At 60.8% G+C, this 56455-nt stretch carries 54 protein-coding genes and 1 pseudogene (1 of these 55 cut by a window edge); 26 read left to right on the top strand and 29 right to left on the bottom strand.

Annotation, left to right across the window (positions count from 1 at the left end; translation table 11 throughout):
- Positions 1–157: the 3' portion of an SDR family oxidoreductase gene (locus CAG02_RS20985; protein WP_085711713.1), read on the top strand. The gene continues 668 nt to the left of window position 1, outside the view; only the last 157 of its 825 coding nucleotides appear in the window; its start codon lies off the left edge, out of view; it ends in the stop codon at positions 155–157.
- A gap of 48 nt (positions 158–205) precedes the next feature.
- On the opposite strand, the gene CAG02_RS20980 is transcribed toward CAG02_RS20985, so the two are convergent.
- Genes CAG02_RS20980 through CAG02_RS20965 form a run of 4 tightly spaced genes read right to left on the bottom strand, consistent with a single transcriptional unit; the run spans position 206 to position 4987 of the window.
- Complete coding sequence (locus CAG02_RS20980; RefSeq protein WP_085611394.1) at positions 206–1072, bottom strand: HlyD family secretion protein; 867 nt, start codon at positions 1070–1072, stop codon at positions 206–208.
- Positions 1073–1082: 10 nt separating this feature from the next.
- Positions 1083–1283 carry a DUF1656 domain-containing protein gene (locus CAG02_RS20975; RefSeq protein WP_003221811.1) on the bottom strand — a complete coding sequence of 67 codons (201 nt, stop codon included), beginning with the start codon at positions 1281–1283 and terminating at the stop codon, positions 1083–1085.
- The gene (locus CAG02_RS20970; RefSeq protein ID WP_085711715.1) at positions 1273–3465 is read right to left on the bottom strand and encodes an FUSC family protein; all 2193 of its coding nucleotides are present in this window, start codon (positions 3463–3465) and stop codon (positions 1273–1275) included. Before CAG02_RS20970 ends, CAG02_RS20975 begins: the two co-directional genes overlap by 11 nt.
- Positions 3466–3475: 10 nt before the next feature.
- Positions 3476–4987: an efflux transporter outer membrane subunit gene (locus CAG02_RS20965; protein WP_085711716.1), complete on the bottom strand. Its 1512-nt coding sequence runs from the start codon at positions 4985–4987 to the stop codon at positions 3476–3478.
- A gap of 182 nt (positions 4988–5169) precedes the next feature.
- On the opposite strand from CAG02_RS20965, the gene CAG02_RS20960 reads away from it, so the two are divergent.
- From CAG02_RS20960 to CAG02_RS20950, 3 genes are all read left to right on the top strand, one after another.
- Positions 5170–6138 (top strand): LysR family transcriptional regulator, encoded by a 969-nt coding sequence (locus CAG02_RS20960; protein ID WP_085711718.1) that lies wholly within the window; start codon positions 5170–5172, stop codon positions 6136–6138.
- Positions 6139–6739: 601 nt separating this feature from the next.
- Complete coding sequence (locus tag CAG02_RS20955) at positions 6740–7714, top strand: D-glycerate dehydrogenase (protein WP_085711720.1); 975 nt, start codon at positions 6740–6742, stop codon at positions 7712–7714.
- 196 nt (positions 7715–7910) lie between these two features.
- A complete protein-coding gene (locus CAG02_RS20950; protein ID WP_085711721.1) occupies positions 7911–8414 on the top strand; it encodes a DUF2165 domain-containing protein in 504 nt (167 codons plus the stop codon).
- Positions 8415–8425: 11 nt separating this feature from the next.
- Here CAG02_RS20950 and CAG02_RS20945 read toward each other — a convergent pair whose 3' ends face one another.
- Positions 8426–9328, bottom strand: a complete 903-nt coding sequence (locus CAG02_RS20945; protein ID WP_085711723.1) for a DMT family transporter — start codon at positions 9326–9328, stop codon at positions 8426–8428.
- Between the two features lie 143 nt (positions 9329–9471).
- Here CAG02_RS20945 and CAG02_RS20940 point away from each other — a divergent pair, with 143 nt between their 5' ends.
- Complete coding sequence (locus CAG02_RS20940) at positions 9472–10347, top strand: AraC family transcriptional regulator (protein WP_085711874.1); 876 nt, start codon at positions 9472–9474, stop codon at positions 10345–10347.
- Here CAG02_RS20940 and CAG02_RS20935 read toward each other — a convergent pair whose 3' ends face one another.
- The 4 genes from CAG02_RS20935 to CAG02_RS20920 all read right to left on the bottom strand — a co-directional run bounded on the left by CAG02_RS20935 (position 10348) and on the right by CAG02_RS20920 (position 14806).
- Positions 10348–12777, bottom strand: a complete 2430-nt coding sequence (locus tag CAG02_RS20935) for a TonB-dependent receptor (RefSeq protein WP_085711724.1) — start codon at positions 12775–12777, stop codon at positions 10348–10350. It abuts the gene before it with no gap.
- Positions 12778–12881: 104 nt separating this feature from the next.
- Positions 12882–13871, bottom strand: a complete 990-nt coding sequence (locus CAG02_RS20930) for a FecR family protein (protein ID WP_085711725.1) — start codon at positions 13869–13871, stop codon at positions 12882–12884.
- Positions 13868–14434 (bottom strand): RNA polymerase sigma factor, encoded by a 567-nt coding sequence (locus CAG02_RS20925; RefSeq protein ID WP_085711726.1) that lies wholly within the window; start codon positions 14432–14434, stop codon positions 13868–13870. The genes CAG02_RS20930 and CAG02_RS20925 overlap by 4 nt, the downstream gene beginning before the upstream one ends.
- Before the next feature lie 66 nt (positions 14435–14500).
- The gene (locus CAG02_RS20920; RefSeq protein ID WP_085711727.1) at positions 14501–14806 is read right to left on the bottom strand and encodes a DUF3649 domain-containing protein; all 306 of its coding nucleotides are present in this window, start codon (positions 14804–14806) and stop codon (positions 14501–14503) included.
- Between the two features lie 176 nt (positions 14807–14982).
- Here CAG02_RS20920 and CAG02_RS20915 point away from each other — a divergent pair, with 176 nt between their 5' ends.
- From CAG02_RS20915 to fecA, 3 genes are all read left to right on the top strand, one after another.
- Positions 14983–15471 carry a sigma-70 family RNA polymerase sigma factor gene (locus CAG02_RS20915; protein WP_085711875.1) on the top strand — a complete coding sequence of 163 codons (489 nt, stop codon included), beginning with the start codon at positions 14983–14985 and terminating at the stop codon, positions 15469–15471.
- Positions 15468–16397, top strand: a complete 930-nt coding sequence (locus tag CAG02_RS20910) for a DUF4880 domain-containing protein (protein ID WP_085711728.1) — start codon at positions 15468–15470, stop codon at positions 16395–16397. The genes CAG02_RS20915 and CAG02_RS20910 overlap by 4 nt, the downstream gene beginning before the upstream one ends.
- A 92-nt stretch (positions 16398–16489) precedes the next feature.
- Positions 16490–18823: a TonB-dependent Fe(3+) dicitrate receptor FecA gene (gene fecA, locus CAG02_RS20905; RefSeq protein ID WP_085711729.1), complete on the top strand. Its 2334-nt coding sequence runs from the start codon at positions 16490–16492 to the stop codon at positions 18821–18823.
- 116 nt (positions 18824–18939) lie between these two features.
- On the opposite strand, the gene CAG02_RS20900 is transcribed toward fecA, so the two are convergent.
- Complete coding sequence (locus CAG02_RS20900) at positions 18940–19347, bottom strand: HPF/RaiA family ribosome-associated protein (RefSeq protein ID WP_085711730.1); 408 nt, start codon at positions 19345–19347, stop codon at positions 18940–18942.
- A gap of 200 nt (positions 19348–19547) precedes the next feature.
- The gene (locus CAG02_RS20895) at positions 19548–20495 is read right to left on the bottom strand and encodes a LysR substrate-binding domain-containing protein (protein WP_085711731.1); all 948 of its coding nucleotides are present in this window, start codon (positions 20493–20495) and stop codon (positions 19548–19550) included.
- Between the two features lie 135 nt (positions 20496–20630).
- Here CAG02_RS20895 and CAG02_RS20890 point away from each other — a divergent pair, with 135 nt between their 5' ends.
- The 3 genes from CAG02_RS20890 (at position 20631) to CAG02_RS20880 (ending at position 23889) form a co-directional block, all read left to right on the top strand.
- Positions 20631–22007 (top strand): L-serine ammonia-lyase, encoded by a 1377-nt coding sequence (locus CAG02_RS20890; protein ID WP_085711732.1) that lies wholly within the window; start codon positions 20631–20633, stop codon positions 22005–22007.
- 63 nt (positions 22008–22070) lie between these two features.
- Positions 22071–23372 carry an HAAAP family serine/threonine permease gene (locus CAG02_RS20885; protein WP_085711733.1) on the top strand — a complete coding sequence of 434 codons (1302 nt, stop codon included), beginning with the start codon at positions 22071–22073 and terminating at the stop codon, positions 23370–23372.
- A 199-nt stretch (positions 23373–23571) separates the two neighbouring features.
- Positions 23572–23889, top strand: coding sequence for a DUF3509 domain-containing protein (locus CAG02_RS20880; RefSeq protein ID WP_085711734.1), 318 nt, complete (start codon positions 23572–23574; stop codon positions 23887–23889).
- Here CAG02_RS20880 and CAG02_RS20875 read toward each other — a convergent pair.
- Positions 23886–24386, bottom strand: a complete 501-nt coding sequence (locus tag CAG02_RS20875) for a phosphate-starvation-inducible protein PsiE (protein WP_003221775.1) — start codon at positions 24384–24386, stop codon at positions 23886–23888. The genes CAG02_RS20880 and CAG02_RS20875 overlap by 4 nt on opposite strands.
- 293 nt (positions 24387–24679) lie before the next feature.
- Here CAG02_RS20875 and CAG02_RS20870 point away from each other — a divergent pair.
- Positions 24680–24937: pseudogene (locus CAG02_RS20870) on the top strand (YebG family protein); the annotation flags it as partial.
- A 167-nt stretch (positions 24938–25104) separates the two neighbouring features.
- On the opposite strand, the gene CAG02_RS20865 reads toward CAG02_RS20870, so the two are convergent.
- Positions 25105–26124 carry a Glu/Leu/Phe/Val dehydrogenase dimerization domain-containing protein gene (locus tag CAG02_RS20865; protein WP_085711736.1) on the bottom strand — a complete coding sequence of 340 codons (1020 nt, stop codon included), beginning with the start codon at positions 26122–26124 and terminating at the stop codon, positions 25105–25107.
- A gap of 184 nt (positions 26125–26308) precedes the next feature.
- On the opposite strand from CAG02_RS20865, the gene CAG02_RS20860 reads away from it, so the two are divergent.
- The gene (locus CAG02_RS20860) at positions 26309–27112 is read left to right on the top strand and encodes a SirB1 family protein (RefSeq protein ID WP_085711737.1); all 804 of its coding nucleotides are present in this window, start codon (positions 26309–26311) and stop codon (positions 27110–27112) included.
- A 50-nt stretch (positions 27113–27162) separates the two neighbouring features.
- On the opposite strand, the gene CAG02_RS20855 is transcribed toward CAG02_RS20860, so the two are convergent.
- The 4 genes from CAG02_RS20855 to hmgA all read right to left on the bottom strand — a co-directional run bounded on the left by CAG02_RS20855 (position 27163) and on the right by hmgA (position 31930).
- Positions 27163–28533: an aromatic acid/H+ symport family MFS transporter gene (locus CAG02_RS20855; protein WP_085711738.1), complete on the bottom strand. Its 1371-nt coding sequence runs from the start codon at positions 28531–28533 to the stop codon at positions 27163–27165.
- 145 nt (positions 28534–28678) lie between these two features.
- Positions 28679–29314 (bottom strand): maleylacetoacetate isomerase, encoded by a 636-nt coding sequence (maiA, locus tag CAG02_RS20850; RefSeq protein ID WP_085711739.1) that lies wholly within the window; start codon positions 29312–29314, stop codon positions 28679–28681.
- A gap of 12 nt (positions 29315–29326) precedes the next feature.
- Entirely contained in the window at positions 29327–30631 is a 1305-nt protein-coding gene (gene fahA / locus CAG02_RS20845; RefSeq protein ID WP_085711740.1) for a fumarylacetoacetase, read from the bottom strand.
- Between the two features lie 3 nt (positions 30632–30634).
- The gene (gene hmgA / locus CAG02_RS20840; protein WP_085711741.1) at positions 30635–31930 is read right to left on the bottom strand and encodes a homogentisate 1,2-dioxygenase; all 1296 of its coding nucleotides are present in this window, start codon (positions 31928–31930) and stop codon (positions 30635–30637) included.
- Between the two features lie 163 nt (positions 31931–32093).
- On the opposite strand from hmgA, the gene CAG02_RS20835 reads away from it, so the two are divergent.
- The gene (locus CAG02_RS20835; protein ID WP_085711742.1) at positions 32094–32888 is read left to right on the top strand and encodes an IclR family transcriptional regulator; all 795 of its coding nucleotides are present in this window, start codon (positions 32094–32096) and stop codon (positions 32886–32888) included.
- Between the two features lie 3 nt (positions 32889–32891).
- On the opposite strand, the gene CAG02_RS20830 is transcribed toward CAG02_RS20835, so the two are convergent.
- The 4 genes from CAG02_RS20830 to CAG02_RS20815 form a co-directional block, all read right to left on the bottom strand.
- Positions 32892–35294, bottom strand: a complete 2403-nt coding sequence (locus CAG02_RS20830; RefSeq protein WP_371857768.1) for a dermonecrotic toxin domain-containing protein — start codon at positions 35292–35294, stop codon at positions 32892–32894.
- A 141-nt stretch (positions 35295–35435) separates the two neighbouring features.
- A complete protein-coding gene (locus tag CAG02_RS20825) occupies positions 35436–37982 on the bottom strand; it encodes a LuxR C-terminal-related transcriptional regulator (RefSeq protein WP_085711743.1) in 2547 nt (848 codons plus the stop codon).
- 139 nt (positions 37983–38121) lie between these two features.
- Entirely contained in the window at positions 38122–39489 is a 1368-nt protein-coding gene (locus tag CAG02_RS20820; RefSeq protein ID WP_085711744.1) for a DUF1329 domain-containing protein, read from the bottom strand.
- A 23-nt stretch (positions 39490–39512) separates the two neighbouring features.
- Complete coding sequence (locus CAG02_RS20815) at positions 39513–41306, bottom strand: DUF1302 domain-containing protein (protein WP_085711745.1); 1794 nt, start codon at positions 41304–41306, stop codon at positions 39513–39515.
- 691 nt (positions 41307–41997) lie between these two features.
- Here CAG02_RS20815 and CAG02_RS30070 point away from each other — a divergent pair.
- From CAG02_RS30070 to CAG02_RS20805, 3 genes are read left to right on the top strand one after another with little or no spacing between them, the layout of a single operon-like run.
- Entirely contained in the window at positions 41998–43329 is a 1332-nt protein-coding gene (locus tag CAG02_RS30070) for a hypothetical protein (RefSeq protein ID WP_256576924.1), read from the top strand.
- Positions 43262–44104 carry an S-type pyocin domain-containing protein gene (locus CAG02_RS30065; protein ID WP_256576925.1) on the top strand — a complete coding sequence of 281 codons (843 nt, stop codon included), beginning with the start codon at positions 43262–43264 and terminating at the stop codon, positions 44102–44104. Before CAG02_RS30070 ends, CAG02_RS30065 begins: the two co-directional genes overlap by 68 nt.
- The gene (locus CAG02_RS20805) at positions 44101–44358 is read left to right on the top strand and encodes an immunity protein (protein ID WP_085711746.1); all 258 of its coding nucleotides are present in this window, start codon (positions 44101–44103) and stop codon (positions 44356–44358) included. The genes CAG02_RS30065 and CAG02_RS20805 overlap by 4 nt, the downstream gene beginning before the upstream one ends.
- A gap of 51 nt (positions 44359–44409) precedes the next feature.
- Here CAG02_RS20805 and CAG02_RS20800 read toward each other — a convergent pair whose 3' ends face one another.
- The 5 genes from CAG02_RS20800 to CAG02_RS20780 form a co-directional block, all read right to left on the bottom strand.
- Positions 44410–45321: an SDR family oxidoreductase gene (locus CAG02_RS20800; protein ID WP_085711747.1), complete on the bottom strand. Its 912-nt coding sequence runs from the start codon at positions 45319–45321 to the stop codon at positions 44410–44412.
- A 152-nt stretch (positions 45322–45473) separates the two neighbouring features.
- Positions 45474–46376: an alpha/beta fold hydrolase gene (locus CAG02_RS20795; RefSeq protein WP_085711748.1), complete on the bottom strand. Its 903-nt coding sequence runs from the start codon at positions 46374–46376 to the stop codon at positions 45474–45476.
- On the bottom strand, positions 46376–47158 hold the full coding sequence (locus CAG02_RS20790; RefSeq protein WP_085711749.1) for a class II aldolase/adducin family protein: 783 nt from the start codon (positions 47156–47158) through the stop codon (positions 46376–46378). The genes CAG02_RS20795 and CAG02_RS20790 overlap by 1 nt, the downstream gene beginning before the upstream one ends.
- Positions 47159–47289: 131 nt before the next feature.
- Positions 47290–47976, bottom strand: coding sequence for an LrgB family protein (locus CAG02_RS20785; RefSeq protein ID WP_085711750.1), 687 nt, complete (start codon positions 47974–47976; stop codon positions 47290–47292).
- Positions 47966–48352 carry a CidA/LrgA family protein gene (locus CAG02_RS20780; RefSeq protein ID WP_085711751.1) on the bottom strand — a complete coding sequence of 129 codons (387 nt, stop codon included), beginning with the start codon at positions 48350–48352 and terminating at the stop codon, positions 47966–47968. Before CAG02_RS20780 ends, CAG02_RS20785 begins: the two co-directional genes overlap by 11 nt.
- Positions 48353–48447: 95 nt before the next feature.
- Between CAG02_RS20780 and CAG02_RS20775 the strand changes: the two genes are divergently transcribed.
- Positions 48448–49335, top strand: a complete 888-nt coding sequence (locus tag CAG02_RS20775) for a LysR family transcriptional regulator (protein WP_085711752.1) — start codon at positions 48448–48450, stop codon at positions 49333–49335.
- Here CAG02_RS20775 and CAG02_RS20770 read toward each other — a convergent pair.
- Positions 49325–49780 (bottom strand): flavodoxin, encoded by a 456-nt coding sequence (locus tag CAG02_RS20770; RefSeq protein ID WP_085711753.1) that lies wholly within the window; start codon positions 49778–49780, stop codon positions 49325–49327. The two genes, CAG02_RS20775 and CAG02_RS20770, sit on opposite strands and share 11 nt — an antisense overlap.
- Positions 49781–49933: 153 nt before the next feature.
- On the opposite strand from CAG02_RS20770, the gene CAG02_RS20765 reads away from it, so the two are divergent.
- On the top strand, positions 49934–50410 hold the full coding sequence (locus CAG02_RS20765) for a PAS domain-containing protein (protein WP_085711754.1): 477 nt from the start codon (positions 49934–49936) through the stop codon (positions 50408–50410).
- 54 nt (positions 50411–50464) lie between these two features.
- Positions 50465–51070 carry a hypothetical protein gene (locus CAG02_RS20760; protein WP_085711755.1) on the top strand — a complete coding sequence of 202 codons (606 nt, stop codon included), beginning with the start codon at positions 50465–50467 and terminating at the stop codon, positions 51068–51070.
- A 3-nt stretch (positions 51071–51073) separates the two neighbouring features.
- Here CAG02_RS20760 and CAG02_RS20755 read toward each other — a convergent pair whose 3' ends face one another.
- On the bottom strand, positions 51074–52033 hold the full coding sequence (locus CAG02_RS20755; protein ID WP_085711756.1) for a MerR family transcriptional regulator: 960 nt from the start codon (positions 52031–52033) through the stop codon (positions 51074–51076).
- 222 nt (positions 52034–52255) lie between these two features.
- Between CAG02_RS20755 and CAG02_RS20750 the strand changes: the two genes are divergently transcribed.
- The 6 genes from CAG02_RS20750 (at position 52256) to CAG02_RS20725 (ending at position 55243) form a co-directional block, all read left to right on the top strand.
- Positions 52256–52825 (top strand): antibiotic biosynthesis monooxygenase, encoded by a 570-nt coding sequence (locus CAG02_RS20750; protein WP_085711757.1) that lies wholly within the window; start codon positions 52256–52258, stop codon positions 52823–52825.
- 56 nt (positions 52826–52881) lie between these two features.
- Positions 52882–53592, top strand: a complete 711-nt coding sequence (gene folM / locus CAG02_RS20745) for a dihydromonapterin reductase (RefSeq protein WP_085711758.1) — start codon at positions 52882–52884, stop codon at positions 53590–53592.
- A 22-nt stretch (positions 53593–53614) separates the two neighbouring features.
- Complete coding sequence (gene folE, locus CAG02_RS20740) at positions 53615–54175, top strand: GTP cyclohydrolase I FolE (protein ID WP_085711759.1); 561 nt, start codon at positions 53615–53617, stop codon at positions 54173–54175.
- Entirely contained in the window at positions 54176–54547 is a 372-nt protein-coding gene (folX, locus tag CAG02_RS20735; RefSeq protein WP_007957207.1) for a dihydroneopterin triphosphate 2'-epimerase, read from the top strand.
- Positions 54548–54615: 68 nt separating this feature from the next.
- Positions 54616–54912, top strand: a complete 297-nt coding sequence (locus tag CAG02_RS20730; RefSeq protein WP_085711760.1) for a DUF1244 domain-containing protein — start codon at positions 54616–54618, stop codon at positions 54910–54912.
- Positions 54905–55243, top strand: coding sequence for a HopJ type III effector protein (locus tag CAG02_RS20725; RefSeq protein WP_085711761.1), 339 nt, complete (start codon positions 54905–54907; stop codon positions 55241–55243). The genes CAG02_RS20730 and CAG02_RS20725 overlap by 8 nt, the downstream gene beginning before the upstream one ends.
- Before the next feature lie 185 nt (positions 55244–55428).
- Here the strand turns inward: CAG02_RS20725 and trxB are convergent, their stop codons facing one another.
- Positions 55429–56391, bottom strand: a complete 963-nt coding sequence (gene trxB, locus CAG02_RS20720; protein ID WP_085711762.1) for a thioredoxin-disulfide reductase — start codon at positions 56389–56391, stop codon at positions 55429–55431.
- Positions 56392–56455 lie beyond the last annotated feature (64 nt).

The following is a 56455-nucleotide window of genomic DNA, read 5'->3' as shown; positions in this document are numbered from 1 at the left end:
CGCCGAGCTGCTCAAGGCTGTGCAACAGAGCAAACCGCCACGGCTGATCCGCATCGGCAATGGCAGCCGGGCGTTGCCGTTGCTGGCGACGCTGTTGCCGAAAGGGTTGCTGGAGTCGACGTTGATGAAGCGGTTCGGGTTGCGCGGGCAACTCTGAGACCGAGCTCCCCATCGCAAGCGAGTTAGCGATGGGGAGCTCGGTCTGTCAGTTATCCACAGCGTCCTGCTTCACCACCACGGTGCAGGTAATCCCTGCCGCCAGCAGCACACCTTCCGGCACTTCATCGATATGAATCCGCACCGGCACCCGTTGTGCCAGGCGCACCCAGTTGAAGGTCGGGTTCACATCGGCGATCAATTCACGGCTTTCCGGGTTGTCGCGGTCGTAGATGCCGCGGGAAATACTTTCCACGTGGCCCTTGAGGACTTCGCCGCTCATCAGCTGCATGTCGGCTTTGTCGCCGACGCGCACGTGCGGCAGTTTGGTCTCTTCGAAGAAGCCGTAGACCCAGAACGAGTTCATGTCGACCACCGCCATTTTCGCTTCGCCGATGCGCGCGTAGTCGCCGCGATGGACGTTGAGGTTGGTCACGTAGCCGTCCACGGCCGCGCGCACTTCGGTGCGTTTGAGGTTGAGTTCGGCCGCTTCCAGTTGCGCCTGGGCCTGTTGGTAATCGGCCAGTGCCGAGTCGGCGATGTTGCTGGCGTCGTCGCGGTTTTCCTTGGAGATCACCAGGTTGTCCAGATCGGCGCGGCGGTGGGCGTTGACCTTGCGCATCTCCCACGTGGCCTTGCGCGAAGCCACCAGCGACTGCGCCTGCTTCACCGCGAGGCGGTAGTGCTCGGGGTCGATCTGCATCAGCAGATCACCCTTCTTCACCAACTGGTTATCCCGCACCGGCACGTCGACCACTTCACCGGTGACGTCGGCGGCGACGTTGATGATGTCGGCGCGTACCCGGCCGTCGCGGGTCCACGGAGTGTTCATGTAGTGCTCCCACAACGTGCGGCCGATCCACAGCGCCAGGGCCAGCACCAGCAGGGTCGCGAGCAGGCTGAAAAACTTTTTCATCAGAACGTTCTCAACGGTAGACAGTCAGCGCCATCGCGCCGAACAGACAGGTAAACAGACTCAGGCGCAGCAACGCCGGGTGCCAGAAGAAGCGGTACAGGTCGAACCCCGAGAGGAACCGGTCCAGCGCCCAGGCCAGTGCGGCAGCGACGAAAAACATCAGGGTCATGGTCGGCATGTACACGCCGTGGAAGGCGATTTCACGAGGCATGGGCAAGTCCTTCGGGCTTGGCGATGGCGTAGGCAGCAAGGGGCGATTGCGGGTCGAGCAACGAGGTGCGGATGAAGTGCAGGTAGCTTTTCACCCGCCGCAGTGCCGAGGTATCGAAATGCGGCGCAAACGGCTCGTCGGTGGCGGCGACACGGCTGATTGCGTGGTCCACCGCCACCAGTGCGCGCTCCAGATTGCTCGAATTCGGTTGCAGGAACAGTCGCACCAGCGAACGCCCCATGACCCGGATTGCCTGGCGCCATGGCTGGGAATCGGCATAGGCCGGATGCACCGGCAGGATCGCCTGTTCCTTGCGCAACTCGATGATCGCGTGGCCGACTTCCAGCACGACGAACATCCAGCGCAGCAGGTTTTTCTGCACCTGCGGCTGACCGGCCGCCAGACCGTAAGCCTGATGCATCAGGTCGCGGGTACGGCTTTCGAAACTCGATGCCAGCCCCTTGAGCTTGCCGCTGATCGCGTACACCACTTGGCCGCGCAGGTCCTGCTCCAGGCGCTGCCACAACCAGCGACTGTTCGGCGGCAGAATGATCGCCCCCGCCGCCGCGCAGACCAGCATGCCCATGACCATGGCGATGTAGTCGTTGATGAAGGTGTAGGGGTTGTAGATCGTCAGGTTGTCCGGCACCGAACCGGTGCTGAAAAAGATCAGCAGCCCCAGGCCGACACCGGCGTATTGCGGCCGCGAGGCGAGGAACGAACCGAGCACGATCACTGGCGCGAGCATCACGCACAGCAGCGGAAAACCATCGATCCACGGGAAGATGAAAAACATCTCGACGAAGCCGATCAACGCCCCGAGGAACGTACCGCAGGCCATCTGGAACGCCATGCGTTTCGGGTTCGGTGTGGCGGCCGACAGGCCCACGGTGGCGGCGGCGATCAGGGTCATGGTCGCGCCGCTCGGCCACGCCGTGGCGACCCAGTAACTGCCGAGCACGACCAGGATGAACGCGGCACGAATCCCCGATGCAGCCGCCGCCCACCAACTGGTCTGCGGGGTGAACGGCTCGTCCCAGCGCTCGCGTTCGTGGCTGTGATCGGCCAGCGACGCGTGGGTCTGTGCATATCCGTGCAGGTCATCGACGAAGCGATAGAGCAGTTCGTACGCGGTGTGGAAATCCAGCAGCTCGGCATCGCTCGGATCGCTTTCCTGGAAGGCCGCCCGCAGACTGCGCACCCGCGTCGGCAAACCTTCCTTGTAAGCTGCCAGCGCCGTCACCAGACGCGCCGCATCCGGGCTGGTCAGGGCGCGGCCGCTGAAGCCGTCGAGCACTTCGGCCAGATCCTGCAAGCCCGGCTTGATCGCCGCCACGACATGCTCTTCGTCATTGACGCGCAGGCGTTCAAGCAACTGGTGCAAGGCGTTGAAACGGGTGGTGATGCCCATGAACTCGCTGTTCAAACGACTGAGTCGACCGTTGCGCCGACGCATGTGCGGGTCTTCGAACACGGTCACGCTGCGCAGCCCTTCGAGCCCCACCGCTTCGGCGATGAAGCGCACGTTGCTGGCCTCGAACGACTCCGGTTTGCTGCGTCCGCGCAGGCCATCGGTGACGAACAACGCGAACACACCGAAGCGCTGATACAAGGCGTTGCGCATCGCGGCGCTGGCGGTTTGCGGCAGGATCGCGGCGCTGACCAGGGTCGAGCAGAGAATTCCCAGCGAAATCTCCAGCACCCGCCACACCGCCGCCATGAACGCGCCATCGGGATGGGCGAGCGCCGGCAGGCCGACCATTGCTGCCGTGTACCCGGCCAGCACAAAACCGTAAGCGCGGAAGTTGCGGCAACGGGCGGCGCCGGCCGAGCAGATACCGACCCAGATCGCCAGCGAACCGAGGAACAGTTCGGTGTTCTGGGCGAACAGGGAAATTAGCGTGACCATCATCGCCGACCCGGCCAGGGTGCCGAGGAAGCGATAGAAGCTCTTGGCGAACACCTGGCCGCTCTGCGGCTGCATGACGATGAACACGGTGATCATCGCCGTGCGCGGTTGCGGCAGTTCCAGGCGCATCGCCAGCCACAGGGTCAGAAATGCGGCAATCAACACCTTGAAGATGTAGACCCAGGTCACGCCGTCGCTGCGCGCCCAGTCGAAGAACCCCCGGCGCCATTCCAGGGAGTAGAGCCAGCGCAAAGGTGCGGGCAAGGGAGTCATTAAGGCTTGCTCAGTGGTCGAGGGCTTGAAGAAGGGCCGGGGTTTTCGGTGCGGCGGTCTGCTCGGTGGTCGGCACGTCTTTACCCGCGCCAAGACCACCACCCAATGCCGTCACCAGTTCCGCATGGGCGCTCAAACGCGCGGCCTGCACCTGCTGCTGAACCTGCTGCTGTTTGAACAGCAGGGTCTGGGCGTTGAGCACGTTGAGATAATCGGTGAGCCCGCGCTGGTAGGCGATCATCGCGATGTCGTAAGTTTTTTGCGCGGTGGCCACGGACTCGGCGGCGAACGTTTGCTGCTTGTCCATCGACTCGCGGCGGATCAACTGGTCGGAGATGTTCTTCAGCGCATTGACCAGGGTCTGGTTGTAATGCGCGACGGCGATGTCATAACCCGCCGAGGCTTCACCGAGTTCGGCGCGCAATCGCCCGCCGTCGAAGATCGGCAGGGAGATCGCCGGCCCGACGTTGTAGTTGAGCTTCTTGCCGGTCAAAAACTCCAGCGCCCCGCCGCCGGTGGCCATGTAGCCGAGGCTGCCGACCAGATCGACGTTGGGGTAGAACCCGGCATGCGCGACATCGATCCCGCGCGCCTGCGCCGCCACTTGCCAGCGACTGGCGACCACGTCCGGACGCTGGCCGAGCAGCTCGGCGGGCAGCGCCGAAGGCAGCTTCAGCGCCGCGCCGAGGGACAGGGTCGGACGCTGCAACTGCGCACCGGCGCCCGGCCCTTTGCCGGCCAGTGCGGCGATCTGGTTGCGGCTCAGGGCGATTTCCTCGTCCAGCGCATCCAGTTGCCGATGGGTTTCCGGCAACGGGGTTTCGGCCTGACTGACTTCGAAGTGCGTGCCGATCCCGCCGTTCAAGCGCTTCTGCGCCAGCTCGAGAATTTGCTGTTGCTGCTTGAGCGTCGCCGCGACGATGTCGCGCTGGGCGTAATGCAACGACAACTCGATGTAGGCACGCACGATGTTGTTCTGCAACTCGAGCTGCGCCTGCCGCGCCTCGGCAGCGCTCATGTGCGCGAGGTCCACCGCACGTTCGGTGCTGTTGCTTTCACGGCCCCAGAGGTCGAGGGCGTAACTGAAGCCCAGTGCGGCGTTGTTGTCCCAGGTCGTGGTATTGGCCAGCTCGCCGGGACCGTAGAACTGATCGGTCGGCCAGTTGTGGCGCTTGAGGGTCGACTCGCCATTGATCTGCAACGACTCGGCAGCTTCGGCGACACCGGCCATGGACCGGGCCTGACGCACTCGCGCGGCGGCCATGGCCAGGGTCGGGCTGCCCTGCACGGCAAGGTCGATCCAGTGATTGAGTTGCGGGTCGCCATAGGCTTGCCACCATTGGGCGGTGGGCCAGTTTGCGTCACGGGCGGCGTGGGCGATGGCCTCGTCGGTGGCCAGTTCATTGGCCTCCAGAGCCTTGCCCTGCGGGGCAATCCCTCCAGTTCCGATGCAGCCGCTGAGACCTAACGAAATAGCCAGAACACTGAGCGGCAAAAGCGCTCTGTTGATGCGACGCGGCACTGCTGCGAATTCCTGAGGTGGGGGATGTTTCGAGGTGGGCGCAATTCTAGGGGGCGCCCTGAACGGCGATAAGCTGGGTTTTCTGCGAATCTTTGTTACGGTTAACGAGATAATCCCTTGGTCGGGGGTCTCAGCCCCTGAAACTTCGTGTCACAATTTGCCATCTCCCTTGAGAGCACCCCATGGACACTTTGCAAAACATGCGCGCCTTCAGTTGTGTGGCCGAAGCCGGCAGCTTCACCGCCGCCGCCGTGCAACTCGACACCACCACTGCCAACGTCTCGCGCGCGGTCTCCAACCTGGAAGCCCACCTGCAAACCCGCCTGCTGAATCGCACGACCCGACGCATTGCGCTCACCGAGGCCGGCAAGCGCTACTTGCTGCGCTGCGAGCAGATCCTCGCCTACGTCGAAGAAGCCGAAGCCGAAGCCAGCGAAGCCCACGCGCGCCCGGCCGGACAGTTGAAAGTGCACACCATGACCGGCATCGGCCAGCACTTCGTGATCGACGCCATCGCCCGCTACCGCAAGACCCACCCGGACGTGACCTTCGACCTGACCATGGCCAACCGCGTGCCGGACCTGCTCGACGAAGGCTACGACGTGTCCATCGTCCTGGCCCGCGAACTGCCGGACTCCGGCTTCGTCTCGCAACGCCTGGGCATCACCTACAGCATCGTCTGCGCCTCCCCGGCCTACGTGAAAGCCAACGGCTGCGCACAGAAACCCAGCGACCTGCTGAACCACGCCTGCCTGCGCCTGGTAAGCCCGGTGATCCCCCTGGAAAAATGGGCCTTCGACGGACCGGAAGGCCAGGAAATGGTCACCATCAACAGCTCACCGTTCCTGGTGAACTCCGCCGACGCAATGAAAACCGCGATCACCAGCGGGATGGGTGTCGGTGTATTGCCGGTGTATGCCGCGATCGAAGGCTTGCGTAACGGCTCGCTGGTGCGGGTGATGCCGAACTACCGCTCACAGGAACTGAACCTGTATGCGATCTACCCGTCGCGGCAGTATCTGGATGCGAAGATCAAGACCTGGGTCGAGTATTTGCGTGGGTCGCTGCCGGAGATTCTGGCGGGGCATCAGGCGGAATTGGCGGCTTATGAGATGAGTGGGAGTCTGGCGGGGGTTCGGGTGGCTAATTGAGTTGGCTGTCCTGAAAAATGGGGTGATGCGAAGGGCGCCCCCTCACCCTAACCCTCTCCCGGAGGGAGAGGGGACTGACCGAGTTGTTTGGGAGAGGTACACCGACATGGCATACCGAGGTGAACTCAGGTCTTAAAAAGCACACATCCCGCACCTGCTTTGGCTTTGGCTTTGGCTTTCCACCACTCAACACAATGAGCGTTAGCTCGAGTATCGCTTTTGACGTGCCGGCCCCTTCGGCAGGCTGAGTGGAGGGATTCATCCGGGGGTGGGAGCGCAGCGACCGTGCGGCGCAGCCGCATGCATCGAGAGGAGGTGCAGCGAAGCAAACCGTAGGCGATGCCCCCGGATGAATCCCGGAACGAAGGAACACCGAGCCACAGCGAGGGGCCGAACGCAGGGGCCCAGACCTTTGCTTCCTTTGGGGCGTTTGCCAAAGGGAGTCGCTGTAAGAGCGAAACCGCCAGCGGCAGCACCCGAAGCAACGGATATTCACCCAAAACCCCAAGAACCTGATCGGCCCAGAGGCCGCCAAGGACAAGCCAAATCTGGCGAAGAATGTTAGCTTGCTTGGCAACCCAGAACAGCCGAGCCCAAGCCAATGAAAAAAACAGTCCTGGCCTTCAGCCGCATCACCCCCCCCATGATCGAACGCCTGCAACAGGACTTCGACGTCATCGTCCCCAACCCGAAAAACGGCGACATCAACGCCCAGTTCAACGAAGCCCTGCCCCACGCCCACGGCCTGATCGGCGTCGGTCGCAAACTCGGCAAGGCCCAACTGGAAAACGCCGCGAAACTCGAAGTGGTCTCCAGCGTCTCCGTCGGCTACGACAACTACGACCTCGCCTACTTCAATGAACGCGGGATCATGCTCACCAACACTCCGGACGTGCTGACCGAAAGCACCGCCGACCTGGCCTTCGCCCTGATCATGAGCAGCGCCCGCCGCGTCGCCGAACTGGACGCCTGGACCAAGGCCGGCCAGTGGCAAGCCAGCGTCGGCGCAACGCTGTTTGGCTGCGACGTGCACGGCAAGACCCTGGGCATCGTCGGCATGGGCAACATCGGCGCCGCCGTAGCCCGTCGCGGACGTTTCGGTTTCAACATGCCGATTATCTACAGCGGCAACAGCCGCAAGACCGAACTGGAGCAAGAACTCGGCGCACAATTTCGCAGCCTCGATCAGTTGCTGGCCGAAGCCGACTTCGTCTGTCTGGTGGTGCCGCTCAGCGACAAGACTCGTCATCTGATCAGCCATCGCGAACTGGCGCTGATGAAGCCAGACGCGATTCTGGTGAACATCTCCCGCGGCCCGGTAGTCGACGAACCGGCCTTGATCGAGGCGTTGCAGAACAACCGCATTCGCGGCGCCGGCCTCGACGTCTACGAGAAAGAACCGCTGGCAGAATCGCCGCTGTTCCAGCTGAAAAACGCTGTGACCCTGCCGCACATCGGCTCGGCCACACACGAAACCCGGGAAGCCATGGCCAACCGGGCGCTGGCCAATTTGCGCAGCGCCTTGCTCGGCGAGCGGCCTCGGGATCTGGTAAATCCGCAAGTGTGGAACGGCTGATTATTGATGGGACTGGCAAGCATTTTTCCAGTCCCTTTTCACCTCAAGCAATTTTTTTAAAACTGTCCAATATTGCTCGCAACAAATTAAAACTACACAACTTGAAAACGACTCCCCACCCCACTACAACACACTCTCTATAGAATCCCGTGAGCCATCTACCCATGGACAAACTGTACTCACGGAGAATCAACAAATGTTAAGCCTTACAACTTCCCAAATCATTAGAAGAAGCAAAGTTGCAATCGTTTTCATGGTAGGCGTTCTGGGCATGCTGATTATTTACAGCAATGCCAGTGATTATAATGCGAACTACACTTATATCGCCCATATCCTGAGCATGGACACGACAGGCAGTCACTTGATATATCGAGCAATCAAATCGGAAATGATGCACCACCGAGTCTACTGGATGATCATGACACTGGAGACCATTTTCACTTCCGCCTGTCTCTTGGGTGGTTATCAACTGGCAAAAAACCTCAACTCATCAGCAGAGCAATTTCACGAAGCAAAGAAATATGCCGTACTGGGTTTCCTGGTGGCGCTATTTATTTACTACTTCCTCCTGCAAGTCATTGGCAACGAGTGGTTCGACATGGATCAGTCAGAAGACTGGAACGCCATGGCCTGGGCGCAAAGTATTGTCGACTTTCTGGTGCCGGCACTTATATTCCTTGTCATGAAAGTCGACAGTTAGATATTCGGCATTCAATGTGCTGGATTGGCAGTCATTACTATTTTTGGTTTGGGTTTTCTAAACACCAGCACATTGCCCAGCATCACCAGTACCAACCCCGTCAGCGCCGGCGCCGTCCATTGATAACCTTCGGCAAACGCCGAAACGTTCAACGCCACCACCGGGAACAACACCGTGCAATAAGCTGCGCGCTCCGGCCCCATGCGACCGACCAGGGTCAGGTACGCGGTGAACCCGATCACCGAACCGGGGATGACCAGGTACAGCAGCGCGCCGATGTAGCGCGACGTCCATTCCATCTCGAACGGAATGCCTTTGACCAGGCACCACACCGACAGCATCGCCGCGCCGTAGGCCATGCCCCAGGCATTGGTGGTCAGCGGCTTGAGGCCGGCCTTCTGTTGCAGGCTCGACAACATGTTGCCCGCCGAGAAACACAGGGTGCCGCAGAGCGCCAGGCCAAGCCCGAGCAGGGTTTGCGGGCTGGCGTGATGCCCGGCCAGTTCCGGCCAGAACAACAGGCCCAGGCCGCCCAGCCCCAGCGCCCCACCCATCAACACATTGCGCGCGATGCGCTGGCCGAAGAACACCCGCGCATTCAGTGCGTTCCACAGGGTCGCGGTGGAAAACACCACCGCCACCAGACCGCTGGGGATCCATTGGCTGGCGGTCAGGAAACACATGAAGTTGACGCAGAACAGGCACAAACCCTGCGCCACACAAATCAGATGCCCGCGCCGGTTCATCGGTTGCAGACGGCGGCTGAGCAGCAACAGCGCGAACAGCACCAACGCGGCGAGGCCGAAGCGATAGACGATCGACACCGGAATCGCGACCACGCCCAGTTGCCACTTGAGGGCGATCCAGGTGGTGCCCCAGATCAGTACGGTCAACAAATACAACGACAGGTTCATGGCAGACACTCCTTGATTGGGTTTCAGTGTCCGCCCCCGCCCTAGAGATGCGCTTGCATAAACTTGCGCTTTTATCGGGCTGCAGGCTGGCAGCGGAAAATCTACGGAGTAGGATGCAAGGCGTTGAAGAGAACCGACCGACCATGGCCGCCATCGATACCCTGCAAGTCTTTCAAGCGTTGAACAGCTCGCCGAACGCACGTCTTGTGCACAGCGCCGAGTTGGGCGACGGCTTGTCTGCCGCTTTGTGGACCAACCACCACGATGCGCAGGATTATGACGCACCGAGCCATCACACCCTGTCCTGCTACATCGCCGGCGGCACCGGTACGTTCCGTCGCGATCAACCCGGGCAGAAAGGCGGGCCGGACAAGCTCTGTATCCTGCCGGCCGATCACGAGTCGGGCTGGGTGATCAACGGCGATATCCGCCTGGCCCACCTGTATTTCAGCGCCGAACAATTTGCCCTGGGTTGCGTCACGCTGCTGGATCGCGAGCCACGGGAAATGCAGTTGCGCGAACAGACCTTCCTCGAAGATCCGCAACAGGCCCAGCGGTTTCGCCAGTTGCTCACCCTCAATTGGGACGAGCCCGGCGAGCGCTTGCTGACCAGCAGCCTGGCCCACGAATTGATCAGCCATACCTTGCTCAGCCAGGTCGGCGTACGTGAGGGTTTGCGTCTCAAGGGTGGACTGGCGCCGCACCAGCGCCGGCAACTGGTGGAGTTCATCGACAGCCAACTGGCCGAACCGATCAGCCTCGGGCAACTGGCGGGATTGTGTGCGTTGTCGGAATACCACTTTGCGCGGATGTTCCGGGTGAGCTTCGGTCTGCCGCCGCATCAGTATGTGCTGGCGCGGCGCCTGAGCCGGGCACGGGAGTTGTTGCGCGGGACGGCGTTGCCGTTGGGGGAAATTGCCCTGGCGTGCGGGTTTGCCAGTGCCAGCCACTTCACCAACCGCTTTCGCCAGGTGCTGGGTGGAACGCCCGGCGAATATCGCCAGGCGTTCTTGCGCTAATCAGAACTCCAGCGTGCTCGACAACGAAATCTGCCGCGAATCGCCCATCGACACGAAGAAGCGGCTGGCCGCCGAGGTGTAGTAGGTGCGGTCGAACAGGTTCTTCACGTTGAGCTGGAACTTGACCTTCTGCCCTTCAACCTTGGTGTCGTAAGTGGCAAACGCATCGGCCACGGTGTAGCTCGGCAGCTCGAAATCATTCACTGCGTTACCCGCTCGCTCACCGACATACCGCGCGCCGGCACCAACCCGCAGTTGATCGCCACCGATCACGCTGCCGAAGTCGTAGACCGCCGACAGCGAGCCGGTGTTCTTAGCCACGTTTTGTAGCTTGTTGCCTTTGTAATCCGGATCTTCCGTGACCTCGGCGTCGGTGTAGGCGTAGCTGCCGATCATGCTCCAGCGGTCACTGAGCTGGCCGGTCAGGTCCACTTCCAGACCACGGGAACGCACTTCACCGGCAGCGCTGTAAATCGTGGTCGGGCCTTCGGCGTTCGCCACCAGCACGTTGCGTTTCTTGATATCGAACAAGGCGATGTTGCCGGTGATGCGTCCCGGAATATCGAGGCGCGCCCCCAGCTCCCAGGACTTGGCTTCTTCCGGCGCGATGCTGCCGTCGAGCACGGTACTGCTGCCGCTCAGCGGGGCGATGGTCGAGTTCGGCTTGAACGACTCGGTGTAGCTGCCGTAGAACGACAACGCGTCGGTGTAGCGATATACGAGACCTGCGCGCGGCACCCACTTCTGACCATTGCTGTCGGTGTTGGCCTTGAACGGTACGCCTTTGCCGGCGTACTGGTCGTATTCCTGGAAGCGCCCGCCGGCCACCAGAATCCACTGATCGTTGAGGTGGATCGAGTCCTGCAGGAACACCGAGTCGCTGCGCAGCAGGTCGGTCTGCGCGCTGTCCGCCGGGCTGACGGTGGAGCCGGCAACTTCACGACCGTACACCGGATTGACGTAACTGAAGGTACTCAGACTTTTCTGGCGGATCAGGTCGGCGCGGTAGATCTTGCGGTACTCGTCGTCGACGCCGAACACCAGGTCATGTTGCATGCCCAGCACGTTGACCTTGCCTTCGAGGCTGGCGGTGGTGAAACGGTCGGTGCTGATCGCGCCCTGGGTGCCGTCCATGCTGCGGGTCAGGGTGCCTTTTTTGGTGTCGATGGCGGTTACGCGGACCTGGCTGGCGTCGTAGGTTTCGCGGTTCCAGCTGTAGCCGAAATGGGCTTTCCAGTCGTCGTTGAGTTCGTGGTCGGCCTCGAAGTGGTAGAGGTCCGAGCGCCCTTCCATGTCGTTGAATTTCTCGTCCAGACGTTCGTTGCGCGAGATGTCCAGCGGATGGTTGGTGCGTGGGTCGATCAGGGTGCCACGGTCGAACGGCGTCAGGAATTCCCGATGCTCGTAAGCGAACAACAGCTTGGTGCGCTCGCCGTACCAGGCCAGCGACGGCGCGATCAGGCTTTCACGGTGGGTACCGAAATTGCGCCAGTAATCTTCGTCTTCATGATCCAGCACCATGCGATAGGCCAGACCGGAATCCCCCAGCGCACCGGTGCTGTCGAAGGAGCCACCGCTGCCGTTCTTGCCGTCGCCGTAGGTCGAGCCGCGCAGGGTCAGGGCGTTGTACTGGGTCAGTTCAGGCTTCTTGCTGACCATGTTGACTACGCCGCCCGGGTCCTGAATCCCGTACAGCAGCGAGGCCGGGCCCTTGAGCACTTCGACGCGATCCACGGTGGCGTTCATGCCACGCCCCTGCACCACCGGCATACCGTCGCGCATGATCGAGCCGTTGCGGTTGTCGCCGAAGCCGCGGGTCATCACCGAATCCTGGGTGCTGCCGAGCGTGTTGCCCTGGGTGATACCGCTGACGTTGGCCAGGGCATCATCGAGATTGCGCGGTGCCTGGTCGCGAATGACCTGGGCCGGGATCACGTTGACGGTCTGCGGGATTTCCTGGAGCGAGGCCGAGGAGCGCATCACCGAACTGGTTTCCGGCGGCTGGTAACTCATCGGTTGGTCGATGACCGAGGTGATGTTCGTCGCGCCGAGGTTCAGCGCACCAGCGGTCGGTTGCGGTTCGAGTGCCAGGGTATGGCTGTCGGTGCGGCGGAAGGTCAGGCCGGAACCGGTGAGCATTCGTTGTAGTGCCTGTTCGGCGCTCATCTGCCCGTTGACCGCCGGTGCGTTGAGGCCGTACGGCGCTTCGACGGTGTAGACCACGCTCTGGCCGGTCACGCGACTGAAATCGCTCAAGGCCTGCGGCAGCGGTTTGGCAGCCAGGGAAAAACTGAACTGCTTCTGTGGCTGGCTGCTGTTGCTTTCAGCGGCCTGCGCCACGCTCATCGGCAGCAATGCCAACGCCGCAAAACTCAGCGCCGAGGCGCCGAACCACTGTTTGACCGAACCCGATTTTGCCCTGGACTTCATTGCTCATGACCTGTGTAGAACCGCAACGGATGCGAATGACTCGCAGTTTCAGTCACTACACGGATGGCGTCGGGATTTACCTCACCACAAATCTGAAAATATTTTCAGCGCAGGATAATCAGCTTGCCCAACATCTGATGCTGCTCGAATCCCAGAACCCCCTGCAGCGAATTCAACACCGCTTGCGGATCCTTGCTCGGGAAACTCCCGCTGACCTTGCGCGCGCCCAGTTCGTCATTGAGCAACACGATGCGCCCGGGGTAATAACGCCGCAGATCCTGCACCACATCGGCCAGTGTCGACTTGTAGTAAGTCAGCCAGCCCTGACGCCAGGCCAGTTGCGCCTCGCTGTCCACGGCGTGCAGTTTTTGCGCTGCGCCTTCGCCATACGCCACTTGTTGGCCGGCGGTGAGAATCTGCTGTTGATCATCACGGGATGCCGTCACGCCGACGCGCCCGGACAGCACAGTGACTTGTGCGCCGTGTGGCTGCAGGCGCACTTCGAACTGCGTACCGAGCACCCGCGCCTGGCCCTTCTCGGCCTCGACCACGAACGGCTCGCCGGTATGGGTCACGCTGAAAAATCCGGCGCCCCGACGCAGTTGAACATGCCGCTCGCCGTGACTGAAATCCACGGCGATGGCGCTGTCGGCATCCAGCGTGACCTGGGATTTGTCGGCCAAGGTCACGGTGCGGATTTCACCGGGCGCCGACACGTAATCGGCGCCCAGATCGTCGATCCAGCGCTGCGGCTGCCAACCGGTGCCGAGGCTGATCATCAACAACAGACAGGCCGCCATCGCCAGCGCTCCGGCCCAGCGCCGGACCTGTGGACGGCGCGGCCGATCCATCGCGTTCAGGTAACCCTGCAAGGCGAACGCTTCTTCATCCGCCAGGGTGCGGGCCGGTCCTTCGCTCAATTCCCAGATGACTTGCGCCTGGGCGTAAGCCTCGGCGTGGGCGGGATCGGCATGCAGCCATTGGCTGAAGGTCAGTTGATCGCCGGTGCTCGGGCGATCGTGCAACAGGCTCAGCCAGGCAAAAGCCGCCTGTTCCTGAGCAGGCGTCGGAGTGACGCGGTTGGTGTGATTCACGGTGCTTTCCCTGGCAGGCGTGGCGCGGGCTCGCGCAGGCTGGCCTTGCAGGCCTCGAGGGCGCGCATCATATGTTTTTCCACGGCGCTTTGGGACAGGCCCATGGCTTTGGCGATCTCGGCGTACTTGCGCCCATGGATGCGATTGAGCAAAAAGATCTGCCGCGTGCGCTCGGGCAAGGCGCGCAACGCCCGCTCGACGTGGCGCAGATCATTGCCCGCCTCGAGCGCGGCTTGCGGTTCGCTGGCGCTGCTGTCCGGTTCATCCGGCTGCCAGCCTTCGTTGATCCGTACCCGCGTGCCTTCACTGCGCAAATGATCGATGGCGATATTGCCAGCGCAACGCAACAGATAGGTGCTGAGTTCTTCGACCTGCACCAACGGCCGGCGCCAGAAACGCAGGAACAGATCCTGCACCAGATCCGCCGCAGTTGCCCGACAGCCGACGCGGCGGTTCACCAGGGCTTCCATTTGCGAGCGCTGGGACAGAAACACCTGCAGAAAATGCGCACGGGCGCCGTGGGGTTCGTCGTCGCGGGACTCAGGCGGATGGCTGATCAGCATGTCAGTTCAAGAACCCTGCGACAGGGCGCGGCAGCGGGCCGGTCATTGCTTGCGTTAAACACTCGTTCATGCGTAACCCAGCCCCCGGGCAGCGCCGGAGATCGTCGCCAGAATCACACTCGGCACCAGCAAACCGACCCACGCCGACCATGCGCTGCGACAGGCGAAGCACCAGAGCACGGCCACCAGATAGACCAGGAACGAGACGGTCATGCCGGTGACAACCGCTTCGGCGCGGTTCAGCGGCAACCACAGGGTCAGCGTGACACTGGCCAGCGCCGCGACCAGATAGCCGCCAAACACCGCCGCGAGCACCCGCGACGTGACGGCCAGACGATAGGACATGGGGAGTGCGGCGAGTTTGGCTTTCATGTTTCGGCCCTGAAACGGTTAACGCCCGGCCAACGAGCCGAGACGACAGACGAGCGATATTAATGATAAATATTCTCATACGCAAAAGAGTCTGATTGCCGGCATGCATTCGCAGCCATACAATGCGAACCATTCTTGTTCTCTAACGCATCGAGCATGCGCCCGGAGTGATGCCGTTGTCGTCCGCCCATCCCGTCGAATCGCTGTACCAGGCCCATCACAGCTGGCTCACCGGCTGGCTGCGGCGCAAACTCGGCTGCCCGGACAGCGCCGCCGATCTGGCCCAGGACACTTTCATCCGGGTGCTGACCGCCCGCGAGCCGCCGGTGATCATCGAGCCGCGCGCATTCCTCACCACCCTGGCCAAGCGCGTGTTGTTCAATCATTACCGCCGCCAGGATATTGAGCGCGCCTACCTCGACACCCTCGCGCAGATGCCGGAAGTGGTCGCGCCTTCGGAGGAAGAGAAAGCGATCATCCTGCAAACACTGATGGAGCTGGACCAGTTGCTCGACGGCCTGCCGCGCGCGGTCAAACGTGCCTTTCTACTCGCGCAGGTGGATGGCCTGACCTATCCACAGATCGCCACTGAACTGGGCATCTCCGTGGCCACGGTCAAACGTCATCTGAATAGGGCAGCGATGCGCTGCTACTTCGCCCTGTGAACCCGCCGATGGATTTTTCATCACAGGTCGCCGAGCAGGCCGTGCACTGGCTGCTGGAAATGCAGCAGGGTCCGTTGAATCCACGCCAGCAACAAGCCTGGCAGCAATGGATCGACGCCCACAGCGAACACCGCCGCGCCTGGGAACACATGCAGCGAGTCAATTCGCGGTTGCGGGGTTTGCCGTCGCCACTGGCCCACGCCGCGTTGAACGCGCCGAAGTCCGGCAACCGGCGTCAGGCACTGAAGCTGTTGCTGATTCTCGGCGCAGGTTCTGCGGTCACCTGGGGGATGCGCGAGCACAATCCGTTGCCATCGCTGCTGGCCGATTACCGCAGCCCGGTCGGTCAACGGCGCAAGATTTCGCTGGGTGCCGGCGGCCAATTGCAGCTCAACACCGCGAGTGCGGCGGATTTCCGGGGCGACGGTCTGATCCGCCTGCTCGAAGGCGAAATGCTGCTGACCGCCACTCAATCCTTCGAAGTGCAAACCGCCCAAGGCCTGCTGAAAACCCAAGGGGCGCGGATCAATGTGCGGCAGTTTGCTGACCGCACGCAGGTTGCACTGTTTGAAGGTCGGGTCGAATTGAACGCAGAAGGTCGCGCACCGATGTTGCTGCCGGTCGCCCGGCAATTGAGTTTCAGCGCCACCTCCATCGGTGAAGCCAAACCGCTGGACGCCAACAGCGGCGCCTGGGCCGATGGCATGCTGGTGGCTGCGCACATGCGCCTGGGTGACTTCCTCGACGAACTCGGCCGTTATCGTCGCGGGCAGCTCCATTGCGATGCGAAAGTGGCTGACCTGCTGATCTCCGGGACTTATCCACTGGACGACAGCGAGCGGATTCTCGATCTGCTGGAAATCAGCCTGCCGGTAAAAGTGAAGCGCTTTACCCGCTACTGGGTGACGGTCGAAGCCAAGGTTTGATCCATCGCAAAAAATAAATGAGCCGTTTTTCAGATCTGGCGTGACAGAGAAGGAAAGCCCCCCTTGATTCAACCTTCTCAGGACCGTCCTCCATGCATTCCACCCGCCTCACGCCATTGGCCCGAACCCTGCGCAATATTGTCCTCGGCGCCAGTCTGAGCTTCAGCGCCCTGCCCCTTGCGCAGGCCGCCGAAACCAAGGCTTACCACATCGCCCCGTCGTCGCTTGAAAACGCCCTCAATCAGTTCGGCCGTGAAGCCGGTGTGCTGATCTCGTTCGGCTCGCAAGTCACCAGCGGTGTGCAAAGCCGTGGCCTGGAAGGCAACTACACAGCGGAGCAAGGTCTGAACGCGCTGCTCGAAGGCACCGGCCTGCAAGCTCGCGCCGAAGGTGGCAACGCTTTCAGCCTGCAACCGTCGAGCGATACGGCGCTGGAGCTGGACACCTCGAAAGTGGTTGGCGACTGGCTGGGTGAAGCCGCGCAGGTCAACGTCTTCGAACATCCCGGCGCCCGTGACGTGATCCGCCGTGAAGAATTCGAACGCCAGGGCGCGACTCAGGCCCGCGATGTGCTCAATCGCATTCCCGGGGTCAACGCCCCGGAAAACAACGGCACCGGCAGCCACGACATGGCGCTGAACTTCGGCATTCGCGGCCTCAACCCGCGCCTGGCTGCACGTTCGACCGTTTTGATGGACGGCATTCCGGTGCCGTTCGCGCCTTACGGTCAGCCGCAGTTGTCGTTCGCTCCGATCAGCATGGGCAACATGGACGCAGTGGATGTGGTGCGAGGCGGCGGCGCCGTGCGTTACGGCCCGCAGAACGTCGGCGGCGTGGTCAACTTCGTGACCCGGGCGATTCCGGACGAGCCGACCGTCAAGGGCGGTTTCCAGACCGAAACCAGCCCATCGTCCAGCCATGACGGCTTCAAGACCAGCGCCAACCTGCTGGCCGGCGGCACCAACGAGAACGGACTGGGCGGTGCGCTGCTGTACTCCGGCACCCGAGGTGGCGACTGGCGTGAACACAGCGACACGGAAATCGACGACCTGATCCTCAAGGGCAAATATCAGCTCGACGAAGCCAACAGCTTCAACGCCATGGCCCAGTATTACGAAGGCAAGGCTGACATGCCCGGCGGTCTGAATGTCGCCGACTACGATGCCGACCCGTATCAGTCGACTCGACCGAAAGACCAGTTCTGGGGCCGGCGCACCATGTTCAATTTCGGCTACCGCTATCAGGAAGATCGCCGCGAATTCACCGCCAACACCTTCTTCACCAAGACCCTGCGCAGCGGTTATCTGGATCAGGGCACGTTCCTGTCGCTGTCGCCGCGCGAATACTGGGTTCGCGGTCTGGAAACCCGATTCGCTCAAGGCTTCGACCTCGGCCCGACCAGCCATGAAGTCGGCGTCGGCTATCGCTACATCAATGAAGCCGGCCACGAGTTGCGCTATCGCACGCCGATTGCCAGCAACGAATACCCGACCACCAACAGCCGCAACGACCGCGACACCCGTGGCGGCACCGAGGCCAATGCGTTCTTCGTCGATGACCGCATCAACATCGGCAAGTGGACGATCACCCCGGGCGTGCGCTACGAGATGATCGAGTCGCAGCAAACCAACAACCTGACCAACGTCAAATACAAGGGCGACTACAACACCGCACTGCCGGCGTTGAACGTGCTGTACCACCTGACCGACACCTGGAATCTGTACGCCAACACCGAAGGTTCGTTCGGCAGCGTGCAATACAGCCAGATGCCCAACCGTGTGAGCAGCGGCGAAGTGAAACCGGAAAAGGCCCGCACCTGGGAACTCGGCACCCGTTACGACAACGGTGCATTGCGCGCGGAAATCGGCGCGTTCCTGATCAACTTCGACAACCAGTACGAAAGCAACCAAACCAACGACTCGGTGATCGCCCGTGGCGAGACCCGCCATCAGGGCATCGAGACCAGCGTCAACTACGCCCTCGACGACTTGAGCCCGGCGCTGGCCGGCTTCGATGTCTATGCCACTTACGCCTATGTCGACGCGACCATCCGCGAAGACGGGCCGAACAAGGGCAATCGTGTGCCGTTCTCGTCGAAACACAAAGGCACGATCGGCCTCGGTTACACCGAAGGGCCGTGGAAGCTGAACCTGGACAGCAGCTTCCAGAGCGACCAGTTCGCCGACAATGCCAACACTTCGAAAGAAAGCGCCGATGGCAGCACCGGCAAGATCCCGGGCTACATGCTGTTCAGCAGCCGCGCCGGGTATGACTTCGGCCCGCAGCTGTCAGACCTGAACGTGGCGGTGGGGGTGAAAAACATCTTCAACACCCAGTATTTCACCCGCTCGTTCGATGACAACAACAAGGGCAAGTATGTCGGTGAACCGCGCACGGTGTATGTGCAGACATCCGTTGCCTTCTGATAACAACATGCACCTTGCCCTCTCCCCAAGGGAGAGGGGGTTCAACCCCACCACAAACAAAAACGGGCCTGCAATTGCAGGCCCGTTCTCATTGGGTGACTTATAAAATCAGCGCATCAACTGTTGATCGCTGCCTGTTCGTTTTCCAGAAATTCTTCCTCCAGCAACCGGTCATTCGCCTTTCTTTCGAACGGCACCACAGCGGCTCGCGGTTTGCCCCGCAGTTTGCCAAACAGGTGCTCCAGCGCGTGCTCCAGTTTTTCGGCTGCACCATCGATCGCCTGTTCCAGCGAATCGGCTTTGTGGGTGACGGAAATCGGTTGATGGCCTTTTGGCCGCGCTTCCAGTTGGCAGCGCAAATCATGGGGACCCGGTTTGTCACCGTTCTCGTCGCTCAGATGGACTTCGACACGGGTCAGGTCTTCCTCATAACGGTCGAGCGTGCTCTCAATTGTGGTTCGTACCCACTCCTCCAGTCGTTTGCTGCTTTGAATATGGTTGTCGCTGTTGACTTGGATTTGCATAGTTCATCCCTTATTTCAGCTAGCTCGCAAGAGGCCTTGAACAGGATTTCGTGACCTCTTGATTACAACAATCGGCCCGCTTGACGAACATTTCAACCCCTGAAAAAAGATAAATATTCATACGCAAAAAAAGCCGGACAACCGAGTGAAGCGCTGGTAAGGTCGGGAGTTGGGTCGCCCCGTCACCCTGAAAAATCTGCTCACAATTGGCCATCACCCAACGGGTGCAGGCCACGAAAAATCTCCGCCTCTTCCACCAGCCAGTCATGCACCGCGCGCACGCCCGGATGGCTCAACGCCCCCGGCGCATAGAGCAATACATAGCGCTTGTGATTGGGCACCGAAATCCCGAACGGCACGATCAAAGTCCCCCGCTCCAGCTCGTCGTTGAGCAGCGTGCGCCGGGCAATCGCCACGCCCATGCCGGCAATCGCCGCTTCGATGGTCAGGTGGTTGCGGTTGAACGTGTGCCCGCGCCGTACGTCGGCACCCTCGAAACCGACAGCGTTGAGATAGAACTCCCACTCCGCGTACTCATAACTGCCGCGCCACGCGGTGATGTCGTGCAGCAACGGGAAATGCACCAGATCCGCCGGCCCGTGCAGGGGCGGTCGTCCGCGCAGCAGGCCCGGCGCGCACACCGGGAAAATCTGCTCGTCGAGCAAGGCTGTGGATAACAGGCCCGGATAACTGCCGTCGTTCAAGTCGATGGCCAGGTCGAAGTCCCCTTCATGCAACGGCACGCTGCTGTCCTCGGCCACCAGCCGCAGCTGGATGTCCGGGTAACGTTGTTGCAGGCGCGGCAGACGCGGGGTCAGCCATTTGCTGAGAAACGATGGAATCGAACGGACTCGAAGGATCCCGCTGATCATCCCCGCATCGAGACGACGCAACTCTGCATCGATGCTGCCGTAAGCCTCGTTGACGGTGATCGCCAGTCGCTGCCCTTCCGCACTCAGCTCCACACCCCGTGCGCGACGGTGAAACAGGCGAAAGCCCAGACGCTCTTCCAGTTGTCGGATTTGTTGGCTGACCGCCCCCGGCGTGATGTGCAGTTCTTCGGCACAACGGGTGAACGACAGGTGCCGCGCGGCACAGGAAAACACCTGCAGCCAGACGTAAGTCTGGGCATGCAATTGACGGCTCATGGTTTAGTCCTGCTAAAGGCTTACTTAGGAAGTTTCGTTAGTCACGCTGAAGCGAGGTAGGCAGTATCGCCGACATTGCGCTTGTCCTACAAAAAATGGCGGCGATTCCTACTCCATTGCTTGTAAGGCTTTAGCATGGCTATCAGTGTTTTCGATCTATTCAAAGTCGGCATCGGTCCGTCCAGTTCCCACACCGTCGGCCCGATGCGCGCCGCCGCGACCTTCGCCCAGGCCCTGATCGACCAGCACTTGCTGCTGGATGTGAAGCGGGTGGAAATCCGTTTGTATGGCTCGCTTTCAGCCACCGGCGTCGGTCACGCCACCGACCGCGCAACGGTCATGGGCCTGATGGGCGAATGGCCGGACAGCATCGATCCGTCGACCATCGACCCGCGCATCCAGCAACTGCGGGAAACCGGCCAACTCTGTCTGGCCGGGCAGCGAAACATTGCCTTCAACTGGCAACACGATCTCCTGCTGCTGGACGAAAGCCTGCCCTACCACCCCAACGCCATGTCGCTGACAGCCTTTGGCGAATCTGCCGAGTTGTTCACGCAAACGTACTACTCGGTCGGTGGCGGTTTCATCATCGAAGCGGCCGAAGCCGAATCCGGCGTAGCACCGGCCGGTGACGTCGAGTTGCCCTACGACTTCTCCAGCGCCGTCGAACTGCTGGCGCTGTGCAAGCAGCACAACCTGCGGGTTTCCGAACTGATGATGGCCAACGAACGGGCCTGGCGCAGCGACGCCGAGATCCGTCAGGGCCTGCTGCATATCTGGTCGGTGATGCGCGAGTGCGTCGAGCAGGGGCTGCGCCATGAAGGCGTCCTGCCTGGCGGTCTGAATGTGCCGCGCCGTGCGGCGAAGTTGCACCGCAGCCTGCTGGAAATCGGCAAACCGAACGTCATCAGTTCGACCCTGTCGGCGATGGAGTGGGTCAACCTGTTCGCCCTCGCCGTCAACGAAGAAAACGCCGCCGGCGGGCGCATGGTCACCGCGCCGACCAACGGTGCTGCCGGGATCATCCCGGCCGTCCTGCACTACTACATGAAATTCAATCCGGACGCCTCGGACGATGACGTGGTCGCGTTCTTTCTGGGCGCGGCCGCCGTCGGCATCCTGTGCAAGAAAAACGCCTCGATCTCCGGCGCCGAAGTCGGCTGCCAGGGCGAAGTCGGCTCCGCTTGTGCGATGGCCGCTGCGGGCCTCGCCGATGTTCTGGGAGCCACGCCGGAGCAACTGGAAAACGCCGCCGAAATCGGCCTGGAACACAACCTCGGCCTGACCTGCGATCCAGTCGGCGGCCTCGTGCAGGTGCCATGCATCGAGCGCAACGCCATCGCTGCGGTGAAGGCGATCAACGCTACGCAAATGGCCCTGCGCGGCGACGGCAAACACTTCATTTCCCTCGACCGGGTGATCCGCACCATGCGCGATACCGGCGCCGACATGCATGACAAATACAAAGAGACTTCACGGGGCGGCCTGGCCGTGAGCTGGGTGGAGTGCTGAGGAGCGCTCCCTGACCGCCTGTAACACGTGAGCCCGAGCAAGAATAATAACGAGGCAAAAACGATGACCGATGTACGCACACCTGCTGCCGAAAATCCTGCTGTAGACCGCACACGCAATAACGAAACCGCCCACAAGGGCTGGAGCAAATTCGACACCACCTGGATGCTCGGCCTGTACGGCACGGCCATCGGTGCCGGTACGCTGTTCCTGCCGATCAACGCCGGTGTTGGCGGCTTCTGGCCGTTGCTGATCCTGGCGTTGCTGGCGTTCCCGATGACCTTCTTCGCGCACCGGGGCCTGACCCGCTTCGTGCTGTCGGGCCGCTCCGGTGACATCACCGAAGTGGTGGAAGAACACTTCGGCGTCGGCGCCGGCAAACTGATCACGCTGCTGTATTTCTTCGCGATTTTCCCGATCCTGCTGGTGTACAGCGTGGCGCTGACCAACACCCTGAGCAGTTTCCTCGAACATCAGTTGCACATCGCCCCGCCACCGCGCGCGGTGCTGTCGCTGGCGTTGATCCTCGGTCTGATGGCCATCGTGCGTTGCGGTCAAAGCGTGATCGTCAAAGCCATGAGCGTGCTGGTGTATCCGTTCGTCGCCGCGTTGTTGTTGCTCGGTCTCAGCCTGATCCCGAACTGGAACGGCGCATTCTTCGCCAGTGCTCAAGAACCGATGGAAATGTCGGTGTTCCTCAAGACCCTGTGGCTGGCGATCCCGGTGATGGTGTTTTCGTTCAACCATTCGCCGATCATTTCCGCGTTTGCCGTCGAGCAGAAACAGCGCTACGGCGACCAGGCCGAACGCAAGAGCAGCGGCATCCTCGCCATGGCCCACGGCATGATGGTGGTGACGGTGATGTTCTTCTGCTTCAGCTGCGTGCTGGCGCTGTCGCCGGCGGATCTGGCAGCGGCCAAGGCGCAGAACATTTCGATCCTGTCGTACCTGGCCAACCACTTCCAGACCCCGGTAATCGCCTACGCCGCGCCGCTGATTGCGTTGGTGGCAATCACCAAATCCTTCCTCGGCCACTACATCGGCGCCAGCGAAGGCTTCCAGGGCATGATCGTCAAAAGCCTGCGCGGCCGTGGCCGGGTGATGTCGGCGAGCTGGCTGAACCGTGCGACGGCGCTGTTCATGATCCTCAGCTGCTGGGCCGTGGCGACCTTCAACCCAAGCATCCTCGGCATGATCGAAACCCTCGGCGGGCCAGTGATTGCCTGCCTGTTGTTCCTGATGCCGATGTACGCCATCCGCCGCGTGCCAGCCTTGCGCCAGTATTCGGGCCAGGTGTCCAACGTGTTCGTGGTGCTGATCGGCCTGATTGCACTGTCGGCGATCATCTACTCGGTTCTGCCCTGAAACGGGCCGTAAACGAAGAAGGCGAGCCATGGGCTCGCCTTCTTTTTGGCCGGTTCTGTTGTTCGACAATATTCCCGGCATGTCCCTTGCTACACCGCTGAAGGAGACAGGACCACGGAATGGCCGACGGTCAGGTTTGGCGAACCAACCCGATCAAGGCCGGTCAACAACTGCACGTTCAATCAGGCGGTGACGCATCATGGACAATCCTTTTCAGATCATTACCGATGCCTTCGCGCCGGACTATCAGATCAACCTGAGCATTCAGGGCCTCGACGGCAGCATCATGCTGACCCTTTCCAACGGCGGCCGGATCGTCGCCAAACGGATGATCAGCGCCGAACAGCGCAACGATCCCAAACGCCTCAAACGCTTGGTGCAAAGCATCCAGTTCGGCATCGCCATCGAACAGGGCCACAGCGCCATGGCGATCCTCGAAGCCATGACCCGTGGCGACGGGCTCACCCCGCCACCGCGGCAGATCAAGGGCCAGCATCGACCCTCGATCGGACTTTAGAGCTCGCCCTTCTCGATCTCCGGGTGCTCACCGGAACCCGCACCGAGCTTGCGTTGCGGCTTCTCGATTTTCACCGAAGGAAATTGCGACGAAGCGTAACGCACCACCAGGATCGAGAACGCCAGCAGCAGAATCCCGCCGCACAGGTAGATGATGCCCATGTCCGGCGGGTTGTGGTGTGAGACGTTGGAGATAAGCAGGCGTGTGAGTGCAGTGATCGCCACGTAGATCAGGAAGCGCACCGGCATATGATTGGTCTTGAAATAAATCCCGACCATCGCCCCCAGTTCCAGGTAGATGAACAGCAACAGAATGTCATCGATCTTGATATGCCCTTCCTCGAGCATCCCGAGAAATTCCATCACCGCCGCCCAGGCGGTCACCGCACCAATGGCGAACAGCGCCAGGTAGTGGAAAGTCTCGACGAACAGGTTGCCCAGGGACTCGGCCAGTTGATGCACGTTTTGCCGCAGTTTCTCGGCCCAGTTGATTTTCACGATGAAGGTTCCTTAGCCCGGTTCGAGCGGATGTTGCTTGCTGGACGTGACGGTTATTGCGCACGTACGCAGATGCATGCAGAAAAGAGGCCACGCCATCATGGCGAGGCGCCGCGAAACCCGCGCCGTGGCGTTTGGTCGCACCTGCGCGGCGCAATCGGACTGACAAACTCCGAATCCGGTCTACATTAAAAAGCCACTACCCAAAGCGCAGGGATTCGCTTATCCTTTTCGCTGTATATAGATACAGTAGTCGCAAAGACAACTTAATGTGAAGGCATGTGAGGTGGTGAATGGCCGTCGAAGTGGTATACCGCAGCAGCCGAGATCTGGAGCGCTTGTTCATGGATAAAGCCGAAGCTGACCGTCATGACAAAATGCTCGAACTGGCCGAACTGTTGGCCGAAGTGCTGGAAAAAGCCGTTCCTTCGTTGAGCGAGCAGCAAGTGGAAGAAGTCGGGATCTACATGGCGAAGAACCGCGATGTGTTTGCCCGGGCGTTCAAGAGCCAGCCTGATGCCCTGTCGGAGCTGATCAACGCACCGGCTGCACCGGTCGTAGCGACCGAGACGGCAGACGCGGCCGAACCTGCAGAAGCCCCGGCCAAACCCGCCAAGGCGGCGAAGGCTGCGAAGTAATCGACACCTGAATTGACGCCTCTGAATTGAATAGCCCCTGAGTTGAATGACTCAGGGGCTTTTTCATGTCTGGAAGAAACTCAGCGGTACAACACCTTCTCCGCCAGCTCGTCCGCAACCCGCGCCGGTGAACGTTTTTCCGCCTGGGCGTGAGCAAACACTTCGGTCAGCCGCGAACTGATCTTCGACAGGTGCGCCGTGATGGTGGTCAGTTCTTCGCCCCGGTGCTTGAGGGAAACGTAAATCAGCCCACCGGCATTGATCACGTAATCCGGTGCATACAGGATGCCGCGCCGCTCCAGTTGATCGGCGACGTCCAGATGGGTCAGTTGATTGTTGGCCGACCCAGCCACCGCCGAACAGCGCAACTGGGTGACCGTGTGGCTGTTGAGCACACCGCCCAAACCGCACGGCGCAAGAATGTCGCACGGCGTGCTGAGCAGAGCGTCGTTGGCAATCGGATGGGCGTTGAGCTGCTCCATCGCCAGTTGCACCTTGCCGTGGTCGATGTCGCTGACCAGCAGTTCGGCGCCCGCAGCGTGCAGTTGTTCGGCCAGTGCGTAACCGACATTGCCCAACCCCTGAATCGCCACGCGCAAGCCTTCGAGGTTATCGCTGCCCAACCGCGCCATGGCCGTAGCGCGAATCCCGGTAAACACGCCCATCGCGGCATGGGGCGCCGGATCGCCGGCGGACGTGGTGCTGGTGACATGCTGGGTCTGCTGGGCGATGCAGTCCATGTCCGCCACCGAAGTGCCACTGTCGATGGCGGTGATGTAGCGGCCGTCGAGTTGATCGATGCAACGACCGAATGCTTCGAACAGCGCGCCACGGTTTTCCACATGGGCCGGCCGCACGATCACGGCGACGCCGCCGCCCTGGGCCAGACCGGCCAGCGCCGCCTTGTAGCTCATGCCCTGGGCCAGACGTATGGCGTCCGCGACGGCGGACTCGTCGTTCGGATAGGCAAGATAACGACACCCGCCCAGGGCTGGCCCGAGGCGACTGTTATGAATGGCAATGACCGCCTTCAATCCGGAGACCGGATCAACGCTAAGGTGCAGCGATTCCAGGCGAGTGCTTTGCATGAGAGCGAACATCGGCAGGCTCCCGAATCACTTCTGGTAGTCGCCAGTATAGGCTTGCGCCCAAAAATTGCTGAAGCGCACGGGAATAAGGCCCTGCAGCGACCAATGCGTTGCGGCATAACCCGATGGCAGAGCGGCGCGGTACTGGACGAATGACAGAGACGGGGCTAAAACGAGGCATTCTCCGGAGATTTTGATGAGTCCGCGCCAACGTTTTTTCGAGTGTCTGCACCGTTCACCGCCTGCGCTGCTGGAGGCAGCGCTGTGGATGGCCGCCGAACACGATAAGCACGTCGATCCCGATGCGCTGTTGCAGGATTTCATCGAGCTGCAACAACGGGTCAGCTTTGGCTTGCCGTTGTTGCCGGTCAGCGAGCTGGCGCAACCGTTGCTGAGGCGCATGGTCGAGCTGGGCTTCGCGCAAGACGATTTTGCGCCAGTGCGCCCGCAGGCGGCGCTGCTGAACAAAGTGTTACAGACCCGCCGCGGCCAACCGCTGGCCCTGGCGCTGATTGCTCTCGAACTGGCCCGAGGCCTGGAGATTCCGCTGGTTGGCGTGAACTTCCCCGGGCATTTCCTGCTGAAGGTTCCCGGCGCCGATCACCTGCTTGATCCCTGTGGCGGGCGACGCCTGTACCCCAACGATTGCCGCGAGCTGCTGCATCGCCAATACGGCCACCAGATGCAACTCAAGGCCGACCACCTGCTGACCGCCACACCGCTGCAAATGCTGCAACGTCTGTCACGCAACCTGCGCCAATTGCATCTGACCCACGATGACTACATCGCGGCGCTGATCGATGCCGAACGCGTGCTCGAACTGGGCAATGCCAGCGTCGCCGACTACCTGGCCCGAGCCAGCCTGTATCAGCGCCTGGACTGCCCGAACGCCGAACGCTTCGACCTGGAGCACGCGCTACTGCTCAGTGACGACCCGATTCAGCGGCTTCGCCTGACGGAGCGGTTGGGACATCTGCCACCCAACTCAGTCGTCCACTGATCCCTTGTGGGAGCGAGCTTGCTCGCGATTCAGGCGACGCGGTCGATCAGTCAAACCGCGTTATCGTTCTTCGCGAGCAAACTCGCTCGCACAGGATCTTGCGCAACCTGCGAAGGCGAACGCACCTGAATGATCAGCAACGCCGCGATCACTGCCGGAATCGCGCAGAAGAAGAAAATCTGCTGCACCGGAATATGCATCGCCAGCAACAGGCTGCCGAACAGCGGCCCGAGAATCGACCCGAAGCGCCCTACCCCCAGCGCCCAGCCTGTGCCGGTGGCGCGCACGTGGGCCGGATAGAAATTGCTGGCAAACGCATTGAGCGTCAATTGCCCACCGATGATGCAGAACCCCGCCGCAAACACACAGGCCACCAGATAACGCGGATTGTCGTGATTCAGGCCCAACAGAATCGTGCACACCGCTGCGCCAGCCAGCACGCCGGACAGCAGACGTACCTTGCTTTTCAACCGATCAGCGAACCACGCCATGCAGATCGCGCCCAGCGTGCCGGCGAACAGGAACATCGACGTCACCAGGTTCGCCTCATTGAGTTTCAGGCCACTTTCCAGCAGCAGCGACGGCAGCCAGCTGATCATGAAATACAGCAGGATCAGGCTGACGAAAAATGTCGCCCAGATCAGCAAGGTAGGACGCGCATAGCCGTTGCGAAACAATTCCACCACGGTCAGTTTGCTGCCCTGCTCGCGTTCGTTCTGCTCGACCGACGCAGCGGGTGGTTGCCAGTCCGGCAGCATTCGCGCGGTGACCTTGCGCAGGCGCGCATACGGCGGCGCATCGCGCAGCAGGCGTGGCAAGGATTCCGGCAGCATCCACCAGAGAAACGGAAACAGCAGCAACGGCGTGACACCGCCGGCGAGGAACACCGCTTGCCAGCCGAATCGATCAATGAACCCGGCCGCGACAAAACCGCCCGCCGCACCACCGAAAGAGAAACCGCAGGCCGCCAGCGTCACCATCAGCGTACGCAGGCGCGGTGGTGAATACTCCGACATCAACGCCATGGCGCTGGGCATCGCACCGCCCATGCCAATGCCGCAGATGAAGCGCGCAATCATCAGGGTGTTCAGGGAATCGGCGAACACCATCAGCACGGTGAGGCTGGCGTAGATCAGCACACAGGCGAGCAGAATCCGCCGCACGCCGAAACGGTCGGCCAGTGGCGTTACGGCGAGCGAGCCAAGGGTCAGACCCAGCAGGTTGGCGCTGAACACCGGGCCGAACGCGGACTTCTCCAGACCCCAGTCCTGCGCCAGCGCCGGCACCACGTAACCGAGCACCTGGGCGTCATAGCCGTCGGTGACCAGCAGCAAGGCGAGAAGAATCAGGAGCAACCACTGAAAGCGGGACACCGGACGGGCGTCGAGTGCCGCCCGGAAGCTGGCAATCTGGTTGTGCATCGCAAGGTACCTGTTTTGTTTTTATGATTTTTTGGTCACAGCGCAGATCTATTGTGGGAGCGAGCTTGCTCGCGAAAGCGGTCAGTCAGGCGACATTGCTGGCGCTGACGCTCCCTCTTCGCGAGCAAGCTCGCTCCCACAGGGGTTACGGCGTGTCCGGCTGGTTCGCCGGATGCGCCGCGATGAACGCCGGATGTTCCGTGGCCAGCGCGGCCACTCGGCGAATCCGTGGATACGCCTCAAGCGAAACATTGAAACGCTCGGCCGCGTATAGCTGCGGAATCAGGTACACATCAGCCACGCACGGCCACTCGCCGAAACAGAAACCGCTGTCGCCGATCAACTGCTCGACCGTCGCCAGCCCCTGAACGATCCAGTGGGCGATCCACTCGGTCACCTGTGGCTCGTCATGCCCCAATCCACGCAGGCGATTGAGCACGCTGACGTTGTGCAGCGGATGCACGTCGCAGCCAATCACCGCCGCCACACCGCGCACCCGGGCGCGGGCAACGAGGTCTTCGGGCAGCAACGGCACCTGTGGATAACGTTCTTCCAGGTACTCGATGATGGCCGGCGACTGAATCAGCAACTTGCCGTCGTCAGTACGCAGCGCCGGCACCCGGCCCTGGGGGTTGATCGCCAGATACGCCGGTTGCCGATGTTCGCCACCGGGCGGTGCGATCAGATTGACCGGCAGCGCCTGATAGTCGAGACCCTTTAGCGCCAGCGCGATCCGCACCCGGTATGACGAGGTGGAACGGTAATAGGTATAGAGATCCATGAGCCGCTCCTGTCAGCGCGCCGCCAGCACGGTGCCACGGCATTCGCCGAAACCGATCGAGGCAAAACCTTCGCGGGCGCAGCGGGCGCGCAGGATGATTTCGTCGCCGTCTTCAAGGAACTTGCGCACTTCACCGGACGCCAGTTCGATCGGCTTTTTGCCGCCCTCGGTGATTTCCAGCAGGCTGCCGAACTGGCCGTTTTCAGGGCCGGACAAAGTGCCCGAACCGAACAGGTCACCGGCCTGCAACTGACAGCCGTTGACGCTGTGGTGCGCGACCATTTGCGCGACGGTCCAGTACATGTAGCGGGTGTTGCTCAGAGTCAGGCGATGGGCCGGCAGGTTCTGCTCGCGCATCTTCTCGGTGAGCAGCAGCACTTCCAGCTCGATGTCGAAACCTCCGCCATCCTGATCGCGTTTGTCGAGCAGGTACGGCAGCGGCTGTGGATCGCCTTGCGGACGCGCCGGTTGCGCGGTACGGAACGGCGCCAGCGCTTCGGCGGTCACCACCCATGGCGAGACGCTGGTGATGAAACTTTTGGAGAGGAACGGGCCGAGCGGCTGGTATTCCCAGGCCTGGATGTCACGGGCCGACCAGTCGTTGAGCAGGCAGAAACCGGCAATGTGTTCAGCGGCATCGCCGATGGCGATCGATTCGCCCATCTCGTTGCCCTGACCGATCCAGATCCCCAGCTCCAGCTCATAGTCCAGTCGAGCGCACGGACCGAAGGTCGGCTCGGTCGCACCGGCCGGCAGGGTCTGGCCTTTCGGACGGCGCACGTCGGTGCCGGAAGCACGCACGGTGGACGCACGACCGTGGTAACCGATCGGCACGTGTTTGTAGTTCGGCAGCAGCGGGTTGTCCGGGCGGAACAGTTTACCGACGTTTTGCGCGTGCTCGATGCCGACGTAGAAGTCGGTGTAGTCACTGATGCGCGCCGGCAGGTGCAGCTGGCAATCGGCGGCCAGCGGCAGCAGTTTCGCGCCTTGGGCTTCGATGTTGCCGCGATGGTTGCTGCCCTCGCTGAACAGTTCCAGCAGACGTTCGCGCAAGGCAACGCGAGCTTCGCGGCCGAGTTCGAAGTAGGCGTTCAACTCACCGCCGTGCATGGCTTCGACTGCACTGCGCGCGACGCCGTCGAACAGACCCGCCTCCAGCGCCACTTGCAGATCGAAGATGTGCTCGCCGATCGCCACGCCCGCGCGCGGCGCCGAGCCATTGACGCTGAACACGCCCAGCGGCAGGTTCTGCAACGGGAAATCGGTGTGGCCGTTGGCCGAAGCGACCCAACTGCGGGTGATGGAATTCTGAGTCATGGGTTATCTCCGGGTCGGGTCGAACGTGGCGGGCAGCGTGGCCCAGCAGGCGTCGTAAGTGGATTGCAGTTGCGGGCAGTCGAGGGCGAAGCGGCTTGGGCGCAGCACCTGGCTGGTCTCGAACATGAAGGCCATGGTGTTGTCGATCTTGGCCGGTTTCAGGTCCGCATTGATGGCTTTGGTGCAGGTCTCTCCGTCCGGGCCGTGGGCGCTCATGCAGCTGTGCAGCGATGCACCGCCGGGCACGAAACCTTCGGCCTTGGCGTCGTATTCGCCCTGGATCAGGCCCATGAATTCGTTCATCAGGTTGCGGTGGAACCACGGCGGACGGAAGGTGTTCTCGGCCACCATCCAGCGCGGCGGGAAGATCACGAAATCGAGGTTGGCCAGACCGTGAACGCTGGTCGGCGAGGTCAGCACGGTGAAGATCGACGGGTCCGGGTGATCGAAACTGACGGTGCCGATGGTGTTGAAGCGGCGCAGGTCATATTTGTACGGCACGTTGTTGCCGTGCCAGGCGACCACGTTCAGCGGCGAGTGATTGAGTTCGGTGCCCCACAGCTGGCCGAGGAATTTCTGCACCAGCGTGGTTGGTTGTTGCAGATTTTCGTAAGCGGCGACCGGGGTCAGGAAGTCTCGCGGGTTGGCCAGGCCATTGCTGCCGATCGGCCCCAGATCCGGCAGGCGCAGCGGCGCACCGTGGTTCTCGGCGATGTAACCGCGTGCCTGCGGGTCAAGCAGCTCGACGCGGAATTTCAGGCCCCGTGGCAACACGGCGATTTCCAGTGGCGCCACTTCCAGCACGCCAAGTTCGGTGGCGATACGCAGACGCCCCAGTTGCGGCACTAGCAGCAGTTCGCCGTCGGCGTTGAAGAAAACGCGCTCCATCGAACGATTGGCGCAGTAGTGGTAGATGCTGATGCCGGCCGGTTTGTCGGCGCCGGAGTTCGCCGCCATGCTCACCAGTCCGTCGATGAAATCGGTCGGCTCGGACGGGATCTCCAGCGGGTTCCAGCGCAGGCGATTGGGGGTGACTTCGCCCAACGGGCCGCCCGCCAGTTGCCGCTCCAGTTTGACGAACGCCGGGTGATTGGCCGACGGCTGGATCCGGTACATCCAGGTGCGCCGCGCTTCGCTGCGGGTCATGGTGAACGCGGTGCCGGAGAACAGTTCGGTGTAGAGGCCGTAAGGGGCTTTCTGCGGGGAGTTCTGGCCGACGGGCAGTGCGCCGGGCAACGCTTCGGAGCTGAATTCGTTGCCGAAACCGGACTGGTAAGCCAGGGCTGAATCGAGGTTCATGGAGCCTCCTGAACAGGGAGTCGGCATGGCCGGACGCTCTGGGTCAGAGGTCTTGGCACGCCGGGGTTATTTTTATCGTAATTCAATTACGCATAACGTAATTTGCTCGCTATCCAGCGTCAAGCTATAAAGACGCCCATTCGTTCCGGGACACGGCAGCACCATGGAAAAAACCAGCGACAGCAACGGCAAACAGAAAGTCCGCTCCGCCGAAGTCGGCACCGACATCCTCAAGGCTCTGGCCGAGTTGTCGCCGTCCACTTCGCTGTCGCGCCTGGCCGAACATGTGCAGATGCCGGCGAGCAAGGTTCACCGCTATCTGCAGGCATTGATCGCCAGCGGGTTCGCCGAGCAGAACACCGCCACCAACCACTACGGCCTCGGCCGTGAAGCGCTGCGCGTGGGTCTGGCCGCTCTCAACAGTATGGACGTGCTGAAAGTCGCCGCCCTGCCGCTGGCCGAACTGCGCGACGAACTCAACGAAACCTGTTTCCTGGCGGTGTGGGGCAATCAGGGCGCGACCGTGGTGCACATCGAACCGGCGGTGCGCGCGGTGACGGTGGTGACGCAATTGGGCTCGGTGTTGCCACTGCTCAGTTCTTCGACAGGACTGGTGTTCGGCGCCTATCTGCCACACCGGGAAACCGACGAATTGCGCGAACAGGAAATCGCCAGCGGCAGCCATCCGCTGGCAGACGAAAAAGCCTATTCGGCATTGTGCGAACAGATCCGCGAACGCGGCCTGCATCATGTGCACGGTTTGCTGATGCCTGGTGTCGACGCCCTCTCGGCACCGGTGTTCAACGCCCTCGGGCAGATCGCGGCGGTGTTGACCATCGTCGGCCCGACATCGCTGTTTCACGCCGACGAAAACGGCCCGGCGGCGCAGCGGTTGCTGGCGGCGACGCGGGCCGTGAGCTGGCGGATGGGGTATCAGCCGGAGGAACGTACGTCCTGACCGTTATCTGAGGTAAGTCCGGCTGACAAAGGAGTCTGGTTCATCGAGAACTGACTGAATGATCTCCAGCGCCTGCAACGGAAGTCTCTTTTGCCCGGTCGCCTGAGAGAAGAACTTTTCGACCGTGTAGACATCACCCAACAATCCGATGAGATCCTTCTGCGCTTTCGTAGGAGCCAAACGGCTATAACCGGCCTTGCCCAACGATGCCAGTTCGACCAGCGCCCAGAAAAAATGCACCTGTGCCGTTGCACGGTCGCCATCGTTGTAAGCCTCGGCCGCTTCCCACAGATTTTTTGTCAGCAGCGCCACGCTCATCGCGATACCCACTGGCGGAATCACAATGCTGATGGCCGTGGCTGCAGCTTCCACCGCATTGAAGACCAGACTGAAAACGATTTCGTTGAGACTTTCGGTTTTCTCGTCGACATCGGAAAGGGTCCGCTGGATCAAACCGTCGAAATCACCGCTGAAATCAGTGGCTCGCGAATACGGCTGAACATCCGGTGCCTCAGTGAAACTTCTCAATTGTTCCAGATCGGTGATATAGGTCCCGACCACTGGCTGATCCTTGTACCTCACCCGCTTGTAGAAATACTGCCCAAGTCCCAGAGTCTTGACTGCCGGAACAAACTCCGAAAACGGCCGGATCAAACGACCGTCAGGTGAATCCGGGGTAAAGAGGTAACTCTCAAACTGCCCTGCGCTTATCCCGCGAAGAACAAAGACTCCCACGACCGGTCGATCCCGGATATGGAACTGGAACAGCCCCGGCTCTTCGAACGGAATGGAAAACAGCGGGCGGGTATCGACCTTTTCGCCGGCATCGATGATCCGCAAGAGTTCATCGAATCGAGCGGTGTTCAGGCGTCCGTGAAAGCGCTCGTGAAGCACACCGATCTGCATCTGGCGGAGTGAAATTTCCTTGTGAATCTGTCGCTTGAATGCACCTTTTGGATGAGTGGGATCGAGGTACTCCTTCGTCAGCATTTCGATATATTTTTCACCTGGACGCAGGGTTCGCGACCAACTGGCAATGTGGCGGATATCCAGGTTTTTGAGCGGAGGATGGGCGGGGGCCAGAGTAAAGCGCGGATAACTCCAGGGCGAGCCGGCATCGTTGGCATAAAAATGGGTTTCGGTGATGATCAACTCGGTCAACGTCATTTGCCGCTGCGGATCGACGTCCACGTAGATCAGGTCTGGATTGACGTGGGTCTGCTCGCCTTTTTCTCGCAGGATCTGTTCGACACGCTCCTTGATCAGCTCAAAACAGAACCGCTCATAGGTGATCAGCCCCCCTTCACGCACCGCCAGCGTCTGCAATGCCTTGAGCTCGCAATGGATGCGGGCAAACCGCTGGCGCTGCTCAACCGGCGCGGTTCGGTACCCGTAGGGTCTCTGGTTTTCCTCTTCAGAAACTCTCCAGGTCCGTTCGTTTTCCACAATGCCATTCAATACTTCATCGGCAAGGTGTGGGGTGGGGACCGGAATGATGCCTTCCCAGAGGGTCGGCAACTGCTCGAGCCTTTTCAGAAAACCGACAATCTGGTCGCGGTTCAAGGCATGAGCACGGGAGGCGATGAAGTCGCGTCCTGCCGGTTCTCTGGTCCAGTCGATCACGGTGATGTCCACCTGACGCCGGCTTCGGCACTCGTACCACGTCTGACCGCCGGGTGAGTGCGGCGCGTACAGGAACATCGGGGCGTCACGCCCCTCGCGAAACCCGATCACCAGTATCTGTGCCAATGGTCGCGTGTTGTCGAGAAACCGGATGCCATCGATCACGAATGCACCGTCGCCTGTCACCGCACGCTGGATGCTCGAAAGATTGTCGTCGTTGCTGAGGTGGCCTTGATAACGAGCCTCCAGTGCGCTCAACAGCAGGCTTTCTCGCAATGCGCCGGCCATCGCCGCAATGACATCGGCACGCTGGTAACGCTTGCCCAGTTCCGCGCCATAGCGCGATCGGACATCATGAATCAGTATTTCCTCCAGCCATTGCTGGTTGAGCCTGGGAGGAAGATCCCGCCCCTTGAAAGAAACGACAGCCCTGCGACCTTCCTCATGCAAACCGAGGATGAATTGCTCTGTCAGCGATCGGATTTCTTCCTGCACAACTTGCCGGGTCCCCACCGCGAAGGTGTAGCGGGATGTGCACTGGATCTCATCGGCATCGAACGCATCTCCGAACTCCAGATGCAAAACCTGATTGACCACATGCCGGGCATACTCTTTGAGCGACCCGAAAGGTGCCAGCAGACCTTGAAGATTTCCCTCCTGAGTGGCGGATGCCCTTTGTCGCTCGAAATAGGCATTTCGAACATTGGGATCAAGTCGATCAAGCCACAACGGCTGACTACCGAGCATGTGCTTTTCATTCAATGCAATATTCAATTCATTCACCTTGGCAGTTGGTGGAAGCCCAGGCCTCGCCTGTTCTTTCCAAAAACTATCCAAAGCAAAAAAATCAGGACAGCCGACAACCACCACAAGGCATTTGTAGCCTTTCCCATATATTTCCGATGAGCCGAAAACCGACAATCCTCAACGACACAAACCCAATACTCTTGCCCGCGCCACGGCATGCGTACGGCGCTCAACACCCAGCTTTACGTGGATTCGCCTGACATGAGTCTTTACCGTGTGCAATGAGATGAACAACTTGTCGGCAATTTGCCGATTGGAACTTCCCGATGCAATCAACTCCAGAACCTGCGACTCTCGCAGGCTCAGTGAGCTTTCATCATCACAGTGAGCCGCAAGTTTCCTGTCGGGTGTCGAATCAGGCCAAAGTCCCGGTGCTCGTTCCGCAAACTTCATCAACAATCGCGGCAAGCTGAAATGGCTGGCCAATGCCCGGCCTCTTTCAAAATATTGCCGGGAAGATTCCATGTCTCCGAGCAACGAAACCACCTCGCTCATTGCCAGTAACAGCTCGGCTTCAAGCACAATCATCCGGCTGGCGTGAGCCTGCTCGATCAAACATTGCAAACGCACCATTGGCTGATGCGCCTGATGCAGCCGGGTCTCGGCCAGAATCAGCAGACACTCGATGCGTGGAATCAGCTCAAGCGTCGCCGGCGGTGCCTGCCGTGCACGTGAGCCACGATAATGTCTGAGCACCCGGCTCAATGCCTCGTGAGCCAGTTCGGGTCGCCCTTGCTGCAGCCAGAATTCGCTGCTGACCTGCAACAGGACGCCGCGATAAACCGTGTCCGGAATCTGTCGCTGCTGCATCAACCGTTCGGCATCACGCAGGCGCATGAAAGCCTGTGGGTAATCGCCCTGATCGGCGGCCAGTTGCGCCTGGCCGAGAAAGCCGTAAAGCACTCGTTTGTCAAAGCTGCGCAGACAGTCGTCGAGTCCCTGCTGAAAGTGCTCGGCCGCCCGTCCCTGTTGCCCCATGTTCAATGCCAGCCGCCCCCGACGCAGGGCAATGCGCCCCAGCAGCGGCGTCGGTCGCTCGACAGAGGAGCCGAGCATTTCGCAAAGACCGGCCAGCAGTTCTTCGGCTCGGGCCGACGCCCCTCGCTGTTCCAGCAATTGGGCGTGATCAAGCTCCAGCAATGCCTCGAACAGCAATGAACCCTCTGCCCGGGCCAGGCAAAGGGCTTCACGATTAATCGAATGAGCCAGCTCCAGATCACCGCACAGCAACGCCTGCTGTGTACGTCCCGAGAGGCACAGCAGACGCGCCGTCCAGGCTTGCGGCGACAGATCGCTCAAGGCTTGTTCAAAGTGATCACGCGCCTCGTCCATCCGTCCTTGCAGGTGCAACAGCCAGCCTTGCTGAGCCTGCCAGCGGGCGATCAATTGCCGTTGCTGGCCAGCCGACGGTGGCGGCAAAAAACGCGACAGTTGCCCGATGCAATCCGCCGCCTGGGCAAAGCGCCCGGCGAACAACAGCGCAGCCGTGATCAACCCCACCAGTTGCGCCGAACCCAACAGCAGTTCCTCGCCGCGTTGCTCATAAAGACGCAGCAACAGCACGACCGTCTGCTCCTCGAACAGATGCTCGAAACTGAAGTGTTGCAACAGGCTCACCGCGACCTCGTACTCTTCGGCCAGCAACGCCTGCTCGAAAGCACATTTCCAATGTTGCCCGGCGGCAAACCACTGACAGGCCCGGCGATGCCAGGTACGCCCGCCAGGCCACGGTTCGTCACGCATCAGGCGCGACAGTGGAGCACACACCTGCAACCAGTCCGGAGATCCTCGCCAGGGTTCGATAAAGCATCCCAGCGTTTGCAGACTGCGCATCCATTGTGCCCCGTCCCCGGCACCGAACAGGTGATCGCACAGGCTGGCATTGAAGCGCGGCAAATGCGCCAGCACCCGCCAGGCATCGGCCAGCTCCGGGCTCAGGCCGCTGAACAGTTCGTGTTGCAGGTAGTCCAGCAAAGTGTCCATACGTTGCTGCGGCAAGGTCTTTTGCGACCAGTCGCATTTTTGCATCATCAGCATCCGCACTCCGGCACACCAGCCACCGCTGCGCTGATGAATACGAGCGGCCACGCTGTCGGCCTGAGCCGGCGGCAAGTGACGCAACACTTGGGCGATCTCGTCCCGGGTCAGCGCCAGCATCGCACCTTCACATTCGTACAAGGCATCATCGAGCAGCAGACGCGGCCAGTTGCAGGGCGGACGCCGCCGGGTACCGATCCACCATGTCAGGGCCGGACTGCTGATCGCCAGCATCCGGTCGAGCAATGCGTCCAGGGCAGGTTCCGGATTCCGACAGTAATCGTCGATCACCACCCAGGTTGCCGAGGACCTTCGCGCCAGTTCATAAAGCAACGAAGCCTCGTCCGAGGCCGTCAGTCCCATCGCACGCGCCAACCGGTCGCAAAACTCACCGACACTCAAGGACGCCCCTGCCAGCGGCAACCAGCAGACGGTGCAATTGACCGGGGCTTGCAGCAGGCACTCGGTGAGCAGCGCGGTTTTACCGCTGCCGGCCGGCGCGCAGATCAGTTTGACCCGGGCCGCCGAATCGAGCAGTGCCTCGCAAAGACGCGGGCGTGGCAGATGATGGGGAGACAGTCTCGGGAGAAAATCCTGTCGGTCCAGACTGGGTGTCATGGCGGTCATCGGGTGCGCCTTTTTATCGTTGTACGCTCACCCTAGCCCTCTCCCCGATGCTTGTTGACGAGTATTCAGTACGCTGATTGCGGCCCATAAAAAAGGCGACCACCCGGTCGCCTTTTGTCCCGCCAGTGTATCGATCCCCTTACCGGACACCCTCGGCACGCAAGGCTGAAGGGGTGAAGTCGGCGACCTTGGCCTCGAAGCCGAATTCGAAACTGTGCTTCTCCTCGTTTTTCATGCCCAGAGCGATGTAGCGACCGGCGATGATGTCGTAGAGCGCTTCAAGCGTGTAGGCCTGAGCCTGATGATCGTAGTAGTACTGGGCATGCCCTTCGGCCACTCGCCACAGCTGCCCGCGACCGTCATAGTGATCGACCAGTGCCACCTGCCAGCTGTCCTCGTCGATGTACATGTGGCGCTTGGCGTAGATGTGGCGCTCGCTCGGCTTGACCGTACCGATCACTTCCCAGACGCGATGCAATTCATAACGGGTCAGGTCCTGATTGATGTGCCCGGCCTTGACGATGTCGTCGTACTTGAGCTTCGGCGAATCGAGTTTGTAGCTGTTGTACGGAATGTACATTTCCTTCTTGCCGACCAGCTTCCAGTCGTAACGATCCGGGGCGCCGGAGAACATGTCGAAGTTGTCCGAGGTCCGCAGGCCATCGGCAGCGGTACCCGGGCCGTCGTAGGCGACTTGCGGCGCACGGCGAACCCGACGCTGACCGGCGTTGTAGATCCACGCCAGACGCGGCTCCTTCACCTGGTCGAGGGTTTCGTGCACCAGCAACACGTTGCCGGCCAGGCGCGCCGGCGCGGTCACCGACTGCTTGAAGAAGGTCAGTACGTTGGCCGCCTGCTGCGGGTCCAGATCCTTCATCAACTGCGGCACGGCAATCTCTTCCTCGAAGCGGATTGGCGTGTAGCTGCCATTGGTCTGCGGTGTCACCTGGGTGATGATCCGCCGCAGATTGCCGCCGTGATAACGGGTGATGTGGTTCCACAACACCTCGACGCCGTTCTTCGGAATTGGGAAGGCGTAGTAGCGATTGCCGGTGAAATTGGCCAGGCCGTTGCCGTCGTTGATCGTGGTCACGTTCAGCGCACTGCGCTTGGCCGATTCGTAGATTTCCGGTGGCACGGCGACGGTGCGGTGGGTCGGGTAGACCGGAATTTTGTAGGTTTCCGGGTAACGCTTGAACATCGCCACCTGCCCCTCGGAGAGTTTGGCCTTGTACTGGTCGACGTTGGCGGCGGTGATGGTGAACAGCGGTTTTTCATTGGCGAACGGGTCGGCGAGAAAGCCCTTGCTGTCCACCGCTCCCGCGTTTTTCGGAATGCCGCCGGTCCAGGCCGGAATCGAACCGTCGGCATTACCGGCCTTCTCGGCGCCGAGTGGCGTCAGGCTGGTGCCGAGCTTGTCGGCCTCTTGCGGCGACACCGCCGCGATCACATTGGCAGCCAACAGGCTCAGGGCCAGGACACCGCATTGCAGAATCATCTTGCGCATGGATTTCATCCTTCTCGGGCAGATCAGAAGTTCACGCCGAAGCTCAGGGCCACGAAGTCACGGTCGGTGAGGACGTTGTAATCGCCGCCAAAAAAATCGGTGTAACTGAGGCTGGCGGTGTAGGTGTTGCGGTAGTCGGCATCGACGCCGACGCTGATGGCTTTGGCGCCTTCGTTGAACAGCCCGTTGGGGCCGTAACCGGAGACGTCGTGGGACCAGGACAGGTTGGGCTTGAGGTTGATCCCGCCGATCACGTTGGCGTAGTCGAGGATGGCCCGGGCGCGATATCCCCAGGATGTCGAGGTGACGAAACCGCCGGTGTCGCCGCCGAAACCGTACTGGCCGTACACCGAATCGCGGCCGTAACGCAGCTTGCTTCGCGACTCCAGTCCGCCGACCCGCACCACCGCCGCCTCGCCGACCACGGTCAGACGTTCGGCGCCCAGCACCTGATCGAAGAAATGCGTGAGGGTGCTCTGCAGTTGCGTCACTTCCTTGCGTCGATAGCCTTTGTTATCGGCGCCAGGCGAAGTACTCAACGGTGACGCCGTGCCGCCGGCAATCGGGTTGAGCAAGGCCAGGGTCAAGTCGTTGGTGTTGACCTGCACCGGGGCGTTGGGCCGGTAGCTGAGCTCGCCGGTCCACGCAGTGCCGGTAGGTAGGGTGGTGGCGAAACTTGCGCCATACAGACGGATGTCTTCCGGGTATTCGAGGTAATACTGACCGCGACCGAGCATCACGCTTTGCGCCAGCCCGGAACCGCTGCCGGGGGCCAGGCGGTTGGCGGTACTGACCATCCCCGGCAGTGCCGCCAGGGTCGACAGCCCGGCCGTGGTGGTGCCGACCGTAGGCGTACGGCTGTGGTAATTCATGAAGTACAGGCCATATTCGGTATCGTCGCCGAGCCAGCGCAACGCTGTCCCCCACTGCCCGGAATCCCGCGCATCCCGGTCACCGCCACGGGGCACGACCACGCCTTCGCGAGTGACCTGGATGGGTTGACCGAAGGCCGCTGCCAATGGCGCCAGCGGCGCGATCGCCGGGCTGCCGACGGTGTAACCGTTGTTGCAACCATCCGCCGCCACATCGACACCGAAAAACGTACCGCAGTTGTCGAGAACGGTCTGGTCCCATTCCAGTTGATAGAAACCCTCGACCGAAAGTTTGTCCGTCAGGCTCTGGGAGCCGAACAGCATGTTCACCGGAATCAGGCCTTCCTTGATCTCGGCACCGGGCCGGCGGAACGCCGAGACGTCGATCGGGTTGATGCTGTTGATCGAGTTGCCGATGAAGGTACTTTCGCCCCAGCTCACCACCTGCTTGCCGGCGCGCACGGTGCCCGGAAGGTCGGCGATGGAATAGTTGTGATAGACGAACGCATCGAGAATCTGCCCGCCGGAAGACTTGGCGCCCTCCTTGCGACCCTTGTCGCTGATCGGCTTGAACTCGCGGTCTTCGTCCTTGAGTTCGAAGTCGTACCAGTACTTGCCACGCACGAACACACCGGTGTCGCCGTACTTCAATTCAAGGTCGTGGATGCCCTTGAAGATCTTGGAAAAGGTCTCGCCCTTCTTGAAGTTCAGGCGCCCGTCATCACCGGTCGAAGACTGGCCCGTGCCGCCATTGACCGTACCGACCAGCGACTTGTCCGCATCGCGCATGCCCCAACTCGCGCCGACCGACAGCGACGAGTCGAACGTGCCTTCGATTTCACCGATGTTGAAATCCACGGCATGGGCCTGGGCAAAGCAACCCAAGGCCACCGCAGCGGCCAGCGCCTGCGGTTTGAAGATGGCGCGCATTGTTGTTTTTGTCATGCGTCTTCCCCGGTGAGTGACAGAAGGCCCCACCCTACTGCCGCCACACGTGGACGATAAGCGCACCAAGGAGGTATTCGCGCTGTCGCTCGAAAGGATGAATCTCCGCCTGGGACGGGGCCTGCCGCAGGACATGAACCGGCTGGATAACCCATGATCAACGCAACGGATAATGACGAGTACGGTGCACGGCACTGTTACATGCCCTGTAACAGTGCATGTTCGGAATCGCTATTTTTCTCTGAGCCGTCAGCCCTTATTCTGAGCGGGCTTTCACGGCAGCCCCGCCACGAAGCAAAAAGTCCACGACCGAGTCGTCGGCAACCGATTTCTGATGGACCGAAGCGTTTTTCGCTCCATCGCCCAGGTGTTCACTGACGTTGATTTGTAGCTCCTTGATCCAACGTCTTACCTTGGCCGCTGCGTTTGCAGCGGCCTTTTTTATGGGCGTTAAAAAAAGCGTGGATGGCGGTTCTGCAAAGATCCTCCGATAACCGCGTCAGACATTTCCTTGAGTTCCGAACGAATCCCTTCTGCATTAACGACAACCCGCGAAAACCCTTCCCACACAACGCCCTGTTACTTACGGGCTTCTCAGATTTGATCACCGCCACTCCGAGGTAACCTGAAACACCTCAACCATTCGCCGGTGACACGGATGTCATCGCCCCCGTGGGCATTTTTCGGGTGAATGAAAACGCACATTCAAAAGGACATGAATATGCCAAAACCTCCACCGTTGGAGCTGGACCCATTACATATCCGGGAGTTCGCCCCGGATGATTACGAGCCATTCAAAGAAACCAATGTGGGTTATTCCTACAGCGGCACATTCGGCTCTGCCGGTGCCAATTCGCAAACGCGTCAATTGATGCATGAAACACAACTCGCCGTTGAACAGGAATTCAACGCAAAAGTCGCCTCGATTCCACATTCCATTGAAGTGGAACTGGCGGCCATCAGACTGGAAGGCCCGACGAACCCTCTGCCACCCGCAGCGGCATTGGCTCGCGAAGTGGGCGTCAGGAACACGCTGATTCAACGCAAGGGCGCAGAGTTTCAAAGGCAGACCGCCATCGCCAACCGCTTTTATGGCAGCGATCCGCTGGGGAAAACCTTCAAGGATTACCTGGATCAGGCATCAGCCATTCGGCGGGCGCACGGCGCGGGGGTCAAGAGCAGGGCGTTATGGAGTGAATCGTTGCGGGCCGCCCACGAAGCCCGGCTGCTGGGCCAGACATTGGCGCTTCTCAACCATCAACAGGTCGGCGTGCTCAACTGGCTGGCCACCGTGCAGGCACAGGATCAGGCAGCCGCGGCAGAGGCGCAGCGGCAGGCCGCGGAACATGCCCGAATTGCAGCTGAGCAACAGCGCCAGCGAGATATTGCCGAAGCCGCACGCCGGGAGCAGGAGGCAATACGAGCACGCGAACAGGCTCGACTGGCCGCATTGGCGGAGAAACAACGACAGGATGCCGAACAGGCTCGACTGGCGGCTGAGACCGCGCGCCTGAACGCCGAGGCTGAAGCTCGGGAGAAAGAACGGGTGGCTGCGTTGAAGATCGCCCAGGCCGAGGCACAAGCCAACGCTGAAACAGCGGCACGGGCACTTGCGGCAGAACAGGCTCGGTTACAGGAGGAAAGGAAGCATGTCTTTCCGGCTTCCGGAGCAATGGCCAGCAACGGCCCGGTCGTTTCTTTCGCTTCGACTGCGGTCAGCCTCAGCCCTGCTACCTCGGCAGGAGTACTCAATGCATTACGTACCGCAACAGCGACCCTGACAGCGACGGGCACGGCGCTGTTCGGCAGTCCGGTATTGATGGGGTTCGGCGCTTTTGATGCCTTCAAATCTGGGCAACGGCGAGCGCTTTTCCATGAGCGTTCCTCTCGCCGAGTTGTCGTCCGAGCCGGCAGAGACGCTCCGCGAAATCGCCGATCGACAGGGTACGCTGGAGATGCACGCCGGGCTCGGCCTCAGGCGACTCGGTGCCGGTATGCAAGTGTTCGTCGCTACGAGCGATGACTTCCATATTCGCTCAAGTGTGCTGGTCCTGAATGCCGCCTACGATCTGCTCAACAACGTATACAAGGTCGCGCTATCGGACTCGCCCACCGACTACTTGACCTGGACACCCGCTATCTCGCCGGGTGACGCCTCGACCGCCTCGCCAATTGTGGATACCGATTCTCCCGCTTACTCCGGGGTATCCATCGTGCCGGTTGAAGGGCGGCTGGATTTGAATCCGATACTTGTGGAAGGCTGGGAGCGATTCATCATCGTGTTTCCGGCTGATTCGGGGATTGAACCGCTTTATGTGGTGTTCAGCAGTCCTTATGAGGGAGCCTCAGTCAAAGGCAAATACAGTGGCCGCAAATTCAATCCGGAGCAGGCTGGCGGGCCGATACTTAATCTGGATTGGAGATCGGCAATCATCACCCGAGAGGGGATTGACGCGGTAAAGCTACACATCGCAAGGCTCAATCAATCGGACGCCAACGACATTATGATTCAACGCCTGGAAGACATTCTCAGCGGACACCGGGCGCACTCAGACACGGATTTGCGCTACTACACTCATGAAATGAGAGAGCTGGAGCGGTATAGGGCTTTCGGCTATAGCGACAATACATCGCCATCGGATGAGTCCCCGATATGGAACAACGCTCATACAGCGGCCCTTGAAGACTACACACTCGGCAGTGAATTAACACTCCTATATACCGAGCAGGCAATCAATGCGATGAATGCGCAGGATCAGAGAGAGTACGAAAAGGACATGAGGAGTTTCGAACAATGAACACGGTCGAAAGAATCATCAAAAATGAGCCTGTTGCCGATGTGGTCTCCTTATTTGCACTGCTTTGGCCAGCAATGCGTATTGACAGGATGTATGGGCTATATCGTAGTGAGGTAGTTCAAGAAGGTATTTTGGTCGCCACTTACAATTCACTATTCAATGACGGGGTGCTCTCCAGCGATAAGAGCGGCAAAACAGTCAAAGGGCCCAACTGGAAGGCACCTACGTTCCTGGTAGAAAAACGTTACGATTAATTATTAAAAAACCACCTGACTATCTCTGAATAGTCGGGTGGTTTTGAGAGTTCAAATCGAAAACTTCTGCAAATTCCCCATCATCTCCTTCAGCGCTTCAATGTTGTCCTTCGGATGCGCGGCGCCCTCGAAATCACAAATCTGTTGCCAGTGCGCCGCCACATCTTCAGGCGAGAACCCGACGCGAGGATCGAATCCGGCACCCAGGCTGCGCTCCCAGCGCACCTTGCCCATCCAGCCGCCGCCGACTTCGAACAGGCCTGCGGTTTCCTGGCATTGCTCGCTGGCCAGGTACACCACCAGCGGGCTGACCAGTTCCGGTTTGAGTTGGTCGAACACTTGCGGCGGGATCAGGCCTTCGGTCATGCGTGTGCCGCCAGTGGGCGCGATGGCGTTGACCAGGATGTTGTTCTTGCGACCTTCGATGGCCAGGGTGCGAGTCAGACCGTAGAGGCCAAGTTTGGCCATGCCGTAGTTGGACTGGCCGAAGTTGCCGTAAATGCCTGAGGTCGATGCGGTGAAAATCACCCGACCGTAGTTCTGCTCGCGCAGGTGTGGCCATGCGGCGCGGGTCACTTTGTAGGCGCCTTCGACGTGGACGCGATAGACCAGATCCCAGTCAGCGTCCTCCATCTTGTGGAAAGTCTTGTCCCGCAGGATGCCGGCGTTGTTGACCACCACATCGACGCGACCGAATACATCGAGGGCGTTCTGCACCAGTTTGTCGCCGTCGGTCACCGAGTCATGGTTGGCTTCGGCGATACCACCGGCCTCGCGGATTTCCGCCACCACGCGGTCGGCGGCCGAAGCGTTTGCACCTTCGCCCTGGGTCGAGCCGCCGAGGTCGTTGACCAGCACTTTGGCGCCCTGTTTGGCAAACAGCAAAGCATGAGCGCGCCCCAGGCCACCACCGGCTCCGGTGACGATCACGACTTTATCTTCGAAACGCACAGACTCATTCATCGAGGCAACTCCAGCAGGCCTGAGGGACAGTGTCCCCGAGTGTCAGGCACAGAGCGTGCGGTCACAACGAACACGGCTGAGGCTGAATGGTGCGCGATAAGGCTGGGGGATGATGAAACCGCGCAGAGGCGCAACGCGCCCCCGCCCGTCGATCAGGAGCACGCCACCTTGCGCGGCGGCAGCACGAAGTGATCACGAAATTCCAGGTAGTGCTTGAGCACCTGCACCGGCGCTTCGCTTTGCGGGTAATGACCGATGCCCGGCAGCAGCACGGTGTCCGCGTCGGGAATCAGCTCGCGATAACGTTCGACCATGTGCGCGCCGGAGATCGGATCGACTTCGCCATCGATCACCCGCAACGGCACCTCGCCGCGCTGCATCGCCGCGACCCAGCGATCACGCTGCACCCGGCGTTCCGGAATGTAGTTGATCAGCTTATGCATGATGCGCGGCCCGCGATTGCACTCGACCAGGCTCCAGAAGTCGTCCATTTCACTTTCACTGGGCCGGGTGTCCGGGCCGAAGATCTGCCGAAAGCTTTTCACCAGCGCATCGCGGGTAAATGCCCGGCCGATCATCCAGCCCAGCGGGCTGAGCAGCAGTTTTTGCGCCAGCAGCGGACGATGGGTTTCCGGGAACAGACCACCGTTGAGGAACACACAACTGGCAACTTCGATCTTCTCTTCGTAATGCCGGGCCAGCAGTTCCTGGGCAACGCTGTCGCCGTAGTCATGGGCAAGGAGATGCACCGGTTGCTCGACTTGAAGATGCGCGAGCAAGGCCTGTTGCAGATCGGCTTGCTCCAGCAGGCTGTAGGTGTGGTTCAACGGTTTGGCCGAGTCGCCGAAGCCCAGCATGTCGCAGGCGATCACCCGAAAGCGCTGGGCCAGCGGCTGCCACAGGTAATGCCAGTCCCAACTGGCCGTCGGGAAGCCATGGATCAGCAATAGTGGCTCACCCTGCCCGGCCATCCAGTAACGGATCGGCTGGCCACGGAAGACAAACGACTGGCTGCGTTTGCGCCAGGCACTCAGAGGAATCTCGGCGAGAGGCATTAGAGTTTATACCCCGGGTCTTGTTTATCGAGTTTGCGCAACAGCGCCGGCCAGGCCAGCGCGCCGCCCATGCCTTGAGCACTTTTGGTGACGCCGGCGATCATCGCCTTGGCGCCCGCCAGAATCTGCGGTTCGATGGCGATCAGTTCGGCACCGCCGCTTTGCGCCATGACCTGGATGTCGCAGGCGCGCTGGAAGGTAAACATCATCAGGAACGTGTCGGCGATGGTGCCGCCACAGGTCAGCAGACCGTGGTTGTGCAGCATCAGGAAATTGCAGTCGCCCAGATCCGCCTGTAATCGCGTCTTCTCCTCATGATTGAGGGCCACGCCTTCGTAGGCGTGAAAGGCCAGGCTCGACAGCACGAACAACGATTGCTGACTGATCGGCAGCACGCCCTGCTTCTGCGCCGACACGGCGACACCGGAAGCGGTGTGGGTGTGCAGCACGCAGGCCACATCATGGCGCACTTCGTGGACGGCGCTGTGAATGGTGTAGCCGGCAGGATTGATTTCGTAGGGGCTGTCCATGAGTTTGTTGCCGGCCTGGTCGACCTTCACCAGACTGGACGCGGTGATCTCATGGAACATCATCCCGAACGGGTTGATCAGGAAATCTTCGGTGCCCGGCACCTTGGCCGAGATGTGGGTGAAGATGAGATCGTCCCAGCCATGCAGGGCGACCAGTCGATAGCAGGCGGCGAGATCGACCCGGGCCTGCCACTCCGCGGCACTGACCTGATCTTTGACATTCAAGGAAGAAGGGACGGGGGCTACGCTCACTGTATGCACCTCTGTTTTTGTTTTTTTCGGCAGGTGTCAGCAGTCTAGTCAGCCCCGGGGATTCGCGTAGTTGCATTGGCAGCCAGCTTGATGACTGAGCGAGTCAGCTGCGCAAACCGCTTGGATCCATGTCAAAGCACCGACGCCAACAAAGGTGCGGCGAACAGATTGAGCAGCCCGGTGAGCACCATCACCAGTCCAGCCACCGACCCCTCTTCACCACCTACTTCATGAGCGCGACTGACGCCCGCACCATGGGCGCCCACGCCGAACAAGGCTCCCCGCGCCAGAGCACTGCGCAGCGGCAGCCACTTGAGCAATACCCCACCGAGCATCGCGCCAAACACCCCGGTGAACATCACGAACACCGCCGTCAATTCAGGCACCCCGCCGAGATCCTGCGCCAGCGGCATGGCAAACGGCGTGGTGATCGAGCGTGGCACCAGCGACAGCGTCACCGAACTGTCCAGCGCCAAAGCCCTGGCCAGACCGAACGAGGTGGCAATCGATGCGGCACTGCCGGCCAGCATGCCCAGCAACAACGCCGACCAGTGCCGCACCAGCAAACGTCGCTGTTGCCAGATCGGCACCGCAAACGCGACGGTGACCGGCCCGAGCACCAGCATCAGCCAGTGGGTGTTGCTCGAATATTCGGCGTATGCGGTATGCAGCGGCACCGCGAGCGCCAGCAGCAACGCGGGAACCAGAATCAGCGGCGACAGCAGGTAACGCCCGGTACGGCGATACAACCAGCGACTGAACAGGTAGGCCAGCAAGGTGAACGCCAGCCAGAACATCGGCATCAGCTCAAGCTTCATGGGACCGCCTCAGGCGAACGGCCAGTTCAACGGTGAACGCCGTCACCAGCATCACCATCAGCGTGCTCGCCGCGATCACCAGCAGAATCCGCCAGCCGTCGTCACGCAACAAGGCGCCGTAATCGAGCAGGCTCATCAGCGCCGGAATGAAGAACAGCAGCATCTCGGCCATCAGCAATCCCGCGCCCATTTGCAGCGCCGCCGGCTTGACCCAGCCGAATGCAAACGCCAGCAGCAACAATGCCATGCCGATCACGCCGCCGGGGATCGGCCAGGCCAGCCAAGCGGCCAACTGGCAGCCGAGCAGGTAGAGACCGAGCAGCACGGCCAGTTCGGCCAGCAGGCGAGAGAAGTATTTGAGGGTCGAGGCTTTCATCGGTGGGCTCCTTTCAGGTGCCTATTTTACGAAGCCGACTGCCATCTCCGAAGCGAATTGTTAGACTCAAAGCCATTCCAATCTGGAATCTGGCCATGGAATTCAAACAGCTCAAAAGCTTCGTCGAAGTCTTGCACCAGGGTGGTTTCACCCAGGCGGCGAAAACCCTGCACATCAGTCAGTCCGCCGTGAGCAAGCAGATCGCCCAGCTCGAACAGAGCCTCGGCACCCCGCTGCTCGATCGCCTGGGTTCGCAATTGCGCCTGACCGCCGCCGGCAGCGTGGTGCTGCAACGGGCCGAAGGCATGCTGCGCCTGCGCGATGAATTGCTCACGGAACTGGATGATCTCAGTCATCTGGCGCGGGGCGAGTTGCGCCTCGGCTTGCCCTTGCTGGGCAGCGATGCGCTGTTCGCCGGGCTGTTCGCCGAATACCGACGGCGTTACCCGAACATCAGCGTGCAATTGCTCGAAGGCGGCAGCCGCAATGTCGAACAGGCGGTGCTGAGCGGGGAACTGGAGCTGGGCGGCAGTCTGCTGCCGAAAGATCCGCAGTTCGATTTTCAGCCGTTCTGCGATGAGCCGCTCGATGCACTGCTGCCGGTGGATCACCCGTTGGCGACGAAAGGTGAAATCGGTCTGGAGGAACTGGCCGACACGCCGTTCCTGCTGTATCAGCGCAGTTTCGTGCTCAATGACCGTTTGCTTCAGGCGTGCCAGCAGATGGGCTTCACCCCGAAGGAAGGTGGCCGTAGCGGTCAGGCGGACTTTCTCGCAGCGCTGGTCGCCGCCGGGCAAGGCGTGGTGCTGCTGCCGAGCGTGGTGGCCCGCGGGCTGGTGCGGCCAGGCGTGGTGCGCCTGACCTTGAACGCGCCGGACTACCTGCGCTGGGACATCGCCTTCATCTGGCGCCGGGGCGCCTATCTGTCGAAGGCGGCGCAGGCCTGGCTCGCGCTGCTGCGCGAACGCGGGATCAGCCCTTGAGCGTGGTGATCAACTGCTCGAGCCATGGCTCTGCGTCAGTTTCCGGGGTGACGCTTTCGCTGGCGTCGATGCGCAGCATGTCCTGCACTTCACGTACGCCCAGCTCACCGAACAATTCACGCATCTGCTCGCCACCGCCGCAGAACGTGTCGCCGTAACTGGCGTCGCCCAAGGCGATCACCGCGCCAGGCAAACCGCGCCAGGCCGCCGGCAACTGGTCGCGAATGCTCGAGTACAGCGGTTGCAGGTTGTCCGGCAACTCGCCCATGCCGGTGGTCGAAGTCACGGCGAGCAAGGCCTCGGGGCCAAAGCTCTGGAGATCGGCGAGGCTGGCGCGCGAGTTGTAGAAGGTTTCAAAACCGGCGGCTTTCAGCAGGCTCTGCGCGTGGCGAGCGACTTCTTCGGCCGTGCCGTACACCGAGCCGGAGAGGATGGCGACTTTCATCAATCTGATCCTGAAACTGAAAAAAAGAGCGGCGATAGTAACAGCCACCGACGCAATGTTGCGATTGGCTCTCGATAAGCGCTGATGGCCAGTAGACAGCGCCGATTGATCTTCTAGAATGCCTGCCACCGACAACCTTGAAGGGATTCAAAGATGATCAATGCCAGCCTGCTGCAGATGGTGATCAACGCGTCGAACGATGGAATCGTGGTGGCGGAAAAGGAAGGCGATCAGGACAACATTCTGATTTACGTGAATCCTGCTTTCGAAAAACTGACCGGCTACACCAGTGAAGAGATTCTCTATCAGGATTGCCGTTTCCTGCAGGCCGGTGATCGCGATCAGGCCAGCCTGGGGTTGATTCGCGATGTATTGAAAAACGGCGGATCGTGCCGCGAAATCTTGCGCAACTATCGCAAGGACGGCACACCGTTCTGGAACGAGCTGTCGCTGTCGACGGTAAAAAACGCTGATGACGGACAGACTTACTTCGTTGGGGTGCAGAAGGACGTCACCGTTCAGGTCAAGGCGCAGCAGCGAGTGGTGCAGCTGGAAGCCCAGGTCGCGGCACTCGAAGCCGAGCTTGCTGCCCTGAAAGCGACGAACGGCGCAAACAAAACTGCGAACTAAGTGTCATTAACTACAATCACCAATGACTTTGTAATTATTTATTTCGAGCTACCCATGCAACGCGACGCCCTCCTGACCCAGGATGAGCTGGATTTCATCCAGACCATGCAACACAACCCGCAGCTCAATGTGCGGGATGCGACGTCGAGCCTGCTGGTCAATGGTGGTTCGCAGATCCGTGATCTGCTCACGCGCCTGGCGGCCCATGAGCAAGTCACCATCCAGGCCAACTTCGAAAACCAGCAGATGACCTTTCCGCTGCATCTGGTGGAAGACGAATTTCATGCCCTGCATTTGCGCCTGGGTGTGCCAAGCATCTATGAAGACGGCCCGATGGTGCGCCCGTGGCGTCTGGCCCTTGAAGAACCGGTCGCTCTGGAGAATGCCAAGGGTCAGCCGGGCATGCTGTGGGTTCACGAGGTTTCGCATAAAGGCGTGCTGCTGGAAGTGCGCAACAAGACCAAGCCGCCGAAGCATTTCGCCCTGTGGTTCAGCCCATCAGGCTATGAGCGGATTTCCCTGCGCGGCACCTTCGAACGGGAAACCGAAAACGGTTTCTACGCCTACGACCTGAGCCAGAGCGACGCTGACGAAACCGAGCGGCTGCGCCAGTTCATCCTTCAGCAACATCGCCTGACTCACCCTGCCCTGCACACCTGAGCCTCAGGTATCCAGCGTCCCCGCGAGAAACTGGTTCAGACGCTGGCGCATGGTTGACCCTTCATTGCCCAGACAGCCCACAGATGATCCGGCCAGGCTGTCCTGCGCCAGATCCGACGCATCGCCGGCCAACATCAGCTGACAATCCAGGCTCAGGGCCAGGCGGTTCAGACGCCGGGGCAATTCGGCAGTCGGGGCGTGATTGGAAAACAGCACCAGCGCCTGGGGTTTGATCTTTTCGCAAACCAGTGTCAGCTCATCGAACGGCTGACCGGTGGTCAACACCCGAACGCCTGCATCGTTGCCACTGAGAAACAGCGCCGCCACCAGCAGTTCAAGCTCACGGCATTGCCCGGCCAGGGCACTGACAATCACCTTGCGCGGATGCGAGCCACGCAACACAACAATGCGCTGCAGTACCCGGGCCCTCAGGAAACCGTCGAGGAACAGCCACTCGCTGGTTTGCCCGAATGCATCCTGTCGCTGCAACAGCTGCAGCCACAGCGGCATCAGGATGTCCTGGAACACCACAGGCAGCGTGTAGGAAGAGAAAATCTGCCCGTAGACCCGATCCAGCTCCTGGTCATCGAACGAACTGACCGCCCGCTGAACCTGCTCCTGCCATTGCAGGTAGTCGGCCTGCACCAGGTCATCGGGAATGATGTGTGCCAACACCTTCATCGGCTCGGTCTTGGCCAGGATCCTGCCGACCTTGCTCACCGAAACACCACGATCGATCCAGTCGACGATGCTGCGAACGCGCTCGATATCGGTCATCGAATACAGCCGGTGCCCACTTTCGGTGCGCGTCGGCTGGATCAGACCATAACGCCGCTCCCATGCACGCAGCGTCACCGGGTTCACGCCGGTCAGACGCGCCACCTCGCGTATGGGGAAAAGCTCCTCGCGCTCAAGCGCAACAGAGGCCTGCGAGGCAAGGCGAACGTCAGTAATGACAGGCATGTGTGCGGACACGTCCTTGTTGGCGTTGTTAGCGGAGTTGGATCCCATTCTACTCTGGATGCCCCTTGTCGGTTCAAGCGATGAAATGGGACGAACGTCTCTGGTTTCGTCACAATAATCGGGAATAATCCTTGCTTGTCGAAAAGCGCAGCCCTCTACCCCGGCGCTGCGTCAGGCGAAACTCCTACCCGGAGCGACGCAAATGCAATTCGGAGATACACAATGTCTACTTCCCCCGTCACGCTGATGGTCGCCCGTCGCGTCGCCGATGGCCGCTATCAGGATCTGATCGCCTGGCTGCGCGAAGGCGAACAACTGGCCACCGATTTCCCCGGCTATCTCGGTTCCGGCGTCTTGGCTCCGCCTCCCGGCGATAATGAATTCCAGATCATTTTCCGCTTTGTCGACGAACAGACCCTGCATGCCTGGGAGCACTCGGCGTCGCGCACCGCGTGGCTGTCCCGTGGCAGTGATCTGTTCGCCCATCCGAAGGAACATCGGGTCAGCGGCATCGAAGGCTGGTTCGGCGCCGCAGGCGTCCGCCCACCGCGCTGGAAACAGGCCGTAGCCATCTGGCTGGCGTTCTTCCCGGTGTCGCTGCTGTTCAACTTCGTGCTCGGTCCGCTGCTCGGAGAAATGAGTCTGTTGCCCCGCGTATTCATCAGCACGCTGTGCCTGACACCGTTGATGGTCTATTTCTTCATCCCGCTGTCGACGCGTCTGCTGGCCGGCTGGCTCAACAGCGCCCCAGCCCGTCCATTGCCCGGTGCGGCGCCCGCGCAAAATCGCTGAAACCATCGCTCGCGTCGCTGTTATAGTTTTTGCTCAGACCTCGACGCGAGCCGATCATGACCTCCTTTGCAGCCCCCATTCTCATCACTGGCGCCGGCCAGCGCGTCGGGCTGCATTGCGCGCAGCGGCTGCTGGAAGACGGCCACCGGGTCATCTTCACCTACCGCAGCGAACGTCCCGGTGTGAAAACGTTAAGGGATCTGGGGGCCGTCGGCCTATTCGCGGACTTTTCCAGCGAGGCTTCGATCCTCGCTTTCATCGCTGAACTGAAGACCCACACCGACAGCCTGCGGGCCATCGTGCACAACGCTTCCGAATGGCTGGCGGAAAACGGCGACGGCGAAGCCGAAGCCTTCACCCGCATGTTCAACATTCACATGCTGGCGCCGTACCTGATCAACCTGCATTGCGCCGATCTGCTGCAACGGTCGAGCCCAGCCGACATCATCCACATCAGCGACGACGTCACCCGCAAGGGCAGCAGCAAGCACATCGGCTATTGCGCCAGCAAGGCCGGGCTCGACAGCCTCACGCTGTCCTTCGCCGCGCGCTACGCGCCGTCGATCAAGGTCAACGGCATCGCGCCGGCCCTGCTATTGTTCAATCCCGACGACGACGCGACATACCGTGCCAAGGCGCTGGCCAAGTCCGCGCTGGGCATCGAGCCGGGCAGCGAAGTGATCTATCAGAGCCTGCGTTATCTGCTCGACAACCCTTATGTCACCGGCACCACCCTGACCGTCAACGGCGGGCGGCACGTCAAGTAAAACGCCCCCGCGAGGATGCTCCATGACCCGTTCCCTGCCCGAAAACTACCGCGAGATCCTCATCGGCCTCGGTGAAGACCCCGACCGTGAAGGCTTGCTCGACACACCGGTGCGCGCGGCCAAGGCCATGCAGTATCTGTGTCACGGCTATGAACAGAGCGTCGACGAGATCGTCAATGGAGCGCTGTTCGCGTCCGACAGCGACGAGATGATCATCGTTGCCGACATCGAGCTCTACTCGTTGTGCGAACATCACCTGCTGCCCTTCATCGGCAAGGCCCATGTGGCTTATATTCCGACGGGCAAGGTGCTGGGACTGTCGAAGATCGCACGGCTGGTGGACATGTTCGCCCGCCGCCTGCAGATCCAGGAAAACCTCACCCGCCAGATCGCCGAGGCGGTCCAGCAAGTCACCGATGCCGCCGGTGTCGCGGTGGTCATCGAAGCCCGACACATGTGCATGATGATGCGCGGTGTCGAGAAACAGAATTCGACCATGAACACCTCGGTCATGCTCGGCGCCTTCCGCGAGTCGAGCAACACCCGCCAGGAGTTCCTGCAATTGATTGGACGGAGCAAGTAAATGCCACAACTTCAACCGGGAATGGCGCGCATCCGGGTCAAGGATCTGCGCCTGCGCACCTTTATCGGGATCAACGAGGACGAAATCCTCAACAAGCAGGATGTGCTGATCAACCTGACCATCCTGTACGCCGCGCAGGAAGCGGTGCGTGATAACGACATCGACCACGCGCTGAACTACCGCACCATCACCAAGGCGATCATCGCCCATGTGGAGGGCAACCGTTTTGCGCTGCTCGAACGCCTGACCCAGGAGCTGCTGGATCTGGTGATGGCCAACGAATCGGTGCTGTACGCCGAGGTCGAAGTCGACAAGCCGCACGCGTTGCGTTTTGCCGAGTCGGTGTCGATTACCCTCGCCGCCAGCCGCTGAGTGCGTCTGGCGCTCCGGGCGTCAGACTTTTATCATCCGCGCCACGATTTGACTGCACAGAGCCCATCATGACCGAGCAACAACGCCTCGAACTCGAAGCCGCCGCCTTCCGCCGGCTGGTCGCCCACCTGGACAGCCGCAAGGATGTGCAGAACATCGACCTGATGAACCTCTCCGGGTTCTGCCGCAATTGCCTGTCGAAGTGGTACAAGGCCGCCGCCGACGAACGCCAGATCGAGGTCAGCCTCGACGATGCCCGGGAAGTGGTTTACGGCATGCCGTACGCCGAGTGGAAAGCCCAATATCAGCAAGAAGCCAGCGCCGAACAACAAGCGGCGTTCGCCAAAGGAAAACCCAATGAGTGATCTGAACACCCTGCGCGCCAGCCTCAAGAGCGGCGAACACGTTTTTGCCGACACCCTGGCGTTCATCGCCGCCGGTTACGACTACCAGCCTCAGGCGTTCAACAACGGCGGCGTGGAAAACGCGGCCGGGCAGAACGAAGGTTCGTGCAAGACGTTGGGTCTGGCGCTGCTGGAAGGCTTGAGCGATGAAGAAGCCCTGCTGGCGTTCGGCGAACACTACCGTTCGGTTGTGGCAACGCCTGAAGGCAGCGATCACGGCAATATCCGTGCGCTGATCAAGCACGGTCTGGCCGGTGTGAAGTTCGACGCGCAGCCGCTGACCCGCCGGTAAATCTCGAAACAACACTATTCCTGTGGGAGCGAGCTTGCTCGCGATAGCGGAGTTTCAGTCAATACATGAGTTGAATGTGAAGCCGTCATCGCGAGCAAGCTCGCTCCCACAGAGAACAGTATTTACCGCAAAGTAGCGAGCATGAAAAAACCGGCCAATTGGCCGGTTTTTTTGTACCTGCGATCTTAGAACGAAGCGTTCTGCAGATCGTCCAGGTAACGCTCGGTGTCCAGTGCCGCCATGCAGCCGGCGCCGGCCGAGGTAATGGCCTGACGGTAAACGTGGTCGGCCACGTCGCCGGCGGCGAAGATGCCTTCGACGCTGGTCGCGGTGGCGTTGCCTTCACGGCCGCCCTGAACGACGAGGTAGCCGTCCTTCAGCTCCAGCTGACCTTCGAACAACGAAGTGTTCGGGGTGTGGCCGATCGCGATGAACACACCGTCAACTTTGATCTCGTCGAAGCTGCCGTCGTTGTTCTTCAGACGCGCACCGGTCACGCCCATGTTGTCACCCAGCACTTCGTCCAGGGTCGCGTTCAGTTTCAGCTCGATCTTGCCTTCGGCCACACGGGCGTTGAGCTTGTCGATCAGGATCTTCTCGGCGCGGAAGGTTTCGCGACGGTGGATCAGGGTGACCTTGCTGGCGATGTTGGCCAGGTACAGGGCTTCTTCGACAGCGGTGTTGCCGCCACCGACCACGGCCACCGGTTTGTTGCGATAGAAGAAACCGTCGCAGGTCGCGCAGGCCGAAACGCCTTTGCCCATGAACGCTTCTTCCGACGGCAGGCCCAGGTAACGAGCGCTGGCGCCGGTGGCGATGATCAGAGCGTCGCAGGTGTAGGTGCCGCTGTCGCCGGTCAGGCTGTACGGTTTGGAAGCGAAGTCCACGGCGTTGATGTGATCGAAGACGATCTCGGTTTCAAAACGCTCGGCGTGCTCGCGCATGCGCTCCATCAGCACCGGACCGGTCAGACCGTGGACGTCGCCCGGCCAGTTGTCGACTTCGGTGGTGGTGGTCAGTTGACCGCCGGCCTGCATGCCGGTGATCAGCAGCGGCTTGAGGTTGGCACGGGCAGCGTAGACAGCAGCGCTGTAACCGGCAGGGCCGGAACCGAGAATGATCACTCGCGAATGACGGACTTCAGACATGAACCTGTCTCCTGTTGACCGGCCGATACATCAGGCGCGGACGCCGGACTGCCGGCGAGAATAA

This window comes from Pseudomonas sp. R43(2017) (assembly GCF_002112345.1).
Classification (GTDB): Bacteria; Pseudomonadota; Gammaproteobacteria; order Pseudomonadales; family Pseudomonadaceae; genus Aquipseudomonas; species Aquipseudomonas kribbensis.
Note: the sequence above shows the minus strand (reverse complement) of the source record. Positions and strands in the feature narration are given on the sequence as shown.

Coding starts and splice junctions, on each gene's coding strand:
- CAG02_RS20980 (WP_085611394.1), bottom strand. CDS start 1,072: ATGAAAAAGTTTTTCAGCCTGCTCGCGACCCTGCTGGTGCTGGCCCTG.
- CAG02_RS20975 (WP_003221811.1), bottom strand. CDS start 1,283: ATGCCTCGTGAAATCGCCTTCCACGGCGTGTACATGCCGACCATGACC.
- CAG02_RS20970 (WP_085711715.1), bottom strand. CDS start 3,465: ATGACTCCCTTGCCCGCACCTTTGCGCTGGCTCTACTCCCTGGAATGG.
- CAG02_RS20960 (WP_085711718.1), top strand. CDS start 5,170: ATGGACACTTTGCAAAACATGCGCGCCTTCAGTTGTGTGGCCGAAGCC.
- CAG02_RS20955 (WP_085711720.1), top strand. CDS start 6,740: ATGAAAAAAACAGTCCTGGCCTTCAGCCGCATCACCCCCCCCATGATC.
- CAG02_RS20950 (WP_085711721.1), top strand. CDS start 7,911: ATGTTAAGCCTTACAACTTCCCAAATCATTAGAAGAAGCAAAGTTGCA.
- CAG02_RS20945 (WP_085711723.1), bottom strand. CDS start 9,328: ATGAACCTGTCGTTGTATTTGTTGACCGTACTGATCTGGGGCACCACC.
- CAG02_RS20940 (WP_085711874.1), top strand. CDS start 9,472: ATGGCCGCCATCGATACCCTGCAAGTCTTTCAAGCGTTGAACAGCTCG.
- CAG02_RS20935 (WP_085711724.1), bottom strand. CDS start 12,777: ATGAAGTCCAGGGCAAAATCGGGTTCGGTCAAACAGTGGTTCGGCGCC.
- CAG02_RS20925 (WP_085711726.1), bottom strand. CDS start 14,434: ATGCTGATCAGCCATCCGCCTGAGTCCCGCGACGACGAACCCCACGGC.
- CAG02_RS20920 (WP_085711727.1), bottom strand. CDS start 14,806: ATGAAAGCCAAACTCGCCGCACTCCCCATGTCCTATCGTCTGGCCGTC.
- fecA (WP_085711729.1), top strand. CDS start 16,490: ATGCATTCCACCCGCCTCACGCCATTGGCCCGAACCCTGCGCAATATT.
- CAG02_RS20900 (WP_085711730.1), bottom strand. CDS start 19,347: ATGCAAATCCAAGTCAACAGCGACAACCATATTCAAAGCAGCAAACGA.
- CAG02_RS20895 (WP_085711731.1), bottom strand. CDS start 20,495: ATGAGCCGTCAATTGCATGCCCAGACTTACGTCTGGCTGCAGGTGTTT.
- CAG02_RS20890 (WP_085711732.1), top strand. CDS start 20,631: ATGGCTATCAGTGTTTTCGATCTATTCAAAGTCGGCATCGGTCCGTCC.
- CAG02_RS20885 (WP_085711733.1), top strand. CDS start 22,071: ATGACCGATGTACGCACACCTGCTGCCGAAAATCCTGCTGTAGACCGC.
- CAG02_RS20880 (WP_085711734.1), top strand. CDS start 23,572: ATGGACAATCCTTTTCAGATCATTACCGATGCCTTCGCGCCGGACTAT.
- CAG02_RS20865 (WP_085711736.1), bottom strand. CDS start 26,124: ATGTTCGCTCTCATGCAAAGCACTCGCCTGGAATCGCTGCACCTTAGC.
- CAG02_RS20860 (WP_085711737.1), top strand. CDS start 26,309: ATGAGTCCGCGCCAACGTTTTTTCGAGTGTCTGCACCGTTCACCGCCT.
- CAG02_RS20855 (WP_085711738.1), bottom strand. CDS start 28,533: ATGCACAACCAGATTGCCAGCTTCCGGGCGGCACTCGACGCCCGTCCG.
- maiA (WP_085711739.1), bottom strand. CDS start 29,314: ATGGATCTCTATACCTATTACCGTTCCACCTCGTCATACCGGGTGCGG.
- fahA (WP_085711740.1), bottom strand. CDS start 30,631: ATGACTCAGAATTCCATCACCCGCAGTTGGGTCGCTTCGGCCAACGGC.
- hmgA (WP_085711741.1), bottom strand. CDS start 31,930: ATGAACCTCGATTCAGCCCTGGCTTACCAGTCCGGTTTCGGCAACGAA.
- CAG02_RS20835 (WP_085711742.1), top strand. CDS start 32,094: ATGGAAAAAACCAGCGACAGCAACGGCAAACAGAAAGTCCGCTCCGCC.
- CAG02_RS20825 (WP_085711743.1), bottom strand. CDS start 37,982: ATGACCGCCATGACACCCAGTCTGGACCGACAGGATTTTCTCCCGAGA.
- CAG02_RS20820 (WP_085711744.1), bottom strand. CDS start 39,489: ATGCGCAAGATGATTCTGCAATGCGGTGTCCTGGCCCTGAGCCTGTTG.
- CAG02_RS20815 (WP_085711745.1), bottom strand. CDS start 41,306: ATGACAAAAACAACAATGCGCGCCATCTTCAAACCGCAGGCGCTGGCC.
- CAG02_RS30070 (WP_256576924.1), top strand. CDS start 41,998: ATGAAAACGCACATTCAAAAGGACATGAATATGCCAAAACCTCCACCG.
- CAG02_RS30065 (WP_256576925.1), top strand. CDS start 43,262: ATGCACGCCGGGCTCGGCCTCAGGCGACTCGGTGCCGGTATGCAAGTG.
- CAG02_RS20805 (WP_085711746.1), top strand. CDS start 44,101: ATGAACACGGTCGAAAGAATCATCAAAAATGAGCCTGTTGCCGATGTG.
- CAG02_RS20800 (WP_085711747.1), bottom strand. CDS start 45,321: ATGAATGAGTCTGTGCGTTTCGAAGATAAAGTCGTGATCGTCACCGGA.
- CAG02_RS20795 (WP_085711748.1), bottom strand. CDS start 46,376: ATGCCTCTCGCCGAGATTCCTCTGAGTGCCTGGCGCAAACGCAGCCAG.
- CAG02_RS20785 (WP_085711750.1), bottom strand. CDS start 47,976: ATGAAGCTTGAGCTGATGCCGATGTTCTGGCTGGCGTTCACCTTGCTG.
- CAG02_RS20780 (WP_085711751.1), bottom strand. CDS start 48,352: ATGAAAGCCTCGACCCTCAAATACTTCTCTCGCCTGCTGGCCGAACTG.
- CAG02_RS20775 (WP_085711752.1), top strand. CDS start 48,448: ATGGAATTCAAACAGCTCAAAAGCTTCGTCGAAGTCTTGCACCAGGGT.
- CAG02_RS20770 (WP_085711753.1), bottom strand. CDS start 49,780: ATGAAAGTCGCCATCCTCTCCGGCTCGGTGTACGGCACGGCCGAAGAA.
- CAG02_RS20765 (WP_085711754.1), top strand. CDS start 49,934: ATGATCAATGCCAGCCTGCTGCAGATGGTGATCAACGCGTCGAACGAT.
- CAG02_RS20760 (WP_085711755.1), top strand. CDS start 50,465: ATGCAACGCGACGCCCTCCTGACCCAGGATGAGCTGGATTTCATCCAG.
- CAG02_RS20755 (WP_085711756.1), bottom strand. CDS start 52,033: ATGCCTGTCATTACTGACGTTCGCCTTGCCTCGCAGGCCTCTGTTGCG.
- CAG02_RS20750 (WP_085711757.1), top strand. CDS start 52,256: ATGTCTACTTCCCCCGTCACGCTGATGGTCGCCCGTCGCGTCGCCGAT.
- folM (WP_085711758.1), top strand. CDS start 52,882: ATGACCTCCTTTGCAGCCCCCATTCTCATCACTGGCGCCGGCCAGCGC.
- folE (WP_085711759.1), top strand. CDS start 53,615: ATGACCCGTTCCCTGCCCGAAAACTACCGCGAGATCCTCATCGGCCTC.
- folX (WP_007957207.1), top strand. CDS start 54,176: ATGCCACAACTTCAACCGGGAATGGCGCGCATCCGGGTCAAGGATCTG.
- CAG02_RS20730 (WP_085711760.1), top strand. CDS start 54,616: ATGACCGAGCAACAACGCCTCGAACTCGAAGCCGCCGCCTTCCGCCGG.
- CAG02_RS20725 (WP_085711761.1), top strand. CDS start 54,905: ATGAGTGATCTGAACACCCTGCGCGCCAGCCTCAAGAGCGGCGAACAC.
- trxB (WP_085711762.1), bottom strand. CDS start 56,391: ATGTCTGAAGTCCGTCATTCGCGAGTGATCATTCTCGGTTCCGGCCCT.